The following is a 48,356-nucleotide window of genomic DNA, read 5'->3' on the forward strand; positions in this document are numbered from 1 at the left end:
TCTCGCCGCACCGGCCGGAAGCCCGAGTACATCCAGTACGAGGGCGTCCGGCCGGCACGCCGAGAGCACGCACCGGACGCCGCTCCTTGACGGGCGAACGTTGCCTGCCGCGGCACTAGGACCCGCGGGTCGAAGCCGAGCTGCCGCCGCACTGCGCCGACGTGCTCACTGCGGCACGGGGGCCTTCCGTGTGCTACTGCTCTGTTCACCGGCACCGGCCCTCGAGGGGTCCAGTACCCGCTCGGCGAGAGCTCCGAAGACCAGCCCGAAGGCAGTCCACAAAGTCACCTGGACGGCGAGCGCGGCCAGCCGGAACTCCCACAGCACGGCGGCCGGGAAGTGCTCCGGGACCTTGTCGAAGGACGGCAGGAACGCGTACGCGATCCCGACGGCCAGGACGAAGAACGCGGCCGCGGCGACCGTTGCGTTCCAGTTGCCCAGCCGTGGCGCCAGGCGCTTGCCCAGGATCACTGCGCCGACGGTGAGCAGCACCCCGAGCACCATCATCAGGAAGTACAGAGTGGTGCGCTGGCCGATCGTGTCGGGGTCGCCGACCGCGGGCGGGTTGGCCGGGTACTTCAGGAACGGTACGACGTACAGGGCGATCAGGCCGAAGGCCGCGAGGAGCAGTGCGCTCGCACGCGGCCCGAAGCGCCCGATACGGCCCAGCGCGAAGCAGTAGGCGAGGGCGGCGATGCCGCCGAAGGCGACACCATAGACGAGTACACCCGTCGACAGACCGGCGGTGGACTGCATGGTGCGGCTGACGACTTCCACGCCGTGTTCGTGTTCGTGGGCGTGTGCTTCCTCATAGGCGATGGCCGCGTCGACGCTCGGCTCGCCCAGGAAGTAGGAGACGAGGAGCGCGGGCATGCCCGCGGCGAGTCCCGCGAGCATGCCGCAGACGAGAAGTTTGCGGACGGTTGCCGAGTTCATGGGCTAGTGCGTTCCCTGCTGCCGTCAGTGGCAGGGAAAGCCGAGCAGGTGGCGGGCGTCGTGCACCCATTCGTGGACGTCCTCTCCGTTCATGACGGAGGTGGCGCTCTGCTCGACCCCAACGAAGTAGAGCAGGACCAGCGTCAGGATGCCGAAGAGGACCGCCCAGGGCGCGATGGCGCCGATCGGCAGTTTGGCGGGTACGGCGGTGGGTGTGGTGGTCGGCTGAGCGACAGACTGCGCCATGGCAGGCCCTCCTGGGGAACTCGCGTCCCGTCTCGGTGGTGCACAGGACGACGGCGCGGGTCTGACTTGCGCGGCCCGCACCAGGGGTGCGAACCGGGCTTACAGTGGCGCGACCGTGCCGGAATCCCACCGGCTTCCGCGAATCCGTCGTCGATATCGACGAGAAGGTACCGCGCGAGGAGCAGCCGGCCAAGGGCGCGTGGAGGCACGACATTGAGGCATGCGGGCTGTGAAGTTCCTGAGAGCAGCGGCGTTGGAGGCCAGGGCGGACGTATGACGAGCCGAGTGACGTTGATCTCACCAGCCATCAGCGCGGCGCTGCGGGAAGCCCGCTTCGACGCCGGGTGCCCGCTGGACGCCTCCGGCCTGGCGCTCACTCGGGCATCGGCTGAGGCCCTTCCCCCGGTGGACCGTGCCTGGGTCGCTCCAGCGGTGCGCTGTCGTGAAACGGCGAAGGCCCTCGATCTGGACGCGACTGTCGTACCCGAGCTGGCCGGGCTGGATGTAGGTCGCTGGCGCGGCGCGACCCTGGCCGAGGTGAGCACACAGGAGCCGGCGGCAGTGGGCGAGTGGCTGGCGGATCCGGACTCGGCACCGCATGGCGGAGAGTCGGTACGGCACTTCTGCGACCGGATCGCCGCGTGGCTGGAGTCGGCCGCGGAGCCGGCGGGGCGTGGTGTGGCAGTGGTGGAGCCGGAGGTGGTGCGGGCCGTGGGGGTGCGAGTGCTCGGCGCCCCCGAGTCTGCATTCTGGCGGATCGACGTTCCGCCCCTGTCCACAACGGAGCTCAGCGGGCGTGTGGGGCGCTGGAACATTCGGCTCGGGCAGCCTCTGAGGCGGCCGACCGAATCGCCCTGACAACGTTCTCTGGACATATAAAGCCGCCGCTCACAGCCTCGAAGCCTCGATGCGCTACACCGTGCGAGGAAGCCAGGCGCATTTCGTCGGTTCCTCAGGGAGGCCGCACGGCGGTCAGGCGCGGGTGTCAATCGTGGGGCGGAAGGCGGCCGATCTGGTGATCGGCGACATTCAGCGTCTCGTCGACCAGGCGGCGCAGATGACCGTGGCGCAGGCCGTAGACGACCCGCCGCCCCTCCTTGCGGGTGGTGACAAGCCCGGCGAGGCGCAACCGGGCCAGATGCTGGCTGGCTGACCGAGGTTCGTGTCGCATCGGTCGCCCCGGTCAGGGTCGTGACGTCGGCCTCTCCCTTGCCAAGCCCTCGCAGCAGCGCCAAACGGGTGCGGTCATCTTGCCCACGGTCTCGGCCTCGCCGCCTGGGCGGTCGGTCTGGTGCTCGGTGTGCGCAACCTCTCGCAGCAGGGCATGTTCCTCGTCGGTGGCACCCTCGCGGACCGCTACGGCTGCAAGCCGATGATTCTGGCCGGGTGCACGCTGAGAACGGTCGCGTTCGGGCTTATCGCCCTGGCGGGTTCCCTGCCCGCGCTCGTTCTCACTTCCGCGCTGACCGGTCTGGCGGGGGCGCTGTTCAACCCGGCCGTCCGGGCCTACCTGGCCGCGGATGCGGGGAAGGGGCGGCGCGTCGAGGCGTTTGCCGCCTTCAACGTCTTCTACCAGGCCGGCGTCCTCGTCGGCCCGCTCGCCGGACTGGCCCTGCTCACTTGGGACTTCACCGTCGTCTGCTCCGCCGCCGCGGCCATCTTCGGGGTGTTGGCCGTGCTTCAGGCCCGTGCTCTGCCGGCCCGCGCACCCGCCGATCGCAGCGCTGAGCCCGCCTGGCGGGCGGTGACCGCCGACTGGAGCATCGCCGCGAACCGGCCGTTCCTCCTCTTCGCAGCCGCGATGAGCGGTTCCTACGTCCTGGCCTTCCAGGTCTACCTCGCCCTACCGCTGCGCGCCCGCCAGACGTGGGGGCGCTGTTCGACACTGGTGTGCGGTGGCTGCCCTGGGCGGTGCTGGCCGGCACCGGATGTGCATGCGCGGTGCTCGTGGCGCAACTGCACCGATCCGGATATCTCACGTCGAGGCCGGCCGTGGTGACGGTAACCGGGTGAGGGTCAGCGGGCCCCGGCCGCCGCGGCCGGGGCCCGCGCCGGGATGTCCCGCAGGCCGAGGCGCAGGTGCTCCACGTGGTACAGGGCCTGCTCGAGCAGTTCGGCGACGTGGTTGTCGTAAAGCGCGTAGATGACCGAGCGGCCCCGGCGCTCGCCGGTGACCAGGCCGAGGTTGCGCAGCAGCCTCAGCTGATGGGAGCAGGCCGACTGTTCCATGCCGACAGCCTCGGCGAGTTCCGTCGCCGGGCACGGCCCCTCCTGCAGGCGGGCCAGGATGCGCAGCCGCGAGGGCGTCGCCAGGGCCTGCAGTGTGGCTGCCACCTCGGCGGCACCCACGGTTTCCAGGCGTTGCCGCGCGGTGGCAGTGGTCTTGGCATCAGCTCCATGGCCCATGCTCCTCATACTACGGAGAGGGTATGAATGAACGCATGAATCTTTCTTCATATGGTCCTGTACGGTGGGAGGAGTGCCGGCGGGCTTCCGGCTGCCCGCTCTCGTCATGCCGTCGTGAAGGACCCCTGTGCCGATGACCTCCACACTCGCCCCGGCCGCGGTCGACCACACCGCGCCTCAGCCCGGCGGGGGCGCGCCCCGACGCCGTACCCGTGTCCTCGCTCTCCCCGAGGCTCGCTGGGCGGCTGCGGCCACCCTTCTCTTCCTGGTCGCACTACCTCTGCAGCTGACCGGTGCTCCGACCTGGCTGTGGGTTTCGCTGTATGCCCTCGCCTACGCGGCCGGCGGCTGGGAGCCCGGCTGGGCGGGACTGAAGGCGCTGAGGGAGAAGACCCTCGACGTCGACCTGCTGATGGTCGTGGCCGCGCTCGGCGCGGCAGCGATCGGGCAGGTCATGGACGGCGCGTTGCTGATCGTCATCTTCGCCACGTCCGGCGCCCTCGAGGCACTGGCGACAGCCCGTACCGCCGACTCGGTGCGCGGTCTGCTCGATCTGACGCCCGCCACCGCCACCCGCGTCGACGCGAACGGGGACGAGGAGGCTGTCGCGGTCGAGGATCTGTCGGTCGGCGACACCGTCCTCGTCCGGCCCGGCGAGCGCATCGGCGCCGACGGCCGCGTCCTCGACGGCGCCAGTGACGTCGACCAGGCGACCATCACCGGCGAACCGCTGCCTGTGGCCAAGGGGAAGGACGACGAGGTCTTCGCCGGCACGCTCAACGGCACCGGTGCGCTGACAGTCAAGGTCGAGCGTGACGCCTCCGACACGGTGATCGCCCGGATCGTGCACATGGTGCAGGAGGCGTCTGAGACCAAGGCGCCGACCCAGTTGTTCATCGAGAAAGTGGAACAGCGCTACTCACTGGGCATGGTGGCGGCGACTCTCGCCGTGTTCCTCGTGCCCCTGGCCCTCGGCGCGAACCTCACCGACTCGCTGTTGCGGGCGATGACATTCATGATCGTGGCCTCGCCGTGCGCGGTGGTGCTTGCCACCATGCCGCCTCTGCTGTCGGCCATCGCCAACGCCGGCCGGCACGGAGTCCTGGTCAAGTCGGCGGTGGTCATGGAGCGGCTGGGGCAGGTCGACGCCGTTGCGCTCGACAAGACAGGCACGCTCACCGAGGGCACCCCGCGCGTCACCGACGTGCGGCCGCTGACCGGGTCCCCCGTCGACGGGGACGGATTGCTGGTCATCGCGGCTGCGGCCGAGCACCCGAGTGAGCATCCGTTGGCCAGGGCCGTCGTGGACGCGGCGCGTGAACGAGGGCTCGCCCTGCCGACGGCCGACGACTTCGACTCCACCCCGGGCGTGGGAGTGACTGCGACCGTGGAGGGGCGTGTGGTCGCGGTCGGCGCACCGGCCCGGCTGCTGGAAGGGGTGACGGACGCGGACTCCGACCGGGCAGCGGTCCTCGTCGGCGAGCTCGAGGACAACGGCCGGACCGCCGTGCTGGTCACGCTGGGCGGTACCCCGGTGGGCGTGCTGGGCATCGCCGACCGGCTGCGCCCCGACACCACCGCGACCGTCAGAGCGCTCACGGCACTCACCGGAACCGCGCCCCTGCTGCTGACCGGCGACAACCCGCGCGCCGCAGCCCGCCTCGCCGCCGATGTCGGCATCGACGACGTGCGGGCCGGTCTGCTGCCCCAGCACAAGGTGAGCGCGGTCCGGGAGCTCGAGGGGACCGGCCGGAAGGTGATGGTGGTCGGCGACGGTGTCAACGACGCCCCCGCACTGGCAGCCGCGCACACCGGCGTCGCCATGGGCCGGGCGGGCTCCGACCTGGCGCTGGAGACCGCAGACGCGGTCATCGTCCGCGACGAGCTCGCCACCGTCCCCGCCGTGATCTCCCTGTCCCGCCGGGCGCGCGCTCTGGTCGTCCAGAACCTCGTGATCGCTGGTGTCTTCATCGCCGGCCTGGTGGCCTGGGACCTCGCCGGCAGCCTGCCGCTTCCCCTCGGCGTCGCCGGTCATGAGGGCTCCACTGTCATCGTCGGCCTCAACGGACTGCGACTGCTACGCGAGGCCGCCTGGAAGCGGGCCGCCGAGTGAGCCGCCGCAAGGCGCCCACGGCGCAGGCATCGCCCCGGTGCACGTCACCGTGTGCCGGGGCTGCTGCTGCGGCACTGCAAGACGACACCCATGGCAGGCTCATGCCGCATGATCGATGAATTCGCGAAGGGCACCCTGCACGTGCGACTGCGGCGGGACCGCAAGGCGCTGCTCTGGAAGCTCGACGGCCTGTCCGAATACGACGCCCGCCGACCTTTGACAGTGACCGGGACCAACCTCCTCGGCCTGGTCAAACACGTGGCCAGCGTCGAGGCCAGGTACCTGGGCGAGGTTTTCGACCGGCCGTCCCCAGAACCGCTGCCCCGGTGGCAGGACCACGACGGCAGCGATCTGTGGGCGGCTGAGGACGAGACGCGCGATCAGATCATCGAGTCCTACCGGCGCACGTGGGAACACTCAGATGCGACGATCGACGAGCTTGCCCTCGATGCCCCGGGGCACGTGCCGTGGTGGCCGGAGCCCTTTTCCAACACGAACCTGTTCGCCATCCTGGTCCACGTCCTTGGCGAGACCAACCGGCATGCCGGGCACGCCGACATCCTGCGCGAAGGTGTGGACGGCCGAACCGGGATGCGGCCCGAACACGAGATGCAGATCGATGAGGACGCCCGCACCGCCTACTACGCGAAGATCGAGCAGGCCGCCAGATCGGCCGCATCAGGCGAGGCATAGAAGGCTGTCCCCTCGTGACTTGATGCTTGATGTTCGAGCGGCATGATGCAGGCCGTGAGTGCTGATCTGTCGAAGCGTCTGGTTCCTGATGAGCTCTGGATGCTGGTCGCCCTGTTACTGCCGTCGTTCGCGGCTCGACCGCAAGGTGGCGGGACCGCTCCGCGCGACCAGCGGGCCGTGTTCACCGCAAAAAAGGGGTGTGGTGGCGCCGGACTCGCAAGTAAGGGGCGCAACGAAACGCGATGAGACGCGGTCGGGTGCACCTCGGGCCACGGCCCCTGCTTGGTTCTCGGCGAGAACGTCGCAACGGCCGGCCCGCGAAGCCTCGGACGACGCGGCGCGGGCCGACCGATGATCGGTGAAACCGCGGGTCAGCCCACCTTGCGGAACAGCCCCTCCTGCACCACGGACACGATCAGTTGCCCCTCGAGGTTGTAGATGCGGCCCCGGGCAAGGCCCCGGCCGCCCACCGCGATCGGCGACTCCTGGTCGTACAGGAACCACTCGTCCGCGCGGAACGGCCGGTGGAACCACATGGCATGGTCCAGCGACGCCATGTCGAAACGCCGCCGGCCCCACAGCGGCTCGACCGGGATGCGCACCGCGTCCAGCAAGGTCATGTCACTGGCGTACGTCAGCGCGCAGGTGTGCACCAGCGGGTCGTCGCCGAGCGGCCCGACCGCGCGCATCCACACGGCGCTGCGCGGCTCGGCGCCCTCGATCTCCTCGGGGCTCCAGCGCAGCCGGTCCACGTAGCGGATGTCGAAGGGCTGGCGGCGCACCATGCGCTCCCACTGCTCCGGCAGCTCGCCCAGGTGCTCCCGGATCTCGTCCGTGACGGTGGGCAGCGATTCAGGGTCCGGGACGGGGCGGGTCGGCGGCAACTGGTGCTCGAAGCTGCCCTGTTCGGGCTTGTGGAAGGAGGCGGTCAGATTGAAGATCGTGCGGCCCTGCTGCACGGCGGTGACCCGGCGGGTCGTGAAGGACCGCCCGTCGCGCACCCGTTCCACCAGGTACACGATCGGCACACCCGGCCGGCCCGGGCGCAGGAAGTACGCGTGCAGCGAGTGCACCGGACGCTCGCCGTCCGTGGTGCGCCCGGCGGCGACCAGCGCCTGCCCGGCGACCTGGCCGCCGAAGACCCGTTGCAGGGACTCCTGCGGGCTGCGGCCGCGGAATATGTTCACCTCGATCTGCTCCAGGTCGAGCAGGTCGACGAGGCTTTCGGCCGGATTCGTCATGCGGTGGCTTCTCCTGTGCTCACAACTGGCCGACATCGGTGACACGGACGACCGCGCGCCCCTCGGCGTCGGAGGCCGTGAGATCGACTTCGGCGCTGATGCCCCAGTCGTGGTCACCGTTGGGGTCGTCGAAGATCTGCCGCACCCGCCACAGCCCGTTCTGCGGCTCCTCCTGGATCACGAGCAGCTTGGGGCCGCGCGCGTCCGGGCCGGTGCCCAGGTCCTCGTACTCCTCCCAGTACTTGTCCATCGCCTCGCCCCACGCCTCGGCGTCCCACCCGGACTCGGCGTCCATCTCACCCAGCTCCCCGAGCTGGTCGAGGGCCGCCAGCTCGACGCGGCGGAACATCGCGTTGCGCACCAGGACGCGGAAGGCGCGGGCGTTGGCGGTGACCGGCTTGACCTGGTCCGCCCTCTCCTGGGCCTCCTCGGCGGTCATCTCCTCCGGGTTGGCCAGCTGCTCCCACTCGTCCAGCAGGCTGGAATCGACCTGCCGGACCATCTCCCCGAGCCAGGCGATCAGGTCCTGCAGGTCCTCGGACTTCAGGTCGTCCGGGACGGTGTGCTCCAGGGCCTTGTAGGCGCTGGCGAGGTAGCGCAGCACGATGCCCTCGGTGCGGGCCAGTTCGTAGACGGACACCAACTCCGTGAAGGAGAGCGCCCGTTCGTACATGTCCCGGACCACGGACTTGGGCGACAGGGGGTGGTCGCCCACCCAGGGGTGGCTCTTGCGGTAGGTGTTGTAGGCGTGGAAGAGCAGCTCCTCCAGCGGTTTGGGGTAGGTGATGTCCTGGAGGCGCTCCATGCGCTCCTCGTACTCGACGCCGTCCGCCTTCATCGCGGCCACGGCCTCGCCGCGCGCCTTGTTCTGCTGGGCGGCGAGGATCTGCCGCGGGTCGTCCAGCGTCGACTCCACGACCGACACCATGTCCAGCGCGTAGGACGGCGACTCGGGGTCCAGCAGTTCGAAGGCGGCGAGCGCGAACGTCGACAGCGGCTGGTTGAGCGCGAAGTCCTGCTGCAGGTCGACCGTCAGGCGGACGATGCGGCCCTCGGCGTCCGGCTGGTCCAGTTTCTCCACGATGCCGCCGTCGAGCAGCGAGCGGTAGATGGCGATCGCGCGCCGGATGTGCCGCAGCTGCTGCCTGCGCGGCTCGTGGTTGTCCTCCAGCAGGTGCCGCATCGCCTCGAAGGCGTTGCCGGGCCGGGCGATCACCGACAGCAGCATGGTGTGAGTGACCCGGAAGCGGGAGCTCAGCGGCTCGGGCTCGGAGGCGATCAGCTTGTCGAAGGTGGTGTCGGTCCAGGCGACGAAGCCCTCCGGCGCCTTCTTCCGGACGACCTTCCGCCGCTTCTTCGCATCGTCGCCCGCCTTCGCGAGCGCCTTCTCGTTCTCGATGACGTGCTCGGGGGCCTGGGCGACGACGAAGCCCTCCGTGTCGAAGCCGGCACGCCCGGCGCGGCCGGCGATCTGGTGGAACTCACGGGCGCGCAGCGTGCGCACCCGGCTGCCGTCGTACTTGGTCAGGGCCGTGAACAGCACCGTGCGGATCGGGACGTTGACCCCCACGCCGAGCGTGTCCGTACCGCAGATCACCTTCAGCAGCCCGGCCTGCGCGAGCTTCTCCACCAGGCGCCGGTACTTGGGCAGCATGCCGGCGTGATGCACACCGATGCCGTGCCGGACGTAGCGCGAGAGGTTGCGGCCGAACCTCGTGGTGAACCGGAAGTTGCCGATCAGCTCGGCGATCCGGTCCTTCTCCTCACGCGAGCACATGTTGATGCTCATCAGTGCCTGCGCCCGCTCGACGGCCTGGGCCTGGGTGAAGTGGACGATGTACACCGGTGCCTGCCTCGCCTGGAGCAGGTCGGTCAGCGTCTCGGTGAGCGGGGTGCGCCGGTACTCGTACGACAGCGGCACCGGGCGGGTCGCCGAGCGGACCACCGCGGTCGGACGGCCGGTTCGCCGCGTGAGGTCCTTCTCGAAGAAGGACACGTCACCGAGCGTGGCCGACATCAGGACGAACTGCGCCTGCGGCAGTTCCAGCAGCGGGATCTGCCAGGCCCAGCCGCGGTCCGGCTCCGCGTAGAAGTGGAACTCGTCCATGACCACCTGGCCGACGTCCGCGTGCCTGCCGTCGCGCAGGGCGATGGAGGCGAGCACCTCGGCGGTGCAGCAGATGATGGGCGCGTCGGCGTTGACGGAGGCGTCGCCGGTGAGCATGCCGACGTTCTCGGTGCCGAAGATCTTGCACAGTTCGAAGAACTTCTCCGAGACCAGCGCCTTGATCGGAGCGGTGTAGAAGGTGACCTCGTCGCGGGCCAGGGCGGCGAAGTGCGCCCCTGCGGCGATCATGCTCTTGCCGGAGCCGGTGGGCGTCGACACGATCACGTTCGCGCCGGAGACCACCTCGATCAGCGCCTCCTCCTGATGGGGGTAGAGCGTGAGACCGCGCTCCTGGGCCCAGGACTCGAAGGCTTCGTACAGGGCGTCGGGGTCGGCGGTCGGCGGCAGCTGATCGATGAGGGTCACGCCCCCATCTTGCCTGGCGAACGGACCGGGGCGGGAATCGGATGCCCGGTCCAAGATCACGACCGCTACGCTGTGTCGCCGGTAAGGCATGAGCGCACCGGGCCAACTGGGCAGGGGCGCACGAGAAATGGGGCGGGGAAACGGCCATGATGGGACCAGCACACTCACTGTCGGGCGCCGCGGCCTGGCTCGGCGTCGGAGCCGCGGCCGCCGCGGCCGGTCACACGATGCCCTGGCCCGTGCTGCTGTCCGGTGCGCTGATCTGCGCGGGCGCCGCGCTCGCCCCCGACCTCGATCACAAGGCCGCGACCATATCGCGCGCCTTCGGGCCGCTCTCGCGCCGGCTGTGCGAGATCGTCGACAAGCTCTCCTACACCGTCTACAAGGCGACCAGGAAGCAGGGCGACCCTCGCCGCTCGGGCGGACACCGGACACTGACGCACACCTGGCTGTGGGCGGTGCTGGTCGGCGCCGGCTCCTCCGTCGCGGCGGTCACCGGCGGCCGCTGGGCGGTGCTGGCGCTCCTCTTCGTGCACATGGTGCTGGCCATCGAGGGCCTGCTGTGGCGGGCGGCCCGCGGCTCGAGCAGCGACGTCCTGGTGTGGCTGCTGGCCGGGACCAGTGCCTGGATCCTCGCCGGCCTCCTGGACCAGCCGGGCCACGGTTCGCAGTGGCTGTTCTCCGCACCGGGCCAGGACTACCTGTGGCTGGGGCTGCCGATCGTGCTGGGCGCGCTGGTGCACGACATCGGCGACGCGCTGACCGTGTCCGGGTGCCCGATCCTGTGGCCGATACCGGTGGGCCGCAAGCGCTGGTACCCCGTGGGCCCGCCGAAGGCGATGCGGTTCCGGGCGGGCAGCTGGGTCGAGCTGAAGGTGCTGATGCCGGCGTTCATGCTGCTCGGCGGCGTGGGCTGCGCGGCCGCGCTCAACGTCATCTGAGCGTTGACGCCGGGCGCCCGCGCACCCGCGGCGCCGGCCGGGGGCGCTTGCCGAACCCGTGTCCTGCCCCGCCGTGCGCTCAGCTCCGGTGCGGGCGCCGGCTACGAGGAGCCGCTCCCTGCGGAGCCCTGCCCGCCGCCGTAGCGCCGCTCGAACTGGGCGATGCGGCCCTCGGTGTCCACGGTGCGGGCCTTGCCGGTGTAGAAGGGGTGGCTCTCCGAGGAGATCTCCACGTCCACGACCGGGTATGTCTCGCCGTCGTCCCACTCGATGGTCTGCTCGCTGGTGGCGGTCGACCGGGTCAGGAAGGCGTATCCGGCGGCCCGGTCGCGGAAGACGACGGGGTGGTAGTCCGGGTGCTTGTCCTGCTGCATCGAAACTCCTTGTACGGCGGGGGACACGGCGAGAGCGGGCGCCCGGCGGCGTCACGGGGCCGAACGTCCTCGCCGGCCACGTCCGTCGCAACCGCCTCGGAGCAGGCGGGCGCTCCCTCGATCCCGGGGTGCGAGGCGGCCGGCACGGCCCTCTCGCCCTCGTGCGTGCCCTCCTCGGGTGCGTCGAGCCGGCCGGAGCGGGCGGCCCCGGCCTGTGGTCCAGGGGTTCCCCGTCCCCGGCCTTCCACCCCTGCCCGGCACCGCGCTGCGGCACGACGGATCCCGCGGCCACCGCCCGTGCGGCGTCCACCCACCGCCCGGCCCGGCGCTTCGCGCCTGCCGGCGGCGCTCACCCGGAGGCGGCCATCGGCAGCGCACCGCCGTGCGACGGCCGGCCGCCGGTCTCGCCGGCGGTCTCCGCCCGCTCCGAACGCCGCCCACCGGCAGTCGCGGTGCGCCACCGGTCCGCTCGGGCCGGCGCCACGGCGGGCCGCCCCGTGCGGATGGTCCCGCCCCGTGGCTGTGCCGCGTGCCTGCGCGCCGCGCTCAGCCGTGCCAGGAACGCCACAGGGCGGCGTAGGCACCGTCCGCCGCGACCAGCTCGTCGTGGCTGCCCAGCTCGCTGATGCGGCCGTCGTCGACCACGGCGATCACGTCGGCGTCATGGGCGGTGTGCAGCCGGTGGGCGATGGCGACGACGGTGCGGCCGTCGAGAACGCGCGACAGGGACCGCTCCAGATGACGGGCCGCCCGCGGGTCGAGGAGCGAGGTCGCCTCGTCCAGGACCAGCGTGTGCGGATCGGCGAGGACCAGGCGGGCGAGTGCGATCTGCTGGGCCTGGGCCGGAGTCAGCGCGAGACCGCCCGAGCCGACCTCGGTGTCGAGGCCGTCGTCCAGGGCGCGGGCCCAGCCGTCGGCGTCGACCGCGGCCAGCGCCGACCACAGCTCGGCGTCGACGGCGTCGGCGGGCGTCGCCGTCCCCTCCGGGCGCAGCCGGGCGCAGGGCAGGGCGAGCAGGAGGTTGTCGCGCAGGGAGCCCACGAAGACGTGGTGCTCCTGGTTGACGAGGGCGACGTGCGAGCGGACGCGTTCGGCGGGCATCCGGGACAGTTCGGCACCGCCCAGGGTGATCCCGCCCTTCCGGGGCGCGTAGATGCCGGCCAGCAGCCGGCCCAGCGTGGACTTTCCCGCGCCCGAGGGCCCCACCAGCGCCAGCCGGGTGCCGGGCGGGACCTCCACGGACACCTCGCGCAGCACGTCGACGCCCTCCCGGTAGCCGAAGTGCACCCGGTCGGCGTGCACGGCGCGACCGGCCGGGTGCAGGGAGGCGTCCCCGCCGCCCGGCTCGATGTCCCGGACCCCGACCAGCCGCGCCAGCGACACCTGGGCCACCTGCAGCTCGTCGTACCAGCGCAGGATCAGCCCCACCGGGTCGACGAGCATCTGCGCGATGAGCGCACCCGTCGTCAGCTGGCCCACCCCGGTCCAGCCCTGCAGGACGAGCACGCCGCCGACCATCAGGACCGAGCCGAGCACCGTCACATGGGTGATGTTGATGACCGGGAAGAGCACCGACCGCAGCCACAGCGTGTAGCGCTCCCACGCGGTCCATTCCTTGATCCGGCGTTCCGACAGCTCGACACGCCGGGAGCCGAGGCGGTGCGCCTCCACGGTGCGCCCCGCGTCGACGGTCTCGGCGAGCGCCGCGGCCACGGCGGCGTACCCCGCGGCCTCCGACCGGTAGGCGGACGGCGCCCGCCGGAAGTACCAGCGGCAGCCGATCACCAGCAGCGGCAGGGCCGGCAGCACGGCGGCGGCCAGCGGTGGCGCCGTCACGACCAGGCCGCCCAGCAGCAGCGCGGCCCACACCACGCCGATGGCCAGCTGCGGCACGGCCTCGCGCATCGCGTTGGCGAGCCGGTCGATGTCCGTGGTGATGCGGGACAGCAGGTCACCGGTGCCCGCCCGCTCCAGTACCCCCGGCGGCAGCCCGACCGACCGCACGAGGAAGTCCTCACGCAGGTCGGCCAGCATCCGCTCACCGAGCATGGCCCCGCGCAGCCGTACCTGCCGGACGAACACGGCCTGCACCACCAGGGCGAGCACGAACAGCGCCGCGATCCGCCCCAGGTGGATGTCCCGCGCACCGTCCGACACCCGCTCGACGAGGCCGCCCAGCAGCCACGGGCCCGCCATCGAGGCGAGCACGGCGACCGTGTTGACGGCGATCAGGAGCAGGAACGCACGGCGGTGCCGGCGGAACAGCTCGCCCACATAGGCGCGCACGGTCGCGGGGGCGCCGACGGGCAGCGTGTTCGCCGTCCTCGGGACCGCCGGGTCGTACGCCGGTGGCGCCACGCCGATCATGCCTTCTCCTCGGTCTCTCGCAGCGCGCCGTACAGGGCGGGCCGGTGTCCGGACGTCCCGCGCAGGGCGGCCTCGGTTTCCCGTACGCGTGCGGCGGCGCGCTCCTCGTCCGTCTCGCGTGTGACGACGGCCCGGTACCGGGAGTCGCTGCGTGCCAGGTCCCGGTGCGTGCCCACCGCCGCGACCCGGCCCTCGCGCACCAGCACCACCCGGTCGGCCACGTCCAGGACCAGCGGGGAGGAGGTGAGGATCACCGTGGTGCGTCCGGCCCGCAGGCTCCGCAGGCCCTGCGCGATGCGCGCCTCGGTGTGCGAGTCCACGGCGGAGGTCGGTTCGTCCAGGACGAGCACCTCGGGGTCGGTGATCAGCGACCGGGCCAGTGCCAGACGCTGTCGCTGGCCGCCGGAGAGGGACCGGCCGCGTTCGGTGATGCGGACGTCCATCGCCTGCCCGGCGCCCGGCGACGCCTGGGCGAGCGCCTCCAGGACGTCCCCACACTGCGCGGCCTCCAGCGCGTCCCGCACGGTGACGCCGCCCGAAGCGGGCACGTCGAGCAGCTCGCGCAGCGAACCCGACAGCAGTACCGGGTCCTTGTCCTGGACCAGGACGGCCGTCCGCGCCCGGCCGAGCGGCAGCTCGTCGAGCGGCACGCCGCCGAGCAGCGCCGACGGGCCCGGCTCGACGGGATGCCCACCCAGTCGTTCCGCCAGCCGGCCCGCGGCGTCCGGGTCACCGCACACCACGGCCGTGAGCTGCCCGGCGGGGGCCACCAGTCCGGTCGCCGGGTCGCTCAGATCCCCGGCCGGGATCCCGGCCTCCCGTGTTCCCGCGGAGTCCGTGGGGCGCCGCAGGGACAGCACCCGCGCCGCCCGCCTGGCCGACGGCCGGGAGAAGGAGTAGGCCATGGCGATCTCCTCGAAGTGCCGCAGCGGGTAGGTGAGGAGCATGACGGAGCTGTAGACCGTGACGAGTTCGCCGACGGTGATGCGGCCCGCGCGGGCCAGGTGCACGCCGTACCAGACGACCGCGATCAGCAGCAGGCCGGGCAGGAGAACCTGGGTCGCGGCGATCAGGGACCACATGCGGGCACTGCGGACGGCGGCCCGTCTGACCTCCTGTGAGGCGCGGCGGTAGCGGTCGAGGAAGAGGTCCTCGCCGCCGATGCCCCGCAGCACCCGCAGGCCGGCGACCGTGTCCGACGCCAGTTCGGTGGCCCGTCCGGCCTTCTCGCGCTGGACGTCGGCGCGCCGGGTCGCGTGCGGAAGCAGCGGCAGCACCGCGAGCGCCACCACCGGCAGGCCCACGGCGACCACCACGCCGAGCGCGGGCTGGTAGACCATCAGGCCGGCACAGACCAGCACGGCGGTCAGCGCCGCCGCGGTGAACCGGGACACCGCCTCGACGAACCAGCCGATCTTCTCGACGTCACCGGTGGAGACGGCGACGACCTCGCCGGCGGCGACCCTGCGGGTCAACGCCGACCCCAGGTGAGCGGCCTGACGCGCCAGCAGTTGCTGGACGCGGGCCGCCGCGGTGATCCAGTTGGTGACCGCGGCGCGGTGCAGGAAGGTGTCGCCGAGCGCGTTGCCCGCGCAGCACAGGGCCAGCAGCCCGCCGGCGAGGGCCAGGCGCGCACCGGAGCGGTCGACGACCGCCTGCACGGCCAGGCCGACGCAGAACGGCAGCGCGGCGACGGAGGCGAAGTGCAGCAGCCCCCAGGCCAACGCCTTCGCCTGCCCGTCCAGCTGATGACGCCCCAGCCACCACAGGAAACGGGGACCCGATCGTGTGTCCGGCACGCCCGGGTCGGGATACGGAAGGTCTTGGATCTGCATGACGTCCCAGGACTCGTGTCATCGGGTGGGTGGGGCCGCGAAGGCGGCGACAAGCCGTGACAGGTTCGCCTCGCAGCGTGGCGGGCGGCAACTGGTTTTCCGCGGCGGCGACCGGAATCGCGCCCCTGTCGTCATCGGCCGGGGAGCGGGCCCGGTGGAGACGGCACGTCGCCCGGATGAGCGACCCCATGAGGCATCAAATATCAGTATCTGCGGCTGGTTGGCCCAATCTCGAAGAGATTGGCCGGTATGGGAATGTCACGATGAGGTCATGACGAGTTGTGGTGTAAAGCGGGCGACGGTCGCCGTGGCGACCTGCGGGTTCCTCTTGGCGGCTCTGGGTGCGTGCGGTGCTCCTCGGGTGGAGGCGGGCCGGGGCGGCGAGCCGAAGGCCGGCGGCACGGCGACGACCATCCGGCCCAGCCCGTCGGAGCCGCCCCGGGTGCCGGGGATCGGCATCCGGCTGTGGCAGCGGGTCCCCGCCGACACCCGGCAGGTCGTGGCGGTGTACGGCGAGAGCGAGGACTCGCCCGACTCCACGCTCGTGCTGTACGAGAAGCGCCGGTCCCGGTGGGAGCTGACGGCCGGCTGGCCGGCGCACAACGGCAAGCGTGGCTGGACGACCGACCATCGGATGGGTGACGAACGCACTCCGGTGGGAGTGTTCACGCTCTCCGACGCCGGCGGCGTCCTGCCCGATCCGGGCACCAGGCTCCCCTACCTCCAGAACGAGCAGGCCTTCACCTCCCCGTACTACTGGGACGAGGCGCACTGGCACGACTTCGACTACGTCATCGCCATCGACTACAACCGCCGCAGGGGGGTGCCGCCGGACGATCCGACCCGGCCGCAGGGCGAGCATAAGGGCGGCGGCATCTGGCTCCATCTGGACCACGGCGACGGCACGCTGGGCTGCGTGAGCGTCCCCAAGGAGGCGATGGAGCGCCTGCTGCGGACGCTCGACCCCGAGCTGAACCCGGTGGTGGTGATGGGGGACAGGGGCAACCTCATGGCGTAACGCGGTGCGGCGGGCACCAGGCCGCCGCTCGCGTGGACGTGGCGCGCCGACGCCCGGCGCCGCCCGTGCGCCGGGCGGGCGGACGGGGCGCGGCCGGTCGCCCCTCAGCAGCGCTGCGCGCGCTCGGGTGCGGTGCTCACCAGTGTGTCCAGCAGTCCGCCGAGCGTCTTGCGCTGTTCGTCCGTCAGGGGGGCGAGGATCTCCTCCGCCGCGGCCCGCCGCGCGCCGCGCAGCTCGTGCAGGTCCGTGCGCCCGTCGTCGGTGAGCTCGATCCGGATCACCCGGCGGTTGGCCGGGTCGGGCACCCGGCGCACCCTGCCGCTCGTCTCCAGCGCGTCCACCAGCGTGGTCACGGCCCGTGGCACGACCTCCAGCGAGTCGGCCAGATCCGCCATGCGGGGCGGCTCCTCGAAGTGCGCGAGCACGCGCAGCAGCCGGGACTGGGCCGGCGTGATGCCGAGCTCGCGCTGCTGCAGGTGGCGCTTCTGGATGCGGTGGACGCGGCGGGTGAGCCGCAGCAGCTGCTCGGCGAGGAGGCCGTCGGAGTCGGGGCTGGTCATGCGGGCACACTATCAGGATATGGTTCATTGTGAGTATAGGTAACAATGAGCTAAGATCCAGAGGCCGTCGTCGACCGCGTCAGCCGTCGACGCCCGTCCACCTCCGTAGGAGCCCATGCATCCCGACCGCCCGCCTTCCTGGACCCCGCCGGCCGACGCCGGGGAGCAGCCCCGGCAGATGCGCCGCATCCTGCGCCTCTTCCGCCCCTACCGCGGCCGTCTGGCGATCGTCGGCCTGCTGGTCGGCGCGGCTTCGCTGGTCTCGGTGGCCACCCCCTTCCTGCTCAAGGCCGTCCTCGACGTCGCCATCCCCCAGGGCCGCACCGGCCTGCTGAGCCTGCTCGCCCTCGGCATGATCCTCAGCGCCGTCCTCAACAGCGTCTTCGGCGTCCTGCAGACCCTGATCTCCACCACCGTCGGACAGCGCGTCATGCACGACCTGCGCACCGCCGTCTACGGCCGGTTGCAGCGCATGTCGCTGGCCTTCTTCACCCGCACGCGCACAGGGGAGGTCCAGTCGCGCATCGCGAACGACATCGGCGGCATGCAGGCCACCGTGACGTCGACCGCGACCTCCCTGGTCTCCAACCTCACCAGCGTGGTCGCCACGATCGCGGCGATGGTCGCCCTCGACTGGCGGCTCACCGTCGTCTCGCTGGTGCTGCTGCCGGTGTTCGTCTGGATCAGCCGCCGCGTCGGCAACGAACGCAAGAGGATCACCACCCAGCGCCAGAAGCAGATGGCCGTGATGGCGGCCACGGTGACCGAGTCGCTCTCCGTCAGCGGCATCCTCCTCGGCCGCACGATGGGCCGTTCCGGCTCACTCACCGAGTCCTTCGCCGACGAGTCCGAACGCCTCGTCGACCTCGAGGTCCGGTCCAACATGGCCGGTCGGTGGCGCATGGCCGTCATTACGATCGTCATGGCCGCCATGCCGGCCGTCATCTACTGGACCGCGGGCCTGGCGCTGCACCTCGGCGGACCCGAGGTGTCCCTCGGGACCATCGTCGCCTTCGTCTCACTTCAGCAGGGACTGTTCCGCCCGGCCGTCAGCCTGCTGTCGACCGGCGTGCAGATCCAGACCTCCCTGGCGCTGTTCCAGCGCATCTTCGAGTACCTGGACCTCCCGATCGACATCACCGAACGCGAGCGGCCCGTCCACCTCGACCGCGTCAAGGGCGAGGTCCGCTTCGAGGACGTCACCTTCCGCTACGACGACAAGAGCGCCCCGATCCTGGACGGCATCGACGTCACGGTCCCGGCCGGCGGCAGCCTGGCGGTCGTCGGTCCGACCGGCGCCGGCAAGTCCACGCTCGGGCATCTGGTGCCGCGGCTGTACGACGTGACGGGCGGCCGGGTCACCCTCGACGGCGTCGACGTCCGTGACCTGGACTTCGACACCCTCGCCCGCGCGGTCGGCGTCGTCTCGCAGGAGACGTACCTCTTCCACGCCTCCGTCGCCGACAACCTCCGCTTCGCCAGGCCCGACGCGACCGACGAGGAGATCCACGCGGCGGCGAAGGCCGCTCAGATCCACGACCACATCGCGGGCCTGCCGGACGGCTACGACACGGTCGTCGGCGAGCGCGGGTACCGCTTCTCCGGAGGCGAGAAGCAGCGCCTGGCCATCGCCCGGACGATTCTGCGCGACCCGCCGGTCCTCGTCCTCGACGAGGCCACCAGTGCGCTGGACACCCGTACCGAGGCCGCCGTCCAGGAGGCCATCGACGCCCTGTCGGCCGATCGCACCACACTGACCATCGCGCACCGCCTGTCCACCGTCCGCGGCGCCGACCAGATCGTGGTCCTCGACGCCGGGCGCGTGGTCGAACGCGGCACCCACGAGGAACTGCTGGAACGCGAGGGGCGCTACGCGGCACTGGTGCGCCGGGACGCGCTGCTGGACCGGGCGGGCCGACGGCACGCCGAGCTCTGACGCCGTGCGGCTCACCATGTCCGCATGCCGGCTCCGCGGGGTCACCCGGTGACGGCGGTGACAGGCACTGGCGGGCGTCAGGCGGCGGTGACCGGGTCCTGCGCCGGCATACGCCCGATGTCGTGTACGGCCGCCCGTCCGGCCCGGTTGGCGCCGACCGTGCTCGCCGACGGGCCGTACCCGACCAGATGGACGCGTGGATCCGCGACCACGCGGGTGCCCTCCACCTCGATGCCGCCGCCGGGCCCGCGCAGCCTCAACGGGGCCAGATGGCCGAGCGCGGCCCGGAACCCGGTCGCCCACAGGATGACGTCGGCCGTCACACGGCGCCCGTCCTCCCACTCCACGCCGTCCGGGACGATCCGGTCGAACATCGGCTGCCGGTCCAGGACCCCGTCCGCGAGGCCCTGCCGGACGGCGTCGTTCAGCGGCAGGCCGGTGACCGAGACGACGCTCCTGGGCGGCAGGCCCCGCCGCACCCGCTCCTCGACCAGGGCGACCGCGGCGCGGCCCGCGTCCTCGTCGAAGGGCCCCGCACGGAACACCGGCGGACGCCGGGTCACCCATGTGGTGGCCGCCGCGTACGGCGCCAGTTCCAGCAGGTGCTGCATGCCCGAGGCGCCCCCTCCGACCACGACCACCCGCAGCCCGGCGAACTGCTGCGGTCCGCGGTACTGGGCGGTGTGCAGCTGGCGTCCGCGGAAGGTCCCCTGGCCGGGGTAGCGCGGCCAGAACGGCCGGTCCCAGGTGCCCGTCGCGTTGATCAGCGCCCGCGCGCTCCACGTACCGGCCGACGTCTCCACCAGCAGCCGCCCACCTGGGCCCTGCCGCACGGCCGACACGTCGACGGGACGCCGCACCCGCAGGCCGAAGGTGCGCTCGTAGGCGGCGAAGTAGTCCCCGACGACCTCCGCCGACGGCCGGTCGGGATCGGCGCCCGTCAGCTCCATCCCGGGCAGCGCGTGCATGCCGTGCACCTTGCCGTACGTCAGCGACGGCCAGCGGAACTGCCAGGCGCCGCCGGGGCCGGGGGAGTGGTCGAACACCACGAAGCCGCGGTCCGGCACGTACCCGGCGCGGCGCAGGTGATAGGCGCTGGACAGTCCGGCCTGCCCGGCCCCCACGACGACGACCTCGACCTCACGTGAGCGGTTCACGCCTGTGCCAACGGTGCCCCGGGCGGGGATCTTCCCGGATTGTCCGCGCCGCCCCGCCGGGGCGGCGGTCGCGTGTGAACACCGGTCGACGGGTGAGGATGGAGAACATGTCAGATGCCTTCACCACCCGAGTGCTGAACGTGGCCTCCGGCTCCCGGGAGACGGTCGTCGACCTGACCCGCGACTGCGAGGCCTTCCTGCGGGAGACCGCCGCCGGCCGGGACGGCCTGCTGAACGTCTTCGTCCCGCACGCGACCGCGGGGATCGCGATCATCGAGACGGGCGCCGGCAGTGACGACGACCTGCTCGCCGCCCTGCACACGCTCCTCCCGGCCGACGACCGCTGGCAGCACCGCCACGGCAGCCCCGGCCACGGCCGCGATCACGTCCTGCCGGCCCTGGTACCGCCGCACGCGACACTGCCGGTCCTGGGCGGGCGCCTGGAACTGGGCACCTGGCAGTCGGTGTGCCTGGTGGACACCAACAGGGACAACCCGGACCGTCAGGTTCGTCTGAGCTTCCTCGGCTGACCAGGATCGTTCAGCCGGGGCGTGCCGCCGATTCTCCGTACCATGCGCGCTCGAACGGAGAGAAGAAGTGCGCGGTACGGACCTCAATGCGGTCGACGTGCTTACGACGGCCGCCGGCCTGCCCGAGCACCTCGTCCACGACGGCCACGAGGTGCTCGACCCTCCCGCTCAGTACCCCTGTAGGCCGTGGTGGAGGCGTGTGCTGAGCCCTGGCACGGTCGTCTCAAGACGGCGTGCCAGCCACTTCCCGCAAGTGCGGTGTGGGGCGGGCAGGTCAGCGGGCGGAGAGGATGTCCAGGTAGTGGCGGTTCTGCATGATGCCCAGGGTGTTGCCGAAGGGGTCCACGACCGAGGCGCCGATGAAGCCCTCGCCGAACTCGCGGATCGGTTCGTGGAGTGTTGCGCCCAGGGACAACAGGCGGTCCAGGGCGGCCCGGACGTCATCCACGTGCCAGTAGATCACCGGGCCGCTCACGGCACTCCCCCCGCCGTGTGCGCCCAGGACTCCCGCGTACTTGCTGTCCAGCAGGCCCAGCTCGTGCTCGTAGTCGCCGATGCGGAACTCCACGTAGCCGGGGCGCTCGAAGTAGGGCTTGCCGCCCAGGAGTTCGGTGTACCAGGACTTCGCGGACTCCAGGTCGGCGGTGTGGAAGCGGACCGTCGTGAGACCTCGCAGCATCTCTTGTTCCTTATGCGTGGGGGGCGTTGGGCTCTACGAAGGTAGCCCTCTTATAGGTCGGTTCCTGTCCTCATTCCCTCGCGCCCTTCGAAGTTCGGTTTGGCAGTTCGAGAAGGAAGCCTGATCGGCTGGGCGGCGACCCGGGGCTGTTACCTCCGTAACCTCATGGAAGGTAACAGCCTCACGGGAGGGACCACCCAGATGATCGTCCTTGCCTCGCGTCACTACTACGAGACCCAACTGCCGCTCAACGAAGAGCCCTTGCTTATCGCGGCGCGGCTCGCCGACTCCGGGCTGCACGAGTCGTACGTCGTCTACGAGAACGGGGGGACCTGGGCCTACGCGGGCGGTGTGCGCGCCGAGCTGACCCTCGACCGGGACGGTGCGCGGCTGCGCCAGGACGGGGTGCCCGACGTCGAGCTGCCCTGGAGCGACCAGCCGCTGCAGCTCGTCTCCGAACTGCTCGGCCAGGTCGAGGTGCCCCACTGGCGCGCCTACGGCTGGGCAGCCTTCGAGCTGTCGTACGCCAAGGGCGGCGACCGCCGGCACCTCGGCGACCAGCGGCTGATGCAGCTCATCGTGCCGCGCGCCGAGGTCCGCTTCGGCGAGGGGCACGCCCTCCTGCGCGCCGCCGATCAGGCCACGCTAGACGCTCTCGTCAACACCGTCATCGACCAGGCGGCTGCCGGTGGTGGGCAGCCTCGAGCCCTCGATGTCCACGCCACCGACGGTACCCACTACCGGGCCGCCGTCCAGCACGCCGTCGACGACATCAACGCCGGCGAGCTGCACAAGGTGATCCTGTCCCGGGTCGTCGAGGTGCCGGGGCGGACCGATCTGACCGCCACGTACGTCGCCGGGCGGCGCGGCAACAACCCCGCCCGCTCCTTCATGCTCGACCTCGGCGGCACCGAGGCCATCGGCTTCAGCCCCGAGATCGTCGTCCAGGTCTCCGAGGACGGGCGGGTGGTGAGCCAGCCGCTGGCCGGCACCCGTGCCCTCACCGAGGACGTCCTGGTCAACGAGAGCCTGCGCGCCGACCTCTTCGGCTCCCCGAAGGAGGTCTACGAGCACGCCATCTCGGTCAAGGTCGGCGCGGACGAACTGGTCGACGTGTGCGTCCAGGGGTCCGTGGAGGTCCCCGAGTTCATGGCCGTGAGGGAGCGGGGAAGCGTGCAGCACCTCGCCTCCCGCGTTGCCGGGAGGCTCGCCCCGGGGCGGAACGCGTGGGACGCCTTCGGCGCGGTCTTCCCCGCCGTCACCGCCTCCGGTGTGCCCAAGGCCACCGCCTACGACTCCATCCGGCGGTACGAGACCGAGGCGCGCGGGCTGTACAGCGGCGCCGTCCTCACCGTCGACCACTCCGGCGCCATGGACGCGGCCCTCGTGCTGCGCAGCGCCTACCGCCAGGGTGAACGCACCTGGCTGCGCGCCGGGGCCGGCATCGTCGGACACTCCACGCCCGAGCGGGAGTTCGAGGAGACGTGCGAGAAGCTCGACAGCGTCGCCCGGTTCCTGGTCCCGGCGGCGGACGACCCCCGCGACGGGGACCAGCGATGAGGGTCGCCGGCATGGACATATGGCTGGCGGGTGTCGGCAGCTGGCTTCCGGACGCCGTCAGCACCGAGAAGGCTGTGGCCCAGGGCTGGTACGACGCCGCCGACCGGGACACCTCCGGCATGCGGGCCGTCCGGGTCGCCGGTGAGCTGCCCGCCCCCGACATGGCCGTTCGCGCCGCGCGCGCAGCCCTGCGCCGCAGCGCCACCACCGGGCTCACCCCGGACGACTTCGGGGCGCTGCTGCACTGCGCCACCTACCACCAGGGCCCCGACGGCTGGTCCGCGCCGCACTACGTGTTGCGGCACACCCTCGACCGTCCGATCGGCGCCGCCCAGATCGGGCCCGGCTGTCTCGGCATGCTCGCCGCACTGGAGTTGGCGGCCTACCGGCTGGCCGCCGATCCCTCCCGGGATGCCGTGCTCGTCACCTCCGGCGACAACTTCTCCGCCCCCGTCGTGGACCGCTGGAACTCCTCCAAGCTGTTCCTCCTCGCGGACGGCGGTGCCGCCGCCGTCGTCTCCCGGCGCGGCGGGTTCGCCCGGCTGGTGTCCATCGGCTCGGCATCCGCGCCCGCGCTGGAGGAGCTGCACCGTGCCGGGGAGCAGCTCTTTCCGCCCGGCATCACCGTCGGCCGCTCGCTCAACTTCGAGGAGCGCAACGCCCATCTGCGCCGGCAGTGGGAACAGGGGACGGTGGCGCCGAGCGTGCACTTCGGCGAGGTGGTCGCCGACACCGTCGGCCGTGTCCTCGACGAGGCCGGCACCAGCCTGGAGAAGGTGGCCCGCGTCTGCCACACCGGGTACGCCAAGGGAGCGCTGCACAGCATCTACCTCGCCCCCCTGGACATCGAACCCGCCCTTGGCACCTGGGGGTTCAGCCGGGACATCGGCCACGTCGGCGCCGCCGACCCCTTCATCGCCCTGGAGCACCTGTGGACCCGGGGCGAGGTCACGCCGGGCGACCACGTGCTGCTCCTCGCGGCCGGGCCCGGCATGGAGGTCGCCTGCGCGGTCGTGGAGATCACCGGTGAGTACGCGGACGACCAAACGATCGACCGCACGAACGACATGGTCAAGGAGGACGACCGATGATGCTCGACGGCTGCACGCCCTGGCCCGCCGAGACCGCCGAGCGCTACCGCCGCGCCGGGCTGTGGCGCGGCATCGACCTCGGCTCGCTGCCCCGCGCATGGGCCGACGCGTACGGCGCCGCCACGGCCCTCGTCGCCGGCCCGGAGCGCATCAGCTACGACGAACTGGCCGACCGGGTCGACCGCAGGGCCGCCGGGTTCGTCCGTGAGGGAGTGCGACCGGGCGACCGGATCGTGCTCCAGCTGCCCAACGTCGCACAGTTCGTGGAGACGGCCTTCGCCCTGTTCCGGGCCGGCGCCAAGCCGGTGTTCTCGCTCACCTCGCACCGCGCCCAGGAGGTGCGGCACCTGTGCCAGCTGTCGGGGGCGTCCGGGTATGTGGTGCCCGGTCTCTTCCGCGGCTTCGACCACACCGCCCTCGGACGCCGGATCGCAGCCGAACTCCCCGCGCTGGGCCGAGTGTTCGTCATGGACGGTACCGGCGGCACGGGCGCCGAGGACGGCGACGGCCTTGTCGTCCCCCTGGAGAAGGTCGACGCCGAACCACTGCCGCTGCCCGCCAACGACCCGTCCGACGTGGCCTTCTTCCTGCTGTCGGGTGGTACGACCGCGCTGCCGAAGCTCATTCCGCGGACCCACGACGACTACGCGTACCAGACCCGCACGGTGGCCGCGCAGTCGGGACTCGGGCCCGGGTCGGTCTACCTCGCCGCGCTGCCGGTGGAGTTCAACTTCGCCTGGGGCTGTCCCGGAGTCGTCGGCACACTGTCGTCCGGTGGGACCGTCGTGCTCGCGCCCGATCCCACCGCCGACGACTGCTTCCGGCTGATCGAGGCCGAGCGCGTCACCCTGACCTCGGTGGTGCCGACCGTGGCCCGGCTCTGGTTGGAGGAGCGGCAGTGGTCCGACGCGGACTTGTCCAGCCTCGAGGTCCTGCAGATCGGCGGGGCCCGGCTCGAACCGGAGCTGGCCGCGCGGATCGCGCCGGAACTCGGGTGCCGGCTGCAGCAGGTGTTCGGCATGGCCGAGGGGCTGCTCACCATGACCCGGCCGGACGACGATCCGCACGCCGTGCTGCACGCGCAGGGGCGGCCGGTGTCGGAGGCGGACGAGGTCATGATCGTCGACCCGTCGACCGGTGCACCGGTTCCGGTCGGTGAGGCCGGGGAGCTGCTGACCCGCGGGCCGTACACCCTACGCGGCTACTACCGGGCTCCCGAGCACAACGCGCGGGCCTTCACGGAAGACGGGTTCTACCGCACCGGCGACCTCGCCAGCATCACCCCCGAGGGGCGGCTCGTGGTCGAGGGGCGGATCAAGGACGTCGTCATCCGGGGCGGGGACAAGATCGCCGCCGGGGAGGTGGAGGCACACCTCGTCACCGTTCCGGGTATCGCCGCGGCGGCCGTCGTACCGGTGCCCGACGAGTTCCTCGGGGAGCGGATCTACGCGTTCCTCGTCAGCCGGGCCGAGGAGGAGGCGCCGCCGCTCAGCGCGCTCAAGGCCGCGCTGCAGGAGCGAGGGCTGGCCGACTTCAAGCTGCCGGACCGCGCCGAGTACGTGGCGGACCTGCCGCTCACACCGCTCGGGAAGATCGACAAGAAGGCACTGTCGGCGGCCGCCGCCGACCCGGGGTACTCCCGCGACTGGGGGCAGGCCCGTCCCACCCCGGCTGCCGCGGCCGTCGCGCCCGCCCCAGTTCCGGCACCGACGAGGTGACGCCCCTTCGACACCGACGAGGCGACAGGCCCGCCTCGGCGCCGCCATCGCCGCCCGCATCGACACCCACGAGGTGAACACCATGACCGTACCCACCCCCTCTCCTGCCCCTACTGCCCCTTCCTCCCACACTTCCTCCGTACGGCCCCGCGCCCCCCGCCGCACCACCCCCCTCTCCCTCGACGAGCTGCGTCGTGACGTCGGCCAGGCCATCGGTGTCCCGCCCGAAGAGATCGACGGTGACGCCCATCTGGTGCACCTCGGGCTCGGGTCGCTGGAGGCCATGCTGCTGGTCACCCGGTGGCGTAGGCAGGGCATCCCCGTCGACTTCGCCGCGCTCACCGGCGCCCCGACCCTCGACGCGTGGCACCGGCACCTCGGCGAGGCGTGGGCCGTGCGTGAGACGGGAGCGGCGTGATGGGCGCCCTGCTGATCCGTGGCGGGGTGCTCTATCCCGCGGACGCCACCGACCGGGTCGTGCCCGACGGCGCGGTGCTCGCGGCGGACGGCTTGATCGTCGCCGCCGGTCCGAGCGCCGAGGTCGAGGCGGCGATCCGGCCGGAGCACCGAGCCGGCGGGCTGCGCGTCATCGACGCCCACGACCGGATGATCCTGCCCGGCTTCGTCAACGCCCACTGGCACGAGATGTTCGCGATGCGCTTCCCCTTCAAGGGCGCGCTGCGTTCCGTCTCGGACCGCGACGACAAACCGGTGTTCATGGCGCTGGGCGGCGACGTGCCGCAGATATCCGTCGTCTTCGACACCTTCCACGGCCATGTCGACCGGCTCACCCCCGACGAGGCCCTCGCCATCGCCCGCTACTCGATGTGGACACAGCTGCGCTCTGGTGTCACCACGTTGGGTGACGTCGGCTCCCTCAACCAGCCGCAGGCGCTGGCCCGGGCCGCCCGGGATCTGGGGATGCGGGTCACGGTGAGCACCTGGGCCGCCGACGCGGTCTGCGCCCCCGGCGACAGCCGCTTCCGGCGCACCCGCGACACCGACCTCGAGCTCCAGCGCATCGAGGAACTGCTCGACGAGTGCGCTGCCGACCCCGACGGTCTCGTACGGGCCTGGCCCACCGCCGTCTACGGCACCAACATGAGCGACGAACTCGCCGCCGGGTTCGCCGACCTGATCGCCCGCTACGACGTCCCGTTCGCCACCCACGTGGGCGCGCTGCGCAACGAGGCCGACGTGATGCTGGCCTACTACGGTGCCACTCCGGTACGGCGGTTCGCCGACGCCGGGCTGCTGTCGAACCGGTTCATGGCGGTGCACTGCGGCTTCGCCGACCCGGGGGAGCGGGCGCTGCTCATCGACGCGGGCGCGCACATCAGCCACTCGCCCGCGAAGTACGGGCAGGCCGGCGAGTCCACCGTCTCCGAGACCCGGGTGATCCCGGAGTTCCGGCGGGCCGGGCTGGACGTGTCGGTGTCGACCGACGGGGCCGCCGTACCGCTCGGCGGGATGCCGGAGGCGATGCGGGCGGTGTGGCAGCTCTACAACGAGATGTACGCCGACCCGACCGAGGTGCTGCCCACCGACGCCCTCGCGATGGCCACCCGGCTGCCCGCCCGGGGCCTGGACCAGGGCGAGCGGATCGGCAGCCTGGAGCCGGGCAAGCAGGCGGACCTGCTGCTCGTGCCCGCCGGCGACTGGCGCTATCTGCTCAATCCGCGCCCGCTGGAGGGGTTCCTGTCGCTCGGCGGCTCCATGGACGTGGAGACTGTCGTCGTCGCCGGGCGGGTCCTGATCGAGGACGGCCGCTCCACGGAGCTCGACGAGGACGCCCTGGAGGCGGAGTACCTGGAGGCTCTGTCCTCCTTCACGGTGCGCTGCCTGGGCGTGGACGCCGACACGGTCGCGGCCGTGCTGCGCCGCCGGACCGAGACGCTCGAACGGCGCCGCCGGGCGGCGGCCGCACATCACACGGGATGGAGGCAGGCGGGATGAGCGAGTTCAAGGTGCAGGCCGCCCTGTACGGCAGTACGGCCCTCGTCACCGGCGCCGCCGGCGGCATCGGTGCCTCCGTGGCCCGTGAGCTTGCCGCCGCCGGTGCCCGGGTCGCCCTGCTCGACGCCGACGGGGCCGCCCTGGAGCCGCTGGTGAAGGAGCTGGAGGCCGACGGGGCGAGGGTGCTGGCGCTGGGCGCCGACGTGCGCTCCAGCGCAGAGGTGGATGCCGCGGTGGAGCGCACCGAGGCCGAACTCGGGCCACTGGACCACCTGGTGAACGCGGCAGGGGTGCTGCGCACCGGGGAGGTCGCCGGATACAGCGACGAGGACTGGGAGTTCACCTTCGCGGTCAACGCCACCGGCGTCTTCCACGTCAGCCGGGCGGTCGTCGGACGGATGGCGCCGCGCCGCTCGGGCGCGGTGGTGACCGTCGCCTCCAACTCGGCGGGCGTACCGCGCTGGAACATGGCGGCCTACGCGGCGTCGAAGGCGGCGGCGACCAGCTTCACCCGGACCCTCGGCCTGGAAGTCGCGCGGTACGGCATCCGCTGCAACGTCGTCGCGCCCGGCTCCACCGAGACCCCGATGCTCACCTCGATGTACGCCGACGGTGACTTCGCCCGGCCGTCCGTCGAGGGCTCACCGGACACCTACCGGGTGGGCATCCCGCTGGGCCGGCTCGCCCAGCCCGAGGACATCGCGCACGCGGTGCTCTTCCTCCTCTCCGAGCGGGCCGCGCAGATCACCTTGCAATCCCTCGTGGTGGACGGCGGCGCCGCGCTCGGAGCCTGACCACACCGGGCCGGTCCGGCCGGTCCCCGCACCAAGCGGGTCGGGGGAAGCAGGGGCACGCCCCCACGCCGCCCGGCACGCACGCTCGCTGCACCGGCCAAAGGCCCGAGTAGCTCCGCTACCAGGGCTCGTCCGGCGCACCGATCGCACGCACCGAACGACGCGGGAACGCACCCCTGCTTCCCCCGACCCGCTCAGACCCTGGAGCCACCATGGCGATTCCTCTCATCGAGCCCTATCCGATGCCGACGGAGGACGAACTCCCGCGCAACACCGCCTCGTGGACGGTCGATCCCGCCCGTGCGGTGCTGCTCGTCCACGATCTGCAGAACTACTTCCTCAGCCCCTTCGGGTACGGCGGTCCGGACACCGGCCGGCAGCCGCTGACCGATCTGCTCGACCACACCGAGGCCCTGCGCGGGGCGTTCGAGGCGGCCGGCGCGCCCGTGGTGTACACCGCCCAGCCGGGCGGCATGAACGACGAGCAGCGCGGGCTGCTCAAGGACTTCTGGGGCGCCGGGATGAGCGCGGACGAGGAGCACCGCGCCATCCCGGAGCGGATCGCCCCGGGCCCCGGTGACGAGGTGTTCACCAAGTGGCGGCCGAGCGCCTTCTGCCGTACCGATCTGCTGGGCATGCTGCGCCGCACCGGCCGCGACCAGCTGGTGATCTGCGGGGTGTACGCCCATGTCGGCATCCTCATGACCGCGCACGAGGGCTTCTCGCAGGACATCCAGACCTTCGTGGTGAGCGACGCGATCGCCGACTTCTCCGCCCGGCGACATCGGGAGACGCTGGAGTACGTCGCGGGCCGCTGCTCGGTCACCTTGCCGACGCGGGCAGTGCTGGACGCGATGGGCACGATGGCCGAGACGGCGGGGGCCGCGATGGCGGGGGGACGGTCATGACCGCGCACCCGGTCCTCGAGCGCGTCCTCGGCGCCGACCCGCCCCCGTTCGCGCTGCTGCACCGGCCCGGCGCGACGGGGCCCGACCGGATCGACGTACTGACCGGGCGGGTCGCCGTACACGAGCTGATCTCGGACATCCCCCTCCCGGACCCCCGTGCGGACGAGCCGGCCGGAGAGCGGCACGAGGTGCTCGCGCTGTTGCCGTACCGGCAGATCCGCGAGCGCGGCTTCGCCTGTGCCGACGACGGGGCGCCGCTGATCGCCCTGGCTGTGGACGACCAGGCGGTGCTGCCGCTGGGGGACGTCCTCGAACAGCTGCCGGACGTGCCGATCGCCATGGACGAGGGCCGCTTCGACGCCGACGACGAGGAGTACGCCGCCCGGGTGCGCCGGGTGCTCGCCGAGGAGATCGGGCGGGGCGCGGGGGCCAACTTCGTGCTCCGGCGGTCCTTCACGGCGCGGATCGAGGGCTGGTCGGCGCGGACCGCGCTGTCGTTCTTCCGCCGGCTGGCCGGCCGCGCCCCGGGCAGCCACTGGTCGTTCGTCGTGCACACCGGGGAGCGCACCTTCGTCGGCGCCTCGCCGGAGCGCCATGTCAGCCTGGACGCCGGCCGGGTCGTCATGAACCCGATCAGCGGCACGTACCGCTATCCGCCGGGCGGGCCCGTGCCGGAGGAGGTGCTGGCCTTCCTCGCCGACCCCAAGGAGGCGGGCGAGCTGTACATGGTCCTCGACGAGGAACTGAAGATGATGGGCCGGGTCTGCGACCTGGGCGGACGGGTCACCGGGCCGTTCCTGAAGGAGATGGACCGGCTCGCCCACACCGAGTACCTCATCGAGGGCCACAGCTCCCTGGACGTACGGGAGATCCTGCGCGAGACGCTGCTCGCGCCGACCGTCACCGGCGGCCCGCTCGAGAGCGCCTGCGAGGTCATCAGCCGTCACGAGCCGGAGGGGCGCGGGCACTACGCGGGGGTCGCGGCCCTGATCGGCCGGGACGGCTCGGGGGCCCGGCGGATGGACTCGGCCATCCTCATACGTACGGCGGAGATCGACGCGTCGGGGCGGGTTCGGATCCCGGTGGGCGCCACCCTGGTCCGCGACTCCGACCCGGTGGCGGAGGCCGCGGAGACCCGGGCCAAGGCGGCCGGGCTGATCGAGGCGCTGCGGGCACCGGTCGGCGCGCGGCCGGGGTCCGCCGCCGGACGGCCGGAGCCGCTGGCCGCGCATCCCGCGGTGCGGGCGGCGCTGGCCGAGCGCAACCAGCCGCTGGCCGGCTTCTGGTTCGAGGACCCGCGCGAGCGGGCCCGGCCGTCGGCAGTGCTGTCCGGGCGCCGGATCCTGGTGATCGACGCCGAGGACACCTTCACGCACATGGCTCGCCATCTGCTCCAGGCGCACGGGCCGCACGTCGACGTACGCCACCACGACGACGAACTCCCACTCGATGACTATGACTTGGTGATCGTCGGGCCGGGTCCGGGTGACCCCCGGGAGACGGCCGACCCGAAGATCGCCCGGCTGGGCGGGGTGACCTCGCGGCTGCTGCGGGACGGCATCCCGTTCTTCTCCGTCTGCCTCGGGCACCAGGTGCTCAGCACGCTGCTCGGGCTTCCGCTGGTGCGCCGCAGCGTGCCCAGCCAGGGGGTGCAGCGCACGATCGACTGCTTCGGGCGCCGTGAGCCCGTGGGCTTCTACAACACCTTCGCCGCGCACAGCGCCCAGGACCTCGTCGAGTGCCCCGAACGGGACGGTCTGGTGCGGGTGTTCCGCGAGGAGGACGGCGAGGTGCACGCGCTGCGCGGGCCCGGTTTCGCCTCCGTCCAGTTCCACCCCGCGTCGGTGCTGACGCGGCGCGGTCCCGAACTGCTCGGGGAGCTGATCGCGGAGCTGCTCGGTGAGGTAACGGGCCCTTATCGAGGGGCCGTTGTCCCGGCCTCGATACCGGCATAACGTCTTTGGTGGTAGCGGGGCCCGGCGATGCGTGCCGGGCCTTCGTACCGCTCGAACCTCTTGCCCCGCCGCCCCGGCACCTCTTGTCCCGCCGTCCCGGCATCCCTTGTCCCGCCGTCCCAGCACCCTTTGTCCCGCCGCCCACCCTGGAAGGAACCGTCCGATGCGCTTCGACAACATCTGGATCGCCGGCACCGGAGGAACCCTCGGCGCGTTCGAGCCGGTGGCCGCGGCGGTCGCCGGCGGCCGGTACTCGGCCGAGGCCGCCGAGAGCACCGGCATGGTCAGCTACGCGCGGGCCGCACAGGCGCCGCCCGAGATGGCAGTGACCGCGGGCCGGCAGGCCGTCAAGGAAGCGGCGGAGAAGGGAGTGCGTGTCGACACCGACACCCTGCTGCTGCACAGCCACGGCCACTTCCAGGGCATCGACCTGTGGCCCGCCGCCTGCTGGATCGCCCGGGAGCTGCTGGGCGAGCACGTCGACTCCACTCCGACGACGGTCAACGCCTGGTCCAACGGCTCCCTGGCCGCGCTCGACGTCGCCGCCTCCACACTGATCGCCCGCCCGGACGTGCCGTCGGTGCTGATCACCCTGGCCGACCGGTTCGCGCCCCCCACCGACCGCTTCTACACCTCCCCCGGCATGATCTTCGGCGACGGCGCCGCCGCCGGGGTCGTCACCCGGGACACCGGGCGGCTGCGGCTGCGCTCACTGGTGAGCCGGACCGACACCGTCCTGGAGGGACTGTCCCGGGGCGCCGAGCCGTTCCGTACGGTGCCCGAGGGGCAGCCCGACATGCGGCGCAGGACGCGTGAGTTCCTGGCGTCCGGCGAGGTCACGCTCAGGGACGTGCACACCCGCGTCGGCGACTGCACCCGGCAGGTGGTCGGACGCGCCCTGGACGAGGCCGGCATCACGGCCGACGAGATCGACTGGTTCCTGACCCCGTTCATCGGCCGGACCCTGTACAACGAGAGCTTCATACGGCCGCTCGGCATCACCCCGCGCAACACCGTGCACGAACTCGGCCTGACCATCGGCCACCTCGGCCCCTGCGACCAGATGTACGGCCTCGATCACCTGCTCAGGAACGACCTGCTGACCCCCGGCGACCGCATCCTCGTGATCGGCACCGGCATGGGCTTCACCTTCTCCGCCGCGGTCCTCACGGCCGACGGCGTCTGAGCGACCCGCCCCCCGCAGCACCAGACCGGCGCCGCCGCCCCACACGGCCTTCGCCGCCCCGTCCGCACCCTTCGCCCAAGGAAACGGATCACGTCCATGACTCCCTTTCGTACCGCGAGCATCGCCCCGAACGCCCCCGTCGTCCCGGCGCCCCCGCAGGTGCTGCCCAGCCCGGTCGCGTTGCGTGCGCAGATTCCCCTGTCCGCCCTCGCGAAGAAGACCACCGCGCTGGCCCGCCGCGACATCGGCCGGGTGCTCGCGGGCCACGACGACCGCATGGTCGTCATCACCGGCCCGTGTTCCGTGCACGACCCGGACGCCGCCCTCGGATACGCCGAGCGGCTGTCCGCGCTCGCCGCGGAGAGCCGGGATCAGCTGATCGTCGTCATGCGGGTGTACGTGGAGAAGCCGCGTACCCGGGTCGGCTGGAAGGGGCTGCTCAGCGACCCCGGCCTGGACGGTTCGCACGACCTGCCCGGCGGGCTCGGGCTCGCCCGCGGCCTGATGGCCCAGATCGCCGGCATGGGACTGCCCGTGGCCTGCGAGTTCCTGGACCCGCTGGTCCCGCCCTACCTGGCCGACGCGGTCGCCTGGGGGGCCATCGGGGCGCGCACGGTGCAGAGCCAGGTGCATCGCCAGTTCTGCAGCGGCCTCGGTATGCCGGTCGGGTTCAAGAACACGACCGACGGCGGGGTCCGGGACGCGGTGGACGCCGTCGTCGCCGCCTCCCGCGCCCATGTCTACCCGGGCATCGACGGTGAGGGCCGGGCGGCCGTCGTCGCGACCCAGGGCAACCCCGACGGCCATGTGGTGCTGCGCGGTGGTGCCGACGGCCCCAACTACGGTCCCGCGCAGGTCGCCGCCGCGCTGGAGGAACTGGCCGCCGCCGGCCTGCCGCAGCGGCTGATCGTCGACGCCAGCCACGGCAACAGCAACAAGGACCACGAGCGGCAGCCGCTCGTCGTCGCCGACATCGCCCGCCGGATCGCCGCGGGTGAGCAGGGGATCGCCGGCGTCATGATCGAGAGCTTCCTCACCGCGGGCCGTCAGGACCTCCAACTCGGCCGCACCGACAGCCTCGTGTACGGCCAGAGCGTCACCGACGCGTGCGTGGGCTGGTCGACCACGGTCCACATGGTCGACGACCTGGCCGCGGCGATCGACACCCGCCGGGCCTCCGCCGCCTGAACACACCTCCCTGCAATCCATCCGAACAGCACCTGAGAGGAACCAATGCCGTGGCTGTCACCACGAGTTCGTCCCTGCCCCTGGCGCGCGTCCTGGACGGCGCGCGGAGCGGTGCGCTGCACCGGCGTGCCGTCGAAGCCCCCGCGGTCGTCGCCGAGCGGTCCGAGGTGTACGCGACGGCCGCCCTGGCGGCGCTCGTGCACAAGTACACCGGAGAGACCGACCTGCTGATAGGCCGCCGCCGGCAGCCGGGCGCCACCGAGACGGTCGCGCTCCGCGTCGACGGACCGACCACTGCCGGGGATCTCCTGCGCGCCGTACCCGAGGCCCCCGTCGCCGAAGAGGGCGGCACCGGACGGCCGGCGCACGCCGCCGTCGACACCACCGGGCCCGCGTCGGCGGCGCTCGCCGCGCTGACCCTCTCCGCGACCGGCGAGGGCCTGGAACTCGTCCTGGACGGTGACGAGTTCGACGCCGAGGCCGCCGACCAGTACGCCCGCCACCTGGAGCGGATCCTCGCCGCCCTGGCGGCCGACGCGGACGGCACTGTCCGGGACATCGCGCTGCTGACCGACGAGGAGCTGCATCGCACCCTGGTGGAGTGGAACGACACCGAGGGGCCGGTGGGCCCGGAGTACTTCCACGAGCTGGTCGCCGAGCACGCGCGCCGCTCCCCCGACGCGCTCGCGGTGATCCTTCCCGGCACCCGGCTCACGTACCGCGAACTCGACGGCCGGGCAAACCAGTTGGCGCATCGGCTCGCCGCGCGGGGCGTGCGTCCCGGCGACCGGGTCGGCGTCTGCTTCCCGCGCAGCGCGGAGAGCCTGATCGCGCAGCTGGCCTGCTTCAAGCTGGCCTGCGCGGCGATCCTGCTCGACAGCGACTTCCCCGCCGACCGCGTCCGCTACATGATCAAGGACGCCTGCGCGGCTGTCGTACTGACCCTCGCCGTCCATGCGGACAAGGTCAGCGGCCTCGCCCCGGTGATCGCCCTGGACAGCGACGACTGGCGCACCGAGCCGGACACCGAGGTGAGCGAGCCGGTCGACGCGGACGACCTGATCCACATCTGCTACACCTCCGGCTCCACCGGCGCCCCCAAGGCCGTCATGGTCCGCTTCGGCGCCGCCCGCAACCTGATCCACAGCATGGCCGAACTGTGCGGCGTGACCGCCGCCTCCCAGGGCACCTGGCTCGCCGCCCCCGGCTACGGGATGATCGAGGTCGAGTGCTTCCCCGTCCTCGCCCGCGGCGGGACCGTGCACATTCCCGACGTGTCGGTGGTCTCCTCCGAGCACCGCCTCCAGGAGTGGTTCCTGCGCGAGGGCATCACCACCACCCTGCTGATGAAGCCGATGGCCGAGCGGCTGTGGCGCCTGGAGTGGCCTGAGGACACTCCGCTCGAGAACATCCGCGTGTGCGGCGAGCGCGTCCAGTCCTGGCCCCCGGCCGGCCTGCCGTTCCGGCTGATCAACCTCTACGGCTCGGCGGAGGCCACCGTCGTCGCCAGCTGCGACATCACTGAACTCGGCGAGCGGCTGGGTGCTCGGGGCAGGGCCCGCCGGCTGCCGCCGATCGGCCGCCCCACCACCAACGTCACCACGTACGTCCTCGACGAGGAGATGCGCCCGCTGCCGCCGGGCCTCGTCGGCGAGCTGTGCATCGCCGGCGTCAGCCTCTCGGCCGGCTACCTGGGCCGCCCGGAGGCCACCGCCGAGAAGTGGATCCGCAACCCGATCGACCCCGCCCGCCACCCCGTGATGTACCGCACCGGAGACCTGGCCCGGTACTGGCCGGACGGCAGTATCGAGATCGTCGGCCGCACCGACAACCAGGTCAAGGTGCGCGGCAACCGGGTTCACCTCGGCGAGATCGAGGTCGTCCTCACCACCCTGCCGGGGGTCGACCAGGCCGCCGTACTCGCCCGTCAGGACGGGCAGGGCGACGTCCAGCTGACGGCCTACGTCGAGCCCGGCCAGGGGACCGTACCGTCGGTGCGCGACATCCGTCGCGGGCTGTCCCAGCGGCTGCCGTCGTTCATGGTCCCGGCCGTGTACGTCATCGGCGGGCTGCCCCTCAGCGTCAACGGCAAGATCGACCGGGCCGCCCTGCCCGAGCCGCCGCGCTCGCGCCCCGAGCTCGACACCCCGTACCAGGCCCCGGCCGGGAAGCTGGAGGAGGCGTTGCTCGGGCTGTGGACCGAGGTGCTGGAGCTCGACGGCGTGGGCGTACAGGACAACTTCTTCGAACTGGGCGGGGATTCGCTGCGCGCCGCCCGGCTGACCGACCTGGTGCGCAAGCGGTTCGTGGTGGACATCGAGATCGTCGACCTCTTCGACGAGCCGACCGTGGCGAGGATGGCGGCCCTGGTCGCGGACCGGGTCCCGGCAGCCGCCGCCTGACCGGACAGCACATCAGAGAGCCCCGCCGGTTGGACCGGTGGGGCTCTGGGCGTACAAAGGGCGCTTCAGGCGGCCTTCGGCAGCGGCTCCGCAAGCCAGTCGTCGAGCGCCGTCATGAACTCCGTGTGGTGGCCGTACCAGGTGATGTGCCCGGCCCCCTCGACCGACCGCACCTGTACGCCCCGCGCCGTCAGCTGCTCGACCGCGGCCGGCGGGACGAAGCGGCTGGGCTCGGGGTGGATCATCAGCGAGGGGACCTGCTCCGGCGCGGCGAAGTCGATCCCGGCCACCGAGCCGAGCAGGCTCACCGAGGTGGCTACGTCGAACTGCTCGGCCGCCCGCGCCTCGACGACCCGATCCCGCTGCTGCCAGCCGGGCTCCTGCCGGTCGAGGGCGTCGAGCGTACGGCGCTCCTTCGCCTTGGTGTACGCCGCGGTGAGCTTCGGGGAGTCGAAGTCGGCCCGGCTGGGGCCGAAGGGCGTGTCGACGTACACCACCCGCTCGGGGGCCAGTCGGTCCAGGGCGGAGGCGAGCACGAAGGCCCCCATCGAGTGGCCGACGGCGAGCGCCGGAGCGGCCGGTACGGACTTCAGGAAAGCGGTGACGAAGCTGTCCAGGTCGGCGTCGGGGTCGGCGGGGGAGAGGCCGTGGCCGGGGAGATCCACGGCCACCACCCGATAGCCGCGCTCGGCCAGCGCCGGGCCGATTTCCCACCAGCATTCCCCATTGCTCAGCATTCCGTGGACGAGTACGGCGACGTGGTCACCCGTGCCCCAATGGCGTACGTGAAGAGTCATGCCGGGAAGAATAGTGTCCGGAATGCCGGAAGCCGGGGGTGTGCGGTGACGGATCCTTTATGGAAGCGAGAAGCCGCCGCCCGCTGTGTGGAGCCGGGCGACGGCTACCTGGGGATCGCTTGTGGAGGCTTCAGCTCTCGGCGGACTCCAGCTTCTGCATGATCTTCTTCAGCTGGGCGGCCCGGTGCTGCTCGCCGACCGCCTTGAGGAGCGGCAGCATCAGGCCGTAGCGCTTGGTGCGGTCGAGCCGCTCGAACCGCTCGGCGGCGCCCGGCCGTTCGCTCAGCAGCGCCGCCAGGTCCTCCGGCACTTCGGCGAGGGCCTGTGATTCGTAGGCGGCGGCCCAGCGGCCGTCGGCCTGCGCGGCCCGGATCTCCGCCAGGCCCGGCTCGCGCATCCGCCCGGCTTCGATCAGCGCCTCGACCTTGCGGATGTTGACCATCGACCACACGCTGCGCGACCGGCGCGGGGTGAGTTTCTGCAGGAAGAAACGCTCGTCCAGCGATTTGCGCTGGCCGGGGATCCAGCCGTAGCACAGGGCCACGTCGAGGGCCTGGGTGGAATTGACCGAGGGGATTCCGGAGCCCTTTTTTGCAATTTTCAGCCACACCCCGCTCGACAGCGCGTGATGTTCTTCGAGCCAGTGCTCCAGGTCCTCCTCGGCGGGAAAGTGCAGCATTTCGGCGTCGTCGTGCTGGGCGGCCATACGGGCATCTGCCTTCCGTGTGCGTCAAACGGTGGTGAAGTCGGTGGCGCCGTGCAGCCAGGACACCACGTCGTACAGGTCCTCGGTGGAGTGCGAGGCGAGCAGCGCGTCGCGCTCGGCGGCCCGGGCACCGGTCGCGTGGTACAGCTCGCTGCCCATCCAGCGGGCGGTGAGCGTGGTGCGGGCGGTGCGCTCGCACCGTACGCCGTTGTACTTCTCCAGGCGCTGGCAGACGTCGGCCGGGTCGCAGCGCAGCAGCGCGGCGAGCACCACCGCGTCCTCCAGGGCCATGCAGGCACCCTGGGCGGCGTACTGGAGCATCGGGTGGGCGGCGTCGCCGGCCAGTGCCACCCGGCCGTCCACCCAGGTCTCGACCGGGTCGCGGTCGCACAGCACCCAGATCCGCCAGTCCCGGCCGAGCTGCAGCACCTGGCGTGCGGCGTCGGACAGTTCGTCGAACTCGGCGAGGACCCGCTCGCGGGGGGCGGGGGTTCCGGTGATCTCGTGGACGGCGCCGTCGTCGCGGGTGGCGGCGAGGTTGAGGTAGGCGCCGGCGCCGATGGGGTAGTGCACGAAGTGCCACTTCGGGCCCGCCCACAGGGTCACGGCCCGGGTCCGCAGCCGCTCGGGGACCTCGGACATCGGGATGACGGAGCGGTAGATGGTGTGGCCGGAGACGCGCGGCGCGCCGTCGCCGACGAGCTGCTCGCGGACGGCGGAGCGCAGGCCGTCGGCGCCTATGAGCACCTGGCCGCGGAAGCGGTCGCCGGTGGCGGTCGTCGCGGTCACGTGGCCGTCGGAGTGCTCGTAGCGGGTCACGCGCTGACCGGCGATCAGCTCCACACCCGACTCCCGGCAGCCGTCGAGCAGGGCACGGTGCAGGTCGGCGCGGTGTACGACGGCGTAGGGGTTGCCGAAGCGAGTGCGGTAGCCGCCGGTCAGCGGCATCGCGGCGACCCGGTGTCCGGTCGTACCGTCCATGAAGCGGAGTTCGTCGATGAAGTCGGCGCGGTCGGCCACGGCGTCGCGGACACCGAGGGCGTCCAGCGCGTGGAAGGCGTTGGGTGCCAGCTGGATTCCGGCGCCGATCTCGCTGAACTCGGGGCGGCTCTCCAGGACCGTCACCCGATGTCCGCTGCGGGCCTGGCCCAGCGCGACCGCCAGTCCGCCGATGCCGCCGCCCGCGACGAGTATGTGAGTCATGGCTCGTTCCCGATCCTCTCCGTATGCGTGTACCGGATGGGCGCGGCGGCCGGCCCTCCGGGGGAGCGAGGGCCGGCCGCGCGCGGGGGACGGCGGCGAACCGCCGGTGGACTACTGGGCCGCCACCGGCGCCTCGGCCGGGGTGCCCAGGGCCTCCTTGCCCGGGGCCGCGTCGGTCTGCGGGCGGGCTGCCGTGGCGACCGCCGTGCCGCGCAGGCCAAGGGCCGAGACCGCGACGATGCCGACGGAGAGCGCGGCGGTGAACCAGAACGCCGCGCGGAAGCCGTCGATCGGGATGGCCCGAACCGCGCCGTGCGCGATGCCGGCGAGCGCCACGCCGAGGGCGAGGCACAGGCCCACGCCCAGCTGGCGGCTGGAGTTGTACAGGCCGGAGGCGAGACCCATCTGCGGCCCGCTGACCCCGCTGGTCGCGGCGACGGCCGTGGTGATCATCATGACCGTCACACCCAGGCCGAGCAGGACACCGCCGGGCAGCACCACCAGCAGGTACGAGCTGTCCGCCCCGACCTGCGCGAGCAGCGCCCCGCCCGCGGCGAGGAACACACCGCCGAGGGTCAGCGTGTTGCGCGCGCCCAGCTTCTCGGTCAGGCGGATCACCGGGACGCTGGCGAGGAACACGACGAACGCCTGCGGGAAGAAGGCGAGTCCGGTCTTGACGGAGGAGTAGTGGAGCACCTGCTGCAGGTACAGGGTGATGAAGAAGGTGGACACCGACATCACACCGCCCGACAGGAACGCGATCGCGTTGCCGGAGGAAAGGCTGCGGTTGCGGAAGATCGACAGCGGCACGAGCGGCGAGGAGACCCGGGTCTGCACCACCAGGAAGGCGATCAGCAGCATGGCGCCGGCCGTCAGGGAGACGATGACCGGTGTCGCGCCCCAGCCCTTGTCCGAGGCGACGGTCAGGCCGTAGCTGAACGCGCACATCGCGGAGGTGACGAGGACCGCGCCGGGCACGTCGAGACGCGTGGCCCGGGTATGGTTGTGGTCGGCGACGAGCTTCCGCGCGGCGAGCGCGACCAGGACGATGCCGACCGGCAGGTTGACCAGCATCACCGCACGCCAGCTGATGTACTCGGTGAGCAGACCGCCGGCCGCGACACCGCCGGAGAAGCCGGCGGAGGAGACCGCGCCGAAGACACCCATCGCCTTCACACGCTCCTTGCCCTCCGGGAACCCGGCGGCGATCAGCGCGAGGACGGCCGGGGAGACCGCCGCTGCCGCCAGACCCTGCAGCGCGCGGGCGGCGACCAGGACGAGCGGGGCGGTGGCGAGGCCGCCGACGAGCGAGGCGAGGGTGAAGACGGTGAGCCCGGTGACGAACAGCCGCTTGCGGCCGATGACGTCCCCGGCCCGGCCGCCGAGCAGCAGGAACCCGCCGTAGAAGAGCGCGTAGGCGCCCACGACCCACTGCAGTCCGCTGTCGGTGAAGCCGAGGTCGCGCTGCATGCCGCCAAGGGCGACGTTCACGATGGCGAAGTCGAGGGCGAGCATGAACTGTGCGGTGCACAGCAGAAGGAGCGGCGGTCGCCCGCCGGTGTTCCCGGCCATGGGATTCCTTTCGTGGGGGGGAGATACGGAGGTGGAGATGGAGCTGTGGAGATGGATACCGGTCAACGCGAGTGACCGGTAAGGTCTGCGGCATGAGCGGAATACCGGCGCAGGCCACGGCGTCGAGTGCGCCGACAGGACGACCGCGGGTGCGGCAACCGGGGGACCGCGAGGTCGCTCCCGGTCGGCTCGCCCTGGTGCAGTCCTTCGTCAACAGCCTCAACGTGGAGTTCGGACCAGACGAGTTCGCCACCGTCGGGGGGATCACGCGCTGGCTTGAGGAGTACGGTCCGCCCAGCGCCGCCGACGGTGTCACCGAGGCCGACCGCAGGCAGGCGGTCGAACTCCGCGAGGCCCTGCGGGCGTTGCTGCGGGAGAACAACGGCGTTGCCCCCGACCCGGCGGCCCGCGCCGTCGTCGAGCGCGTCGCCGCGCACTCCCCGCTGGTCCTCGGCTTCGACGACGTGGGCCTGCCCGGCCTGCGGCCCGCCCACACGGGCGTCCAGGGGCTGTTCGGGCAGATCCTCGGGATCGTCGTCGAGGCGGCCAAGGAAGGCACCTGGCAGCGGCTGAAGTCCTGCCATGACCACCGCTGCGAGTGGGCCTTCTACGACCGTGCCCGCAACCGCTCCGGCCGCTGGTGCTCCATGGCGGTGTGCGGCACCCGTTCCAAGATGCGGGTCTACCGGCAGGGCCTGAAGGCCGACGCGGCGAACGGCTGAGCGCGGCAGGACGGCCGTCACGGCGCGTACTCCCGGCCCAGGACCAGGCGCGCCACCGTCAGCTTGGTGGCCGCCGCCGTGCCGTCGGCGAGCTGGAGGCCGATGACGTCCCGCAGCCGCTGGGCAACCGGCCCGTCCTCGCTCCAGCCCAGGTGCCCCATGGTCAGCAGCGCCTGGTGGGTGGCCTCCACGGCGGCCTTGGGCGCCCACCACTTGGCCATGTTCGACGGGATGCGGGGATCCTCGCCCCGGTCCGCCGTGCACAGCGCCTCGTAGGCGACCAAGCGCGCCGCGTGCAGCAGGGTGGTGTGTTCCACGAGCGGGAACGCCACCGCCTGGAACCGGCCGAGGGGCTGCCCGAAGGCGGTCCGCCGGGTGGCGTGGGTGTACGCCTCGTCCAGGGCGGCGTCGCCCACCGCGATCGCCATCAGCGCGATGTACGCCCGCGAGACCCCGAAGCCGCGCATCACGGCTGCGAAGCCGCCGCCCGCTTCGCCGACCAGGTCACCGCGGCCGACGCGCACCCTGTCGAGGACGATACGGCCCCTGCCGCCGGCCCTGCAGCCCAGATCGGGCAGCCGCTCCCGGCGTATCTGCGCGGCGTCCAGTGGGATGTAGAAGGCGCTGATGCCGCGCGGGCCGTCCTCGCCCGTGCGGGCGAAGACCAGCGCGTGGGTGGCGTGCGCGGCGATCATGATCGAGGTCTTCTCGCCGGTCAGCACCCAGCCGTCACCGTCCGGCTCGGCGCTCATCCGGATGCCCGCCGCGTCGGTGCCGTGGTCGGGCTCGGTCAGCGCGAGGGCGACCACGGCTTCGCCGCGGGCGATCGGCGGCAGCCAGGCCGCCCGCTGCTCCGGGGTGCCGTTGTCGGCGAGAACGCCGCCGATGAGCGCCGCGTTGAGCACCGGGAAGCAGACCGCGAGATCGGCCGCGGCCAGCCGCTCCAGCGCGATGCCCGCGCTGACCGCGTCGAGGCCGAGGCCGCCGTACTGTTCCGGGATGCGCAGGGCGAACAGGTCCGCGGCGGCCATGTCCGCGATCAGGTCCGGGCGGTAGGTGCCGGCGCGGTCCTGCTCCTGGCGGTGCGGGGCGATCTTCTCGGCGGCGAACTCGGCGACCTGCTTGGCCAGTTCGTTCTGCGCTGGGGTGAACGTGAAGTCCATCGAGGGCGCTTCCTTCTCTCGTCGGGCGTCAGGCGACGGGGCCGGACGGTACGGAGTGGCCCGGCGTACGCAGCAGGTCGCGCAGGGCGAATTTCTGGATCTTTCCGGAGGGGGTGCGAGGCAGCTCCGGCAGCAGTTCCACCCGCTCCGGCCAGTACGTCTTGGCCATGCCCAGCCCGGCCAGGTGCTCCTGGAGGTCGGGCAGGCCGAGGACCGGGCCGCTGGTGACCAGGAAGGCGCACGCGCGCTCCCCGAGCCGCTCGTCCGGGTAGCCGACCACCGCGACGTCCTTGATCGCGGGGTGCCGCAGCAGCGCGCCCTCGACCTCGACGACCGGGATGTTCTCGGCGCCGCGCATGATCATGTCCTTGACCCGGCCCACGATGCGGATGCCACCGTTGCCGTCGTCCCGGGCCAGGTCGCCGGTGTCGAACCAGCCGTCGGAGGTCACCGAGGCGTCGTACACCTCCTGCCGCCGGAAGTAGCCCAGGCACTGGGCGGCGCCGCGCACCTGGAGACGACCGTGCTCCCCGGGGCGTACGGGGGTGCCGTCCTTGGCGCTGACGCGGATCTCCATGCCGGGGACCGCGGTGCCGTCGCTCTCGGCGGCCCGCAGCGGCGGCTGTTCGGGCCGGGTGACGGTCACGCAGCCGTTCTCCGTCATGCCCCACAGCGCGTACACCCGGCAGCCGAGCAGCGCGTCGGCGTCCTCCACGAGCAGCGGCGCGATCGGCGCGCTGCCGGTGGCGAAGCTGCGCAGCGCGGACAGGTCGTGGGGGGTGCGGCGCTGGGCGTCGATCAGGTCGGACAGGAAGGTGGGCGCCCCCATGAAGAACGTCACCCGCTGCTCCTGGAGGATGCGCAGCATCCGGTCCGCGTCCCACCGGTCCACCTGCACCGCGGTCGCGCCGAGCAGCATCGGCATCACGAAGTTCCAGGTGAAACCGGCCTGATGGGTGGTCGGCGAGCCCATCGCGGTGATCTCGTCGCCGGCGAGGCCGAGGACGTCGGCCTGCGCCTTGTTCATCGCGTACAGGGTGTTGTGGCTGTGCACGACGCCCTTGGGCTCCCCGGTCGTGCCGGAGGTGAACATGATCTGCCCGGCGTCGGCCGGCCCTGCCTCCAGGCGGTCGAGGGACGCGAGCAGGTCCGGGTCGGGCGTGGGTGCGTACAGGTCGCGGGTGAAGTCCAGTGCGCCGTCGGTGAGGCGGCCGCCCTCCCGGCCGTCGCCGCCGAGCAGCACCCGGTGGCGCAGGGTGGGCACGGCCTTTGCGACCTCGGCGCTCATCTCGTCGTAGGAGAAGCCCCGGAACTCGGCGGCGGCGATATAGACCGGGCTGGCGGTGAGCCGGGTCATGAACTCCACCTCGCGGCGGCGCATCGTCGGTACGACGGGACCGGCGACCGCGCCGACCCGTGCGGCGGCCAGGCACAGCGCCACCAGTTCCCAGGAGTTGGGCAGTTGCAGCGTCACCACGTCGCCGCGCCGCACGCCGAGCCGGAGCAGCCCGACCGCGAGCCGGTCGACCCGGCGGGCGAGTTCGGCGTACGTCACGGTCTGCGCGTCGGCGCCGGAGTAGCACACCAGGGCGGGCTTGTCGGGGCGCTCGGCGGCCCAGCGGCGCAGGTCGTGCAGGATCGTCTCGTCGCGCCAGAAGCCGGCCGCGCGCCACGCGTCGCCGAGCCCTGCTGAGGCGTTCGACGGTCGCTGCGCTGTCGTGGTCATCGGGTGCCTCCCCCGGAGTTGCCGAGCGCCCGGCGGGCGCGGGCGGCGATGGACTGGGCGCTGACACCGCCCTGTTCGAGAAGCCGGCGCTGGCTGCCGGCGACCTGCACAAAGGCGTCCGGCATCGCGACCCGGTGGACCCGGACCGGCAGCGCGCCCAGTTCCTCGGCGACCGCGGAGCCGAACCCGCCAGCCGCCCAGTGCTCCTCCACCGTGATCACATGCCGCTGGTCGCCCAGCGCGTCGAGCAGCGCCGGGGTGTCGAGCGGCTTGACGGTGTGCAGGTGCAGGACGTTCGCCGAGATGCCGTCCGCGGCGAGGAGTTCGGCCGCCTCCAGGGCCGCCAGGACCGGGTAGGGGCCGCAGGCGGCGAGCGTGATGTCGCCGCCCCGGCGCAGGATCTGGGCCTTGCCGAGGCGCGGCGGCTCGGCGTCGCCCGGCAGGGCGGGGGTGGCGCCCCGGCCGAGGCGGAGGTAGACCGGGCCTCCCCACGCGAGCGCCTGGCAGAGAAGTTCGGCGGTCTGGGCGGGGTCGCCGGGCACCACCACGGTCATGTGGGGCAGCACCCGCATCGAGGCCAGGTCCTCCAGGGCGTGGTGCGTGGGGCCGAGGTGACCGGCCGACACCCCGGAGTGGGTGGCCGCGATCACCACCGGCAGCTCGCCCAGCGCGATGTCGAGCTTCACCGCCTCCAGAGCCCGGGACGCGGCGAACGCGGCCATCGTGTTGACCACTGCGATCCGCCCTTCACGGGCGAGCCCGGCCGCGGCACCCATCAGGGTGTGCTCGGCGATCCCGAGATTCAGATACCGGTCCGTGCCGTCCCCGAAGTCGACCCCGCCGAACAGCCCGGTGTCACTGTCCAGGACCACCAACCGCTCATCACGGGGGAGGAGTTCGGCGACGGTGTCGCGGTAGACCTCACGAGCGGAACGCTCGGCGGGGGCGGCTGGGCGCTCGGTGGGAGCCGTGGCGGTGGTCATCGGCGGGCCTCCGCGTCCGCGCGCAGGGCCTTCAGGAGCTGGAGCTGCTGGCGGCGGCCGAGGCGGGCGTAGTGGCTGCGGGCCTGACCCTCGATCTGGGGGACGCCCTTGCCCTTGACGGTGTGCGCGATCAGGACGGTGGGGCGCTCCGGGTCCGGCGGCAACGACAGCGCGTCGGTCAGCGCCTCGGTGTCGTGGCCGTCGGCCTCCAGCACCCGCCAGCCGAAGGCGCGCCAGCGGTCGGACAGCGGTTCGAGCGCGCCGACGGACTCGGTGGGGCCGCTGATCTGCAGGCCGTTGCGGTCCACGATCGCGGTGAGATGGCCGAGCCGCTGCGCGGAGGCGACCGAGGCGGCCTCCCACACCGAGCCCTCCTGCAGCTCCCCGTCGCCCATGACGACGAAGCAGCGGCGCTCGGAGCCCTCCAGCCTGTGCCCCAGCGCGTGCCCGACGCCGACGGCCAGTCCGTGGCCGAGGGAGCCGGAGGGCATCTCCACACCGGGGATCCCGGGGTGCGGGTGAGCCGTGAAGTGGCTGCCCGGCCTGGCGTAGGCTTGCAGCTCCTCGGCCGGGAAATAGCCGGCCTCGCACAGCGCCGCGAACAGGCCGATGCCCGCGTGCCCCTTGCTGAGCAGCAGGATGTCGCGGTCGGGCTGCCCCGGGAAGCGGGGGTCGTGGCGCAGCACCCGGAAGTAGAGCACGGCCAGGATCTCCACCAGGGACATCGAGCCGCCCAGGTGACCGCCCTCGGCGGACGCGCACAGCGTCACGATGTGCTCCCTGATCCGGGTGATGACCTCGGGCAGTTCGGCTTCGCCGCGGGGTGCCTCGGCCCCGGACGGGCCGACGGGGCGGTCGGCGGTCGGTGCGGCCGGCGGCGGGGTGCCGCGCAGCAGGGGCGGGCTGCTCATGCCTGGTCCTTTCGGCGGGTGCGGTGGCGAGTGGACGCCGGAGGCGTTAGGGGGTGTGGGCGTACGACGGTGTGATCGCGGTCAGTTGGGATGCAGCCCGGTGAACTCCAGGCCGCGGTGCTCCGGTTCGCCGAAGCGCACGTTCATGCACTGCACGGCGTTGCCCGCGCCGCCTTTGACGAGGTTGTCCAAGGCCGCGATCACGGTGACGGTGGAGGCCCCGCGGTCCAGCGCGAAGCCGACGTCGCAGAAGTTGGAGCCGGACAGGATCTTGGCGTCGGGGAAACGGTGCATGCCGCGCCGGGCGGCGACGATCCGCACGAACGGCTCGTCGGCGTACCAGGAGCGGTAGGCGGCGCGGACGGCGCGCTCGTCGACCGCGTCGGCAAGCGCCGCCCGGCACAGCAGCTGGACCCCGCGCACCGCTTCGACGCCGGTGGCCGTCATGTGGATGGTGTGCCCGGTCGCCTGCGCGATCTCGGCCTCGTGCCGGTGCCGGGTGGGCGCGAACACCCGCAGTGCGCCGCTGCGTTCGGCGTGCAGGTTCTCCGAGCCGGCCTTGGCGCCGGAGCCGCTGGACCCGGTACGTGCGTCCACCGTGATGTCGCCCCGCACCAGGCCGGCGCGGGTCAGCGGGACCAGGGAGAGCAGTCCGGCGGTGGCCATGCAGCCGGGCACGGAGATCCGGTCGGCGCTGCGCAGCCGCTCGCGGTGGAACTCGGGGATGCCCGGGGTGAACGTGTCGATCAGAGCGGGCGCCTCGTGCGGGGTGCCGTAGTAGTCCTCGTAGACATCGGTGTCGCGCAGCCGGAAGTCCCCTGACAGATCGATGACGACCCGCGCCGAGTCGAGGTACTCGGGCATACGCTGCATGGTCTCCCGGTGCGGGGTGGCCAGGAACAGCACGTCGGGGTGGCCGAGTTGGTCGTAGGACGAGAACGTCAGCCGGGTGCGGCCGCGCAGGTTGGGGTGGACGCTGTCGACCGGCCGCCCGCGCAGGGTGCGCGAGACGGCGCCGGCGACCTCCACCTGGGGGTGGTTGACCAGCAGGCGGAGCAGTTCCCCGCCGATGTAGCCGGCCGCGCCCACGACGGCTGCCCGGATCATGCCTGTGCCTCCTTGATCAGCAGGGTGGCGATGGCGTCCGCTGCGTCGATGTCCGTCCCATGGCTCTGTTGCAGGCCCCGGAACTCCACCCGGTCGTTGACCTCGAGCACGGTGAGCCGACCGTCGGGGTCCTGGAGCAGGTCCACGCCGGCGATGTGCGTGCCGACGGTGTCCGCGGCGGCCACCGCGAGTGCGGTGAGGTCCGGGTCGAGCGGACAGCGCTCGCTGACCGCGCCGCGGGCGACGTTCGTACGCCACTGATCGCTGCGCCGGTACGTCGCCCCGACCGCTCGACCGCCGACCACGAGGACCCGGATGTCCCGGTCGGCCTTGGTGACCTCGCGCTGTACGTAGACGATGTGCGACTGCGGGGAGGGCAGCGCCGCCAGGTGCTCCAGGACGGCCGTGGCCATCGCGGGGTCGGTCACCCGGGTCACCAGACGCCCCCAGGAGCCGACCAGGGGTTTGATCACGGCCGGGTAGCCGAGCTGCTCCAGGGCTTCGAGCGCCGCCTCCGGGGTCAGCGCGAGGGTGGTCTCGGGAGTTGGCAGACCGCGGGCGACCAGCGCCGCCGACGTCTGCCACTTGTCACCGCACACCGCCGTCGCGGCGGTGGTGTTGAGCACCTTCGTGCCCGTCGACTCCAGGGCGCTCGCCGCGTACAGCGCCCGGTAGTGGCCGACCTCCCGGTTGAGCACGGTGCGCGGGCCGGTCCAGGGCGAGCCCGCCCGGACCGACAGCGCGCGGGGGTCGATCTGCTGGCACGCGGCGCCACGCTTCTCCAGGGCTGCCAGGATGCATTTCTCCTCGAAGCGGACTCGCGAGGCGAGCACGCCGAGCTGCGGTGCCGCGGAACTCATGGCCTTCTTCTCCTTCCCCTGTGTCCCTGTGGCCTCTGGCCTCTGTGTCGGATCCGGGGCTGCTTACTCGCCCCAGTCCTCCTCGACCTCGGGCGCGAGGATGAGGCGCGGCGGCTCGACGGATTCGACCTCCAATTCCGTACGGCACTCCGGGCACTCCAGGATTTCGCCGACCCGGGCGTCGTTCTCCCAGGGCACCGCCGCGTCGCACTCGAGGCATTCGGTGATCGTCAGGGTCTGGGACATGGCATTTTTCTCCTCGCGTGATCGAATTTGGTGGAGC

General features: G+C 72.2%; 41 protein-coding genes, 3 pseudogenes and 1 riboswitch. Of the genes and pseudogenes, 20 read left to right on the forward strand and 24 right to left on the reverse strand.

The annotated features are described in order from the left end of the window. Window positions 1–165 precede the first annotated feature (165 nt). Window positions 166–936 (reverse strand): CbtA family protein, encoded by a 771-nt coding sequence (locus ACWDNY_RS20300; protein ID WP_451647164.1) that lies wholly within the window; start codon window positions 934–936, stop codon window positions 166–168. A gap of 24 nt (window positions 937–960) precedes the next feature. Then, complete coding sequence (locus ACWDNY_RS20305) at window positions 961–1,182, reverse strand: CbtB domain-containing protein (protein WP_451647165.1); 222 nt, start codon at window positions 1,180–1,182, stop codon at window positions 961–963. Window positions 1,183–1,217: 35 nt separating this feature from the next. Next, window positions 1,218–1,346, reverse strand: a riboswitch (cobalamin riboswitch). A 109-nt stretch (window positions 1,347–1,455) separates the two neighbouring features. Between ACWDNY_RS20305 and ACWDNY_RS20310 the strand changes: the two genes are divergently transcribed. Next, the gene (locus tag ACWDNY_RS20310; RefSeq protein ID WP_451647166.1) at window positions 1,456–2,040 is read left to right on the forward strand and encodes a histidine phosphatase family protein; all 585 of its coding nucleotides are present in this window, start codon (window positions 1,456–1,458) and stop codon (window positions 2,038–2,040) included. Between the two features lie 127 nt (window positions 2,041–2,167). On the opposite strand, the pseudogene ACWDNY_RS20315 reads toward ACWDNY_RS20310, so the two are convergent. Further along, window positions 2,168–2,429 (reverse strand): annotated as a pseudogene (locus ACWDNY_RS20315) (ArsR/SmtB family transcription factor); the annotation flags it as partial. Between ACWDNY_RS20315 and ACWDNY_RS20320 the strand changes: the two are divergent. Further along, window positions 2,414–3,082, forward strand: a pseudogene (locus tag ACWDNY_RS20320) (MFS transporter); the annotation flags it as partial. The pseudogenes ACWDNY_RS20315 and ACWDNY_RS20320 overlap by 16 nt on opposite strands. Before the next feature lie 116 nt (window positions 3,083–3,198). On the opposite strand, the gene ACWDNY_RS20325 reads toward ACWDNY_RS20320, so the two are convergent. Beyond that, window positions 3,199–3,588 carry an ArsR/SmtB family transcription factor gene (locus tag ACWDNY_RS20325; protein ID WP_451647167.1) on the reverse strand — a complete coding sequence of 130 codons (390 nt, stop codon included), beginning with the start codon at window positions 3,586–3,588 and terminating at the stop codon, window positions 3,199–3,201. A 133-nt stretch (window positions 3,589–3,721) separates the two neighbouring features. Here ACWDNY_RS20325 and ACWDNY_RS20330 point away from each other — a divergent pair, with 133 nt between their 5' ends. Both ACWDNY_RS20330 and ACWDNY_RS20335 read left to right on the forward strand, forming a co-directional pair. Next, window positions 3,722–5,701, forward strand: coding sequence for a heavy metal translocating P-type ATPase (locus tag ACWDNY_RS20330; protein WP_451647168.1), 1,980 nt, complete (start codon window positions 3,722–3,724; stop codon window positions 5,699–5,701). Between the two features lie 108 nt (window positions 5,702–5,809). Continuing rightward, window positions 5,810–6,394 (forward strand): DinB family protein, encoded by a 585-nt coding sequence (locus ACWDNY_RS20335; RefSeq protein WP_451647169.1) that lies wholly within the window; start codon window positions 5,810–5,812, stop codon window positions 6,392–6,394. A 371-nt stretch (window positions 6,395–6,765) separates the two neighbouring features. Here the strand turns inward: ACWDNY_RS20335 and ACWDNY_RS20340 are convergent, their stop codons facing one another. After that, window positions 6,766–7,635: an acyl-CoA thioesterase gene (locus tag ACWDNY_RS20340; RefSeq protein WP_451647170.1), complete on the reverse strand. Its 870-nt coding sequence runs from the start codon at window positions 7,633–7,635 to the stop codon at window positions 6,766–6,768. A gap of 19 nt (window positions 7,636–7,654) precedes the next feature. Further along, entirely contained in the window at window positions 7,655–10,168 is a 2,514-nt protein-coding gene (locus ACWDNY_RS20345) for a DEAD/DEAH box helicase (RefSeq protein ID WP_451647171.1), read from the reverse strand. Between the two features lie 146 nt (window positions 10,169–10,314). Between ACWDNY_RS20345 and ACWDNY_RS20350 the strand changes: the two genes are divergently transcribed. Continuing rightward, window positions 10,315–11,109, forward strand: coding sequence for a metal-dependent hydrolase (locus ACWDNY_RS20350; protein WP_451647172.1), 795 nt, complete (start codon window positions 10,315–10,317; stop codon window positions 11,107–11,109). Window positions 11,110–11,210: 101 nt separating this feature from the next. On the opposite strand, the gene ACWDNY_RS20355 is transcribed toward ACWDNY_RS20350, so the two are convergent. From ACWDNY_RS20355 to ACWDNY_RS20365, 3 genes are all read right to left on the reverse strand, one after another. Continuing rightward, window positions 11,211–11,483, reverse strand: a complete 273-nt coding sequence (locus ACWDNY_RS20355; protein WP_451647173.1) for a type B 50S ribosomal protein L31 — start codon at window positions 11,481–11,483, stop codon at window positions 11,211–11,213. 546 nt (window positions 11,484–12,029) lie between these two features. Continuing rightward, window positions 12,030–13,850: an ABC transporter ATP-binding protein gene (locus ACWDNY_RS20360; protein ID WP_451647174.1), complete on the reverse strand. Its 1,821-nt coding sequence runs from the start codon at window positions 13,848–13,850 to the stop codon at window positions 12,030–12,032. Continuing rightward, window positions 13,847–15,685 carry an ABC transporter transmembrane domain-containing protein gene (locus tag ACWDNY_RS20365; protein WP_451647175.1) on the reverse strand — a complete coding sequence of 613 codons (1,839 nt, stop codon included), beginning with the start codon at window positions 15,683–15,685 and terminating at the stop codon, window positions 13,847–13,849. Before ACWDNY_RS20365 ends, ACWDNY_RS20360 begins: the two co-directional genes overlap by 4 nt. 271 nt (window positions 15,686–15,956) lie before the next feature. Here ACWDNY_RS20365 and ACWDNY_RS20370 point away from each other — a divergent pair, with 271 nt between their 5' ends. Continuing rightward, complete coding sequence (locus tag ACWDNY_RS20370; protein ID WP_451647176.1) at window positions 15,957–16,703, forward strand: L,D-transpeptidase family protein; 747 nt, start codon at window positions 15,957–15,959, stop codon at window positions 16,701–16,703. A 104-nt stretch (window positions 16,704–16,807) separates the two neighbouring features. Here the strand turns inward: ACWDNY_RS20370 and ACWDNY_RS20375 are convergent, their stop codons facing one another. Further along, window positions 16,808–17,263 (reverse strand): MarR family winged helix-turn-helix transcriptional regulator, encoded by a 456-nt coding sequence (locus ACWDNY_RS20375; protein WP_451647177.1) that lies wholly within the window; start codon window positions 17,261–17,263, stop codon window positions 16,808–16,810. Window positions 17,264–17,378: 115 nt separating this feature from the next. Here ACWDNY_RS20375 and ACWDNY_RS20380 point away from each other — a divergent pair, with 115 nt between their 5' ends. Then, the gene (locus ACWDNY_RS20380; RefSeq protein WP_451647178.1) at window positions 17,379–19,199 is read left to right on the forward strand and encodes an ABC transporter ATP-binding protein; all 1,821 of its coding nucleotides are present in this window, start codon (window positions 17,379–17,381) and stop codon (window positions 19,197–19,199) included. Between the two features lie 77 nt (window positions 19,200–19,276). On the opposite strand, the gene ACWDNY_RS20385 is transcribed toward ACWDNY_RS20380, so the two are convergent. Beyond that, window positions 19,277–20,356 (reverse strand): NAD(P)-binding domain-containing protein, encoded by a 1,080-nt coding sequence (locus ACWDNY_RS20385; protein WP_451647179.1) that lies wholly within the window; start codon window positions 20,354–20,356, stop codon window positions 19,277–19,279. Window positions 20,357–20,463: 107 nt separating this feature from the next. Here ACWDNY_RS20385 and ACWDNY_RS20390 point away from each other — a divergent pair, with 107 nt between their 5' ends. After that, complete coding sequence (locus tag ACWDNY_RS20390; protein ID WP_451647180.1) at window positions 20,464–20,886, forward strand: secondary thiamine-phosphate synthase enzyme YjbQ; 423 nt, start codon at window positions 20,464–20,466, stop codon at window positions 20,884–20,886. Window positions 20,887–20,992: 106 nt separating this feature from the next. Here ACWDNY_RS20390 and ACWDNY_RS20395 read toward each other — a convergent pair. Continuing rightward, window positions 20,993–21,135, reverse strand: a pseudogene (locus ACWDNY_RS20395) (nucleotidyltransferase domain-containing protein); the annotation flags it as partial. Between the two features lie 25 nt (window positions 21,136–21,160). Beyond that, window positions 21,161–21,565: a VOC family protein gene (locus ACWDNY_RS20400; RefSeq protein WP_451647181.1), complete on the reverse strand. Its 405-nt coding sequence runs from the start codon at window positions 21,563–21,565 to the stop codon at window positions 21,161–21,163. Window positions 21,566–21,730: 165 nt separating this feature from the next. Here ACWDNY_RS20400 and ACWDNY_RS20405 point away from each other — a divergent pair, with 165 nt between their 5' ends. From ACWDNY_RS20405 to ACWDNY_RS20455, 11 genes are all read left to right on the forward strand, one after another. Next, window positions 21,731–23,125 (forward strand): salicylate synthase, encoded by a 1,395-nt coding sequence (locus ACWDNY_RS20405; RefSeq protein WP_451647182.1) that lies wholly within the window; start codon window positions 21,731–21,733, stop codon window positions 23,123–23,125. 11 nt (window positions 23,126–23,136) lie between these two features. Further along, entirely contained in the window at window positions 23,137–24,216 is a 1,080-nt protein-coding gene (locus ACWDNY_RS20410; protein WP_451647183.1) for a ketoacyl-ACP synthase III family protein, read from the forward strand. Further along, entirely contained in the window at window positions 24,213–25,934 is a 1,722-nt protein-coding gene (locus ACWDNY_RS20415; RefSeq protein WP_451647184.1) for a (2,3-dihydroxybenzoyl)adenylate synthase, read from the forward strand. Before ACWDNY_RS20410 ends, ACWDNY_RS20415 begins: the two co-directional genes overlap by 4 nt. A gap of 82 nt (window positions 25,935–26,016) precedes the next feature. After that, window positions 26,017–26,352 (forward strand): phosphopantetheine-binding protein, encoded by a 336-nt coding sequence (locus ACWDNY_RS20420; RefSeq protein ID WP_451647185.1) that lies wholly within the window; start codon window positions 26,017–26,019, stop codon window positions 26,350–26,352. After that, complete coding sequence (locus ACWDNY_RS20425; RefSeq protein ID WP_451647186.1) at window positions 26,352–27,890, forward strand: amidohydrolase family protein; 1,539 nt, start codon at window positions 26,352–26,354, stop codon at window positions 27,888–27,890. The genes ACWDNY_RS20420 and ACWDNY_RS20425 overlap by 1 nt, the downstream gene beginning before the upstream one ends. Next, window positions 27,887–28,684: a 2,3-dihydro-2,3-dihydroxybenzoate dehydrogenase gene (locus tag ACWDNY_RS20430; protein ID WP_451647187.1), complete on the forward strand. Its 798-nt coding sequence runs from the start codon at window positions 27,887–27,889 to the stop codon at window positions 28,682–28,684. Before ACWDNY_RS20425 ends, ACWDNY_RS20430 begins: the two co-directional genes overlap by 4 nt. A 212-nt stretch (window positions 28,685–28,896) precedes the next feature. Next, window positions 28,897–29,592, forward strand: a complete 696-nt coding sequence (locus tag ACWDNY_RS20435) for an isochorismatase family protein (protein WP_451647188.1) — start codon at window positions 28,897–28,899, stop codon at window positions 29,590–29,592. Beyond that, window positions 29,589–31,547, forward strand: a complete 1,959-nt coding sequence (locus ACWDNY_RS20440) for an anthranilate synthase family protein (RefSeq protein WP_451647189.1) — start codon at window positions 29,589–29,591, stop codon at window positions 31,545–31,547. The genes ACWDNY_RS20435 and ACWDNY_RS20440 overlap by 4 nt, the downstream gene beginning before the upstream one ends. Before the next feature lie 163 nt (window positions 31,548–31,710). Then, the gene (locus tag ACWDNY_RS20445; protein ID WP_451647190.1) at window positions 31,711–32,733 is read left to right on the forward strand and encodes a ketoacyl-ACP synthase III family protein; all 1,023 of its coding nucleotides are present in this window, start codon (window positions 31,711–31,713) and stop codon (window positions 32,731–32,733) included. A 96-nt stretch (window positions 32,734–32,829) separates the two neighbouring features. Continuing rightward, window positions 32,830–33,921, forward strand: a complete 1,092-nt coding sequence (locus tag ACWDNY_RS20450; protein WP_451647191.1) for a 3-deoxy-7-phosphoheptulonate synthase — start codon at window positions 32,830–32,832, stop codon at window positions 33,919–33,921. A 50-nt stretch (window positions 33,922–33,971) separates the two neighbouring features. After that, complete coding sequence (locus tag ACWDNY_RS20455; RefSeq protein WP_451647192.1) at window positions 33,972–36,323, forward strand: non-ribosomal peptide synthetase; 2,352 nt, start codon at window positions 33,972–33,974, stop codon at window positions 36,321–36,323. Window positions 36,324–36,388: 65 nt separating this feature from the next. Here ACWDNY_RS20455 and ACWDNY_RS20460 read toward each other — a convergent pair whose 3' ends face one another. The 4 genes from ACWDNY_RS20460 to ACWDNY_RS20475 form a co-directional block, all read right to left on the reverse strand. After that, entirely contained in the window at window positions 36,389–37,120 is a 732-nt protein-coding gene (locus ACWDNY_RS20460) for an alpha/beta fold hydrolase (protein WP_451647193.1), read from the reverse strand. Between the two features lie 130 nt (window positions 37,121–37,250). Next, window positions 37,251–37,826: a YdeI/OmpD-associated family protein gene (locus ACWDNY_RS20465; RefSeq protein WP_451647194.1), complete on the reverse strand. Its 576-nt coding sequence runs from the start codon at window positions 37,824–37,826 to the stop codon at window positions 37,251–37,253. 24 nt (window positions 37,827–37,850) lie between these two features. Then, window positions 37,851–39,029 (reverse strand): 3-hydroxybenzoate 6-monooxygenase, encoded by a 1,179-nt coding sequence (locus ACWDNY_RS20470; protein ID WP_451647195.1) that lies wholly within the window; start codon window positions 39,027–39,029, stop codon window positions 37,851–37,853. Between the two features lie 111 nt (window positions 39,030–39,140). After that, the gene (locus ACWDNY_RS20475; RefSeq protein WP_451647196.1) at window positions 39,141–40,601 is read right to left on the reverse strand and encodes an MFS transporter; all 1,461 of its coding nucleotides are present in this window, start codon (window positions 40,599–40,601) and stop codon (window positions 39,141–39,143) included. 92 nt (window positions 40,602–40,693) lie between these two features. Between ACWDNY_RS20475 and ACWDNY_RS20480 the strand changes: the two genes are divergently transcribed. After that, window positions 40,694–41,323, forward strand: coding sequence for a CGNR zinc finger domain-containing protein (locus tag ACWDNY_RS20480; protein WP_451647197.1), 630 nt, complete (start codon window positions 40,694–40,696; stop codon window positions 41,321–41,323). 17 nt (window positions 41,324–41,340) lie between these two features. On the opposite strand, the gene ACWDNY_RS20485 is transcribed toward ACWDNY_RS20480, so the two are convergent. The 7 genes from ACWDNY_RS20485 to ACWDNY_RS20515 form a co-directional block, all read right to left on the reverse strand. Further along, window positions 41,341–42,486: an acyl-CoA dehydrogenase family protein gene (locus ACWDNY_RS20485; protein ID WP_451647198.1), complete on the reverse strand. Its 1,146-nt coding sequence runs from the start codon at window positions 42,484–42,486 to the stop codon at window positions 41,341–41,343. 28 nt (window positions 42,487–42,514) lie between these two features. Next, window positions 42,515–44,212 carry an AMP-binding protein gene (locus ACWDNY_RS20490; RefSeq protein WP_451647200.1) on the reverse strand — a complete coding sequence of 566 codons (1,698 nt, stop codon included), beginning with the start codon at window positions 44,210–44,212 and terminating at the stop codon, window positions 42,515–42,517. Continuing rightward, window positions 44,209–45,195: a transketolase family protein gene (locus ACWDNY_RS20495; RefSeq protein ID WP_451647201.1), complete on the reverse strand. Its 987-nt coding sequence runs from the start codon at window positions 45,193–45,195 to the stop codon at window positions 44,209–44,211. Before ACWDNY_RS20495 ends, ACWDNY_RS20490 begins: the two co-directional genes overlap by 4 nt. Then, window positions 45,192–46,106, reverse strand: a complete 915-nt coding sequence (locus ACWDNY_RS20500; RefSeq protein ID WP_451647202.1) for a transketolase — start codon at window positions 46,104–46,106, stop codon at window positions 45,192–45,194. The genes ACWDNY_RS20495 and ACWDNY_RS20500 overlap by 4 nt, the downstream gene beginning before the upstream one ends. 81 nt (window positions 46,107–46,187) lie before the next feature. Further along, on the reverse strand, window positions 46,188–47,213 hold the full coding sequence (gene argC, locus ACWDNY_RS20505) for an N-acetyl-gamma-glutamyl-phosphate reductase (protein WP_451647203.1): 1,026 nt from the start codon (window positions 47,211–47,213) through the stop codon (window positions 46,188–46,190). Further along, the gene (locus ACWDNY_RS20510; RefSeq protein ID WP_451647204.1) at window positions 47,210–48,073 is read right to left on the reverse strand and encodes a RimK family alpha-L-glutamate ligase; all 864 of its coding nucleotides are present in this window, start codon (window positions 48,071–48,073) and stop codon (window positions 47,210–47,212) included. Before ACWDNY_RS20510 ends, argC begins: the two co-directional genes overlap by 4 nt. A 63-nt stretch (window positions 48,074–48,136) precedes the next feature. Beyond that, the gene (locus ACWDNY_RS20515; protein WP_229703398.1) at window positions 48,137–48,319 is read right to left on the reverse strand and encodes a lysine biosynthesis protein LysW; all 183 of its coding nucleotides are present in this window, start codon (window positions 48,317–48,319) and stop codon (window positions 48,137–48,139) included. Window positions 48,320–48,356: the final 37 nt, after the last annotated feature.

The organism is Streptomyces sp. NPDC003697 (genome assembly GCF_053587115.1).

Coding starts and splice junctions, on each gene's coding strand:
- ACWDNY_RS20400 (WP_451647181.1), bottom strand. CDS start 21,565: ATGCTGCGAGGTCTCACGACGGTCCGCTTCCACACCGCCGACCTGGAG.
- ACWDNY_RS20370 (WP_451647176.1), top strand. CDS start 15,957: ATGACGAGTTGTGGTGTAAAGCGGGCGACGGTCGCCGTGGCGACCTGC.
- ACWDNY_RS20300 (WP_451647164.1), bottom strand. CDS start 936: ATGAACTCGGCAACCGTCCGCAAACTTCTCGTCTGCGGCATGCTCGCG.
- argC (WP_451647203.1), bottom strand. CDS start 47,213: ATGATCCGGGCAGCCGTCGTGGGCGCGGCCGGCTACATCGGCGGGGAA.
- ACWDNY_RS20365 (WP_451647175.1), bottom strand. CDS start 15,685: ATGCAGATCCAAGACCTTCCGTATCCCGACCCGGGCGTGCCGGACACA.
- ACWDNY_RS20495 (WP_451647201.1), bottom strand. CDS start 45,195: ATGACCACCGCCACGGCTCCCACCGAGCGCCCAGCCGCCCCCGCCGAG.
- ACWDNY_RS20360 (WP_451647174.1), bottom strand. CDS start 13,850: ATGATCGGCGTGGCGCCACCGGCGTACGACCCGGCGGTCCCGAGGACG.
- ACWDNY_RS20325 (WP_451647167.1), bottom strand. CDS start 3,588: ATGGGCCATGGAGCTGATGCCAAGACCACTGCCACCGCGCGGCAACGC.
- ACWDNY_RS20305 (WP_451647165.1), bottom strand. CDS start 1,182: ATGGCGCAGTCTGTCGCTCAGCCGACCACCACACCCACCGCCGTACCC.
- ACWDNY_RS20420 (WP_451647185.1), top strand. CDS start 26,017: ATGACCGTACCCACCCCCTCTCCTGCCCCTACTGCCCCTTCCTCCCAC.
- ACWDNY_RS20425 (WP_451647186.1), top strand. CDS start 26,352: ATGGGCGCCCTGCTGATCCGTGGCGGGGTGCTCTATCCCGCGGACGCC.
- ACWDNY_RS20375 (WP_451647177.1), bottom strand. CDS start 17,263: ATGACCAGCCCCGACTCCGACGGCCTCCTCGCCGAGCAGCTGCTGCGG.
- ACWDNY_RS20445 (WP_451647190.1), top strand. CDS start 31,711: ATGCGCTTCGACAACATCTGGATCGCCGGCACCGGAGGAACCCTCGGC.
- ACWDNY_RS20475 (WP_451647196.1), bottom strand. CDS start 40,601: ATGGCCGGGAACACCGGCGGGCGACCGCCGCTCCTTCTGCTGTGCACC.
- ACWDNY_RS20460 (WP_451647193.1), bottom strand. CDS start 37,120: ATGACTCTTCACGTACGCCATTGGGGCACGGGTGACCACGTCGCCGTA.
- ACWDNY_RS20430 (WP_451647187.1), top strand. CDS start 27,887: ATGAGCGAGTTCAAGGTGCAGGCCGCCCTGTACGGCAGTACGGCCCTC.
- ACWDNY_RS20465 (WP_451647194.1), bottom strand. CDS start 37,826: ATGGCCGCCCAGCACGACGACGCCGAAATGCTGCACTTTCCCGCCGAG.
- ACWDNY_RS20480 (WP_451647197.1), top strand. CDS start 40,694: ATGAGCGGAATACCGGCGCAGGCCACGGCGTCGAGTGCGCCGACAGGA.
- ACWDNY_RS20440 (WP_451647189.1), top strand. CDS start 29,589: ATGACCGCGCACCCGGTCCTCGAGCGCGTCCTCGGCGCCGACCCGCCC.
- ACWDNY_RS20485 (WP_451647198.1), bottom strand. CDS start 42,486: ATGGACTTCACGTTCACCCCAGCGCAGAACGAACTGGCCAAGCAGGTC.
- ACWDNY_RS20510 (WP_451647204.1), bottom strand. CDS start 48,073: ATGAGTTCCGCGGCACCGCAGCTCGGCGTGCTCGCCTCGCGAGTCCGC.
- ACWDNY_RS20435 (WP_451647188.1), top strand. CDS start 28,897: ATGGCGATTCCTCTCATCGAGCCCTATCCGATGCCGACGGAGGACGAA.
- ACWDNY_RS20335 (WP_451647169.1), top strand. CDS start 5,810: ATGATCGATGAATTCGCGAAGGGCACCCTGCACGTGCGACTGCGGCGG.
- ACWDNY_RS20410 (WP_451647183.1), top strand. CDS start 23,137: ATGGACATATGGCTGGCGGGTGTCGGCAGCTGGCTTCCGGACGCCGTC.
- ACWDNY_RS20340 (WP_451647170.1), bottom strand. CDS start 7,635: ATGACGAATCCGGCCGAAAGCCTCGTCGACCTGCTCGACCTGGAGCAG.
- ACWDNY_RS20500 (WP_451647202.1), bottom strand. CDS start 46,106: ATGAGCAGCCCGCCCCTGCTGCGCGGCACCCCGCCGCCGGCCGCACCG.
- ACWDNY_RS20515 (WP_229703398.1), bottom strand. CDS start 48,319: ATGTCCCAGACCCTGACGATCACCGAATGCCTCGAGTGCGACGCGGCG.
- ACWDNY_RS20405 (WP_451647182.1), top strand. CDS start 21,731: ATGGAAGGTAACAGCCTCACGGGAGGGACCACCCAGATGATCGTCCTT.
- ACWDNY_RS20470 (WP_451647195.1), bottom strand. CDS start 39,029: ATGACTCACATACTCGTCGCGGGCGGCGGCATCGGCGGACTGGCGGTC.
- ACWDNY_RS20390 (WP_451647180.1), top strand. CDS start 20,464: ATGTCAGATGCCTTCACCACCCGAGTGCTGAACGTGGCCTCCGGCTCC.
- ACWDNY_RS20415 (WP_451647184.1), top strand. CDS start 24,213: ATGATGCTCGACGGCTGCACGCCCTGGCCCGCCGAGACCGCCGAGCGC.
- ACWDNY_RS20355 (WP_451647173.1), bottom strand. CDS start 11,483: ATGCAGCAGGACAAGCACCCGGACTACCACCCCGTCGTCTTCCGCGAC.
- ACWDNY_RS20310 (WP_451647166.1), top strand. CDS start 1,456: ATGACGAGCCGAGTGACGTTGATCTCACCAGCCATCAGCGCGGCGCTG.
- ACWDNY_RS20450 (WP_451647191.1), top strand. CDS start 32,830: ATGACTCCCTTTCGTACCGCGAGCATCGCCCCGAACGCCCCCGTCGTC.
- ACWDNY_RS20380 (WP_451647178.1), top strand. CDS start 17,379: ATGCATCCCGACCGCCCGCCTTCCTGGACCCCGCCGGCCGACGCCGGG.
- ACWDNY_RS20330 (WP_451647168.1), top strand. CDS start 3,722: ATGACCTCCACACTCGCCCCGGCCGCGGTCGACCACACCGCGCCTCAG.
- ACWDNY_RS20350 (WP_451647172.1), top strand. CDS start 10,315: ATGATGGGACCAGCACACTCACTGTCGGGCGCCGCGGCCTGGCTCGGC.
- ACWDNY_RS20490 (WP_451647200.1), bottom strand. CDS start 44,212: ATGACCACGACAGCGCAGCGACCGTCGAACGCCTCAGCAGGGCTCGGC.